This window comes from Micromonospora okii (genome assembly GCF_020884795.1).
GTDB classification, from domain to species: domain Bacteria; phylum Actinomycetota; class Actinomycetes; order Mycobacteriales; family Micromonosporaceae; genus Micromonospora; species Micromonospora okii.
This window is the reverse complement of record NZ_BBZF01000021.1, coordinates 168,778-226,448: the sequence shown is the minus strand read 5'-3', so window position 1 is coordinate 226,448 and position 57,671 is coordinate 168,778. Positions and strand designations below refer to the sequence as shown.

At 73.9% G+C, this 57,671-nt stretch carries 34 protein-coding genes and 2 pseudogenes (2 of these 36 only partly in view); 24 read left to right on the top strand and 12 right to left on the bottom strand.

Features of this window, described 5'->3' with window-relative positions; genetic code table 11:
• The 10 genes from LPU43_RS20860 to LPU43_RS20815 all read left to right on the top strand — a co-directional run.
• Positions 1–3,681, top strand: partial view of a type I polyketide synthase gene (locus tag LPU43_RS20860; protein WP_373321768.1) — the 3' portion only. Its footprint begins 1,845 nt before the window's first position; only the last 3,681 of its 5,526 coding nucleotides appear in the window; its start codon lies off the left edge, out of view; it ends in the stop codon at positions 3,679–3,681.
• Positions 3,682–3,742: 61 nt separating this feature from the next.
• The gene (locus tag LPU43_RS20855; protein ID WP_229402175.1) at positions 3,743–9,100 is read left to right on the top strand and encodes a type I polyketide synthase; all 5,358 of its coding nucleotides are present in this window, start codon (positions 3,743–3,745) and stop codon (positions 9,098–9,100) included.
• Positions 9,101–9,153: 53 nt separating this feature from the next.
• A complete protein-coding gene (locus tag LPU43_RS20850) occupies positions 9,154–19,623 on the top strand; it encodes an SDR family NAD(P)-dependent oxidoreductase (RefSeq protein WP_229402174.1) in 10,470 nt (3,489 codons plus the stop codon).
• A gap of 68 nt (positions 19,624–19,691) precedes the next feature.
• Positions 19,692–20,414 (top strand): arylamine N-acetyltransferase, encoded by a 723-nt coding sequence (locus LPU43_RS20845; RefSeq protein WP_255686419.1) that lies wholly within the window; start codon positions 19,692–19,694, stop codon positions 20,412–20,414.
• 33 nt (positions 20,415–20,447) lie between these two features.
• Positions 20,448–20,615: a hypothetical protein gene (locus LPU43_RS20840; protein WP_229402172.1), complete on the top strand. Its 168-nt coding sequence runs from the start codon at positions 20,448–20,450 to the stop codon at positions 20,613–20,615.
• Positions 20,612–21,673, top strand: coding sequence for a 3-dehydroquinate synthase family protein (locus LPU43_RS20835; RefSeq protein WP_229402171.1), 1,062 nt, complete (start codon positions 20,612–20,614; stop codon positions 21,671–21,673). Before LPU43_RS20840 ends, LPU43_RS20835 begins: the two co-directional genes overlap by 4 nt.
• Positions 21,670–22,977 carry a 3-deoxy-7-phosphoheptulonate synthase gene (locus LPU43_RS20830; protein WP_229402170.1) on the top strand — a complete coding sequence of 436 codons (1,308 nt, stop codon included), beginning with the start codon at positions 21,670–21,672 and terminating at the stop codon, positions 22,975–22,977. The genes LPU43_RS20835 and LPU43_RS20830 overlap by 4 nt, the downstream gene beginning before the upstream one ends.
• A gap of 196 nt (positions 22,978–23,173) precedes the next feature.
• A complete protein-coding gene (gene rifK, locus LPU43_RS20825; protein ID WP_229402169.1) occupies positions 23,174–24,340 on the top strand; it encodes a 3-amino-5-hydroxybenzoate synthase in 1,167 nt (388 codons plus the stop codon).
• The gene (locus tag LPU43_RS20820; protein WP_229402168.1) at positions 24,337–25,410 is read left to right on the top strand and encodes a Gfo/Idh/MocA family protein; all 1,074 of its coding nucleotides are present in this window, start codon (positions 24,337–24,339) and stop codon (positions 25,408–25,410) included. The genes rifK and LPU43_RS20820 overlap by 4 nt, the downstream gene beginning before the upstream one ends.
• A gap of 11 nt (positions 25,411–25,421) precedes the next feature.
• Positions 25,422–26,120 (top strand): HAD-IA family hydrolase, encoded by a 699-nt coding sequence (locus tag LPU43_RS20815; RefSeq protein ID WP_229402167.1) that lies wholly within the window; start codon positions 25,422–25,424, stop codon positions 26,118–26,120.
• Between the two features lie 183 nt (positions 26,121–26,303).
• Here the strand turns inward: LPU43_RS20815 and rfbH are convergent, their stop codons facing one another.
• Complete coding sequence (rfbH, locus tag LPU43_RS20810; protein ID WP_229402166.1) at positions 26,304–27,611, bottom strand: lipopolysaccharide biosynthesis protein RfbH; 1,308 nt, start codon at positions 27,609–27,611, stop codon at positions 26,304–26,306.
• Positions 27,612–27,903: 292 nt separating this feature from the next.
• Between rfbH and LPU43_RS20805 the strand changes: the two genes are divergently transcribed.
• Together LPU43_RS20805 and LPU43_RS20800 are read left to right on the top strand one after the other, a co-directional pair.
• Entirely contained in the window at positions 27,904–29,067 is a 1,164-nt protein-coding gene (locus LPU43_RS20805) for a glycosyltransferase (RefSeq protein WP_229402165.1), read from the top strand.
• A 46-nt stretch (positions 29,068–29,113) separates the two neighbouring features.
• Positions 29,114–29,632: pseudogene (locus LPU43_RS20800) on the top strand (dTDP-4-dehydrorhamnose 3,5-epimerase family protein); the annotation flags it as partial.
• A 38-nt stretch (positions 29,633–29,670) separates the two neighbouring features.
• Here LPU43_RS20800 and LPU43_RS28980 read toward each other — a convergent pair.
• From LPU43_RS28980 to LPU43_RS20790, 3 genes and pseudogenes are all read right to left on the bottom strand, one after another.
• Positions 29,671–29,865: pseudogene (locus LPU43_RS28980) on the bottom strand (hypothetical protein); the annotation flags it as partial.
• Between the two features lie 117 nt (positions 29,866–29,982).
• Positions 29,983–31,305: an aminotransferase family protein gene (locus LPU43_RS20795; protein WP_229402164.1), complete on the bottom strand. Its 1,323-nt coding sequence runs from the start codon at positions 31,303–31,305 to the stop codon at positions 29,983–29,985.
• 33 nt (positions 31,306–31,338) lie between these two features.
• On the bottom strand, positions 31,339–32,556 hold the full coding sequence (locus tag LPU43_RS20790; RefSeq protein WP_229402163.1) for a phthiocerol/phthiodiolone dimycocerosyl transferase family protein: 1,218 nt from the start codon (positions 32,554–32,556) through the stop codon (positions 31,339–31,341).
• Between the two features lie 574 nt (positions 32,557–33,130).
• Between LPU43_RS20790 and LPU43_RS20785 the strand changes: the two genes are divergently transcribed.
• The 7 genes from LPU43_RS20785 to LPU43_RS20755 all read left to right on the top strand — a co-directional run bounded on the left by LPU43_RS20785 (position 33,131) and on the right by LPU43_RS20755 (position 39,868).
• Positions 33,131–34,357 carry a helix-turn-helix transcriptional regulator gene (locus LPU43_RS20785; RefSeq protein WP_229402162.1) on the top strand — a complete coding sequence of 409 codons (1,227 nt, stop codon included), beginning with the start codon at positions 33,131–33,133 and terminating at the stop codon, positions 34,355–34,357.
• Between the two features lie 64 nt (positions 34,358–34,421).
• Complete coding sequence (locus LPU43_RS20780; RefSeq protein WP_229402161.1) at positions 34,422–35,246, top strand: methyltransferase domain-containing protein; 825 nt, start codon at positions 34,422–34,424, stop codon at positions 35,244–35,246.
• Between the two features lie 104 nt (positions 35,247–35,350).
• Positions 35,351–36,001 carry a thiamine pyrophosphate-binding protein gene (locus LPU43_RS20775; RefSeq protein ID WP_229402160.1) on the top strand — a complete coding sequence of 217 codons (651 nt, stop codon included), beginning with the start codon at positions 35,351–35,353 and terminating at the stop codon, positions 35,999–36,001.
• Positions 35,998–36,909 (top strand): transketolase family protein, encoded by a 912-nt coding sequence (locus LPU43_RS20770; RefSeq protein ID WP_229402159.1) that lies wholly within the window; start codon positions 35,998–36,000, stop codon positions 36,907–36,909. The genes LPU43_RS20775 and LPU43_RS20770 overlap by 4 nt, the downstream gene beginning before the upstream one ends.
• Before the next feature lie 131 nt (positions 36,910–37,040).
• On the top strand, positions 37,041–38,237 hold the full coding sequence (locus LPU43_RS20765) for a cytochrome P450 (protein WP_373321771.1): 1,197 nt from the start codon (positions 37,041–37,043) through the stop codon (positions 38,235–38,237).
• Positions 38,234–38,437, top strand: a complete 204-nt coding sequence (locus LPU43_RS20760; protein ID WP_229402157.1) for a ferredoxin — start codon at positions 38,234–38,236, stop codon at positions 38,435–38,437. The genes LPU43_RS20765 and LPU43_RS20760 overlap by 4 nt, the downstream gene beginning before the upstream one ends.
• A gap of 15 nt (positions 38,438–38,452) precedes the next feature.
• Positions 38,453–39,868 carry an NDP-hexose 2,3-dehydratase family protein gene (locus tag LPU43_RS20755; RefSeq protein ID WP_229402156.1) on the top strand — a complete coding sequence of 472 codons (1,416 nt, stop codon included), beginning with the start codon at positions 38,453–38,455 and terminating at the stop codon, positions 39,866–39,868.
• Positions 39,869–39,878: 10 nt separating this feature from the next.
• On the opposite strand, the gene mhpA is transcribed toward LPU43_RS20755, so the two are convergent.
• From mhpA to LPU43_RS20740, 3 genes are all read right to left on the bottom strand, one after another.
• Positions 39,879–41,474 carry a bifunctional 3-(3-hydroxy-phenyl)propionate/3-hydroxycinnamic acid hydroxylase MhpA gene (gene mhpA / locus LPU43_RS20750; protein ID WP_229402196.1) on the bottom strand — a complete coding sequence of 532 codons (1,596 nt, stop codon included), beginning with the start codon at positions 41,472–41,474 and terminating at the stop codon, positions 39,879–39,881.
• Between the two features lie 7 nt (positions 41,475–41,481).
• Positions 41,482–42,255 (bottom strand): thioesterase II family protein, encoded by a 774-nt coding sequence (locus LPU43_RS20745; protein ID WP_229402155.1) that lies wholly within the window; start codon positions 42,253–42,255, stop codon positions 41,482–41,484.
• Between the two features lie 61 nt (positions 42,256–42,316).
• Positions 42,317–43,573, bottom strand: coding sequence for a cytochrome P450 family protein (locus LPU43_RS20740; RefSeq protein ID WP_229402154.1), 1,257 nt, complete (start codon positions 43,571–43,573; stop codon positions 42,317–42,319).
• A gap of 704 nt (positions 43,574–44,277) precedes the next feature.
• On the opposite strand from LPU43_RS20740, the gene LPU43_RS20735 reads away from it, so the two are divergent.
• Entirely contained in the window at positions 44,278–45,444 is a 1,167-nt protein-coding gene (locus tag LPU43_RS20735; RefSeq protein WP_306416158.1) for a helix-turn-helix transcriptional regulator, read from the top strand.
• Positions 45,445–45,538: 94 nt separating this feature from the next.
• Here the strand turns inward: LPU43_RS20735 and LPU43_RS20730 are convergent, their stop codons facing one another.
• The 5 genes from LPU43_RS20730 to LPU43_RS20710 form a co-directional block, all read right to left on the bottom strand.
• A complete protein-coding gene (locus LPU43_RS20730) occupies positions 45,539–47,476 on the bottom strand; it encodes a multicopper oxidase domain-containing protein (RefSeq protein WP_306416156.1) in 1,938 nt (645 codons plus the stop codon).
• Between the two features lie 428 nt (positions 47,477–47,904).
• Complete coding sequence (locus LPU43_RS20725) at positions 47,905–48,369, bottom strand: hypothetical protein (protein WP_229402151.1); 465 nt, start codon at positions 48,367–48,369, stop codon at positions 47,905–47,907.
• A gap of 171 nt (positions 48,370–48,540) precedes the next feature.
• Positions 48,541–50,250 (bottom strand): exo-alpha-sialidase, encoded by a 1,710-nt coding sequence (locus LPU43_RS20720; protein WP_229402150.1) that lies wholly within the window; start codon positions 50,248–50,250, stop codon positions 48,541–48,543.
• Positions 50,251–50,839: 589 nt separating this feature from the next.
• Complete coding sequence (locus LPU43_RS29055; protein WP_229402149.1) at positions 50,840–51,427, bottom strand: hypothetical protein; 588 nt, start codon at positions 51,425–51,427, stop codon at positions 50,840–50,842.
• Between the two features lie 319 nt (positions 51,428–51,746).
• The gene (locus LPU43_RS20710; RefSeq protein ID WP_229402148.1) at positions 51,747–52,478 is read right to left on the bottom strand and encodes a FadR/GntR family transcriptional regulator; all 732 of its coding nucleotides are present in this window, start codon (positions 52,476–52,478) and stop codon (positions 51,747–51,749) included.
• Positions 52,479–52,615: 137 nt separating this feature from the next.
• Here LPU43_RS20710 and LPU43_RS20705 point away from each other — a divergent pair, with 137 nt between their 5' ends.
• From LPU43_RS20705 to LPU43_RS20690, 4 genes are all read left to right on the top strand, one after another.
• The gene (locus tag LPU43_RS20705) at positions 52,616–54,238 is read left to right on the top strand and encodes an ABC transporter substrate-binding protein (protein WP_229402147.1); all 1,623 of its coding nucleotides are present in this window, start codon (positions 52,616–52,618) and stop codon (positions 54,236–54,238) included.
• Positions 54,239–54,343: 105 nt separating this feature from the next.
• The gene (locus tag LPU43_RS20700) at positions 54,344–55,300 is read left to right on the top strand and encodes an ABC transporter permease (RefSeq protein ID WP_229402146.1); all 957 of its coding nucleotides are present in this window, start codon (positions 54,344–54,346) and stop codon (positions 55,298–55,300) included.
• A complete protein-coding gene (locus LPU43_RS20695) occupies positions 55,300–57,258 on the top strand; it encodes a dipeptide/oligopeptide/nickel ABC transporter permease/ATP-binding protein (protein ID WP_229402145.1) in 1,959 nt (652 codons plus the stop codon). The genes LPU43_RS20700 and LPU43_RS20695 overlap by 1 nt, the downstream gene beginning before the upstream one ends.
• On the top strand, positions 57,255–57,671 hold the 5' portion of the coding sequence (locus LPU43_RS20690) for an oligopeptide/dipeptide ABC transporter ATP-binding protein (protein ID WP_229402144.1). The gene runs 654 nt beyond the window's last position; 417 of the gene's 1,071 nt are visible here — the first part of the coding sequence; it begins with the start codon at positions 57,255–57,257; its stop codon lies beyond the right edge, outside the window. Before LPU43_RS20695 ends, LPU43_RS20690 begins: the two co-directional genes overlap by 4 nt.

Below are 57,671 nucleotides of genomic sequence, written 5' to 3'. Positions count from 1 at the left end.
GACCGGGTCGACGTGCTGCAACCGGCCAGCTTCGCCGTGATGGTGGGCCTGGCGGCGGTCTGGTCGTCGGTGGGCGTACGGCCCGACGCGGTGGTGGGTCACTCGCAGGGGGAGATCGCGGCGGCGTGCGTGGCCGGTGCGCTGTCGCTGGAGGACGCGGCGCGGGTGGTGGCGCTGCGCAGCCAGGCCATCGCCGCGAAGCTGTCCGGCCGGGGCGGCATGGCCTCGGTGGCGCTGTCCGAAACCGACGCCCGGGCCCTGCTGGAGCCGTGGGCGGACCGGGTCGAGGTGGCGGCGGTGAACAGCCCGTCGTCGGTGGTGGTGGCCGGTGACGCTGGGGCGTTGGACGAGGCGCTGGAGTCGTTGACCGGCCAGGGCGTGCGGGTGCGGCGGGTGGCGGTGGACTACGCCTCGCACTCGCGGCACGTGGAGGACATCCGCGAGACGCTGGCCGGGGCCCTGGCCGGGATCACCGCGCAGGCGCCGACGGTGCCGTTCCTCTCCACGGTCACCGGCGAGTGGATCACCGATCCCGGGGTCGTGGACGGCGACTACTGGTACCGCAACCTGCGCCACCAGGTCCGCTTCGGCCCGGCGGTGGCCGGCCTGCTCGGCGAGCGGTTCCGGGTCTTCCTGGAGGTCAGCGCCCACCCGGTGCTCGTCCAGCCGATCAACGAGATCGTGGACGACGCCGACGCGGTGGTGAGCGGCACGCTGCGGCGCGACGACGGCGGCCCCCGCCGGCTGCTCACCTCGATGGCCGAGTTGTTCGTCCGCGGCGTCGGCGTGGACTGGGCCGCCGTGCTGCCGGCCGGGGCGGCGTCGGCGCGGGTGGAGCTGCCGACCTACGCCTTCGACCGCCGGCACTACTGGCTCCAGTCGGCCGAGGCGGGCACCGACGCGGCGTCGCTGGGCCAGTCGCCGACGGACCACCCGCTGCTCAGCGCGGTGCTGGGGCTGCCGCAGTCGGACGGGCTGGTCTTCACGTCGCGGCTGTCGCTGCGGACGCACCCCTGGCTGGCCGACCACGCGATCGGCGGCGTGGTGCTCTTTCCCGGCACCGGCCTGGTGGAGCTGGCGCTGCGCGCCGGCGACGAGGCCGGCTGCCCGGTGCTGGACGAACTCGTGACGGAAACGCCGGTGGTGGTGCCCGAGCACGGCGGGGTCCGGATCCAGGTCGCGGTGGGCGGGCCGGACGAGACCGGCGCGCGCACCGTGGAGGTGTACTCGCTGCGCGAGGACGGCGGCGAGGCGTGGACGCGGCACGCCACGGGTGTGCTCTCCGCCGCGCCCGCTCCGGCACCCGGGTTCGACTTCGCGGCCTGGCCGCCCCCCGGCGCGCAGCGGGTCGAGGTCGGGGACTTCTACGCCGACCTCGTCGAGCGCGGCTACGCGTACGGGCCCGCGTTCCAGGGGGTGCGCACGGTGTGGCGGCGGGGCGAGGAGGTCTTCGCCGACGTCGCCCTGCCCGAGGAGCACCGCGCGGACGCCGCCGCGTACGGCATCCACCCCGCCCTGCTGGACGCGGCCCTGCAGACCGGGACCGTCGCCGCCGCCGCGGCGGCCGGCGCGGACGAGCAACCCGGGCGGTCGGTGATGCCGTTCGCGTGGAACGGGCTCGCGCTGCACGCCGTGGGCGCCTCGGCGCTGCGGGTCCGGGTCGCGCCGGGCGGCCCGGACACGATGATCGTCGAGGCCGCCGACCCGACCGGCGGCCCGGTCCTGACGATGGACTCGCTGGTGCTGCGCGAGGTGTCCACCGAACGGCTGGACACCGCCCCCGCCGACGCGCTGTTCCACGTCGACTGGACCGAGCTGCCGCCGGTGCCGACCCAGCCGTCGCCGCGCTGGGCGGCGGTGGCCACCGCCGCCGACGTGGCCGCCCTGCTGGCGAGGATCGCCCGGGGCGACGGCGCCGACAGGGCCGCCCAGGGCGACGGTGCCTTCCGGGGCGACGATGTCGACGCCAACGCGCCGGGCGACGTGCCCGCGGCCGTGGTGCTGGAGGCGGTCGGCGACGGCGACGCGCTGGCCGTGACGTCGCGGGTCCTGGCGGCCGTGCAGGCGTGGCTGACGGCGGCCGACCTGGACGACTCGCGGCTGGTGGTGGCCACCCGGGGCGCGATGCCCGCCGGCGACGGCGTGGTGACCGACCCGGACGCCTCCGCCGTGTGGGGCCTGGTGCGCGCCGCCCAGACCGAGAACCCGGACCGGATCGTCCTGCTGGACCTCGACCCCGCCGCCGACGACGGGCCGGAGGCGGTGCTGGGCGCGGTGCTGGCCAGCGGCGAGCCGCAGGTCGCCGCGCGCGGGACCACCCTCTCCGTGCCGCGCCTCGCCCGCGCCGACCGGGCGGCGGACGCCTCCGCCGGATTCGGCCCCGACGCGACGGTGCTGGTCTCCGGCGCGGGCTCGCTGGGCGCGCTCGCGGCCCGCCGCCTGGTCGACCGGCACGGCGTACGCCGCCTGGTGCTGGCCAGCCGCCGGGGCCGCGACGCGGACGGCGTGGCCGAGCTGGTCGCCGAGCTGACCGGGCAGGGCGCGGACGTGGCGGTGGTCGCCTGCGACGCCTCCGACCGCGAACAGGTGGCGGCCCTGCTGGCGGAGCACCGCCCGACCGCCGTCGTACACACGGCGGGCGTCTTCGACGCCGGGGTGGTCGGCGCGTTGACCCCGGAGAAGCTGGCCCGGGTGTTCGCGCCGAAGGTCGACGCGGCGCGGCACCTGCACGAGCTGACCCGGGACCTCGACCTCGACGCGTTCGTCGTCTACTCGTCCGCCTCGTCGATCTTCATGGGCGCGGGCAGCGGCGGCTACGCGGCGGCGAACGCGTACCTGGACGGCCTGATGGCCCACCGCCGGGCGGCGGGCCTGCCGGGGCTGTCGCTGGCCTGGGGGCCGTGGCAGCAGCTCACCGGCATGGCCGACACCATCGACGACGTCACCCTGGACCGGATGAGCCGGCGCGAGGGGCGCGGGGGAGTCCTGGGGCTCGGCTCCGACGACGGCATGGACCTGTTCGACGCCGCCCTGGCGTCCGGGCAGTCGCTGCTGGTGCCGATCAGGCTGGACCTTCGCGAGGTCCGCGCCGACGCGGCGAGCGGCGGCGGCGTGCCGCACCTGCTGCGCGGCCTGGTCCGGCCGGGCCGGCAGTCGGCGCGGGCGGCGTCCGGCGGGGACGGTGGGCTGGCCCGCCGGCTCGCCGAGCTGGCCCCGGCCGACCGGGAGACGCTGCTGCTGGACCTGGTGCGCGCCCAGGTCGCGGTCGTGCTCGGGCACTCGGGGGCGAGCGCCGTCCGGGCGGACGGGGCGTTCAAGGACGCCGGGTTCGACTCGCTGACCTCGGTGGAGCTGCGCAACCGGCTGCGCGAGGCGACGGGGCTGAAGCTGCCGGCCACGCTGGTCTTCGACCACCCGAACCCGCAGGCCCTCGCCCGCCACCTGCGCGACTGTCTGGTCGTCGACGAGGCGTCCCCGGTCGACTCCGTGCTGGCCGGCCTCGCCGGCCTGGAGTCGGCGATCGGGGTCGCGGCCGCCGACGGCGAGGCCCGCGACCGGATCGCCGCGCGGCTGCGGGAACTGCTGAAGGCGGCCGAGGCGGTCGAGCCCGACCCGTCCGACGACGACCTCGAGACCGCCAGCGACGAGGAGCTGTTCGCCCTCGTCGACCGCTACGCCTGACCACCGCCCGACCCGCGCTACGGCAACCGCACACACGAACATCCCGGGGAGCTGAGTTTCAATGGCTGACGAGGTACAACTCCGCGACTACCTCAAGAGGGCCATCGGCGACGCCCGCGACGCCCGCAAGCGGCTGCGCGAGGTCGAGGAGCAGGCGCGGGAGCCGATCGCCATCGTCGGGATGGCGTGCCGGTACCCGGGCGGCGTCTCCTCGCCCGAGGAGCTGTGGCACGTCGTGGCGAACGGCACCGACACCGTGGCCGGCTTCCCCACCGACCGGGGCTGGGACCTGGAGGGACTGTTCGACCCGGACCCGGACCGCCCGGGCACGTCGTACACGAGCCAGGGTGGCTTCCTCGGCGGCGCGGGGCTCTTCGACGCGGGGTTCTTCGGCATCTCGCCGCGCGAGGCCCTGGCGATGGACCCGCAGCAGCGGTTGCTGCTGGAGACCTCCTGGGAGGCGATGGAGCGGGCCGGCGTCGACCCGTCGTCGTGGCGGGGCGCCGACGTCGGCGTCTTCACCGGGCTCTCCGCCCAGGGCTACGGCGCCGGCTCCGGCCGCCAGGTCGCGCCGGAGCTGGAGGGCTTCGCGGGCACGGGCGCCGCGCCGTGCATCGCGACCGGCCGGGTGTCGTACGTGTTCGGTTTCGAGGGCCCCGCCGTGACCGTGGACACCGGGTGCTCGTCGTCGCTGGTGGCGATGCACCTGGCCGTGCAGGCGCTGCGGCAGGGGGAGTGCTCGGCGGCGCTGGCGGGCGGCGCGATGGTGATGGCCCAGCCGGGCTCCTTCCTGTCGTTCTCCCGGCAGCGGGGGCTGGCGACCGACGGGCGGTGCAAGGCGTACGCGGACGGCGCGGACGGGATGGGCCTGGCCGAGGGCGTCGGCGTGGTGCTGCTGGAACGCCTGTCGGTGGCGCGCGAGCGCGGGCACCGGGTGCTGGCGGTGCTGCGCGGCATCGCGGTGAACCAGGACGGCGCGTCGAACGGGCTGACCGCGCCGAACGGGCCGTCGCAGCAGCGGGTGATCCGCGCCGCGCTGGCCAACGCCGGGCTGTCGGCGGCCGACGTCGACGTCGTCGAGGGCCACGGCACCGGCACGGTGCTGGGCGACCCGATCGAGGCGCAGGCGCTGCTGGCCACCTACGGGCAGGACCGCGACCCGGCGCGCCCGCTGTGGCTGGGCTCGGTGAAGTCGAACATCGGGCACACGCAGGCGGCGGCGGGCGTGGCCGGTGTGATCAAGATGGTGCAGGCGTTGCGGCACGGCGTCCTCCCGGCGACGCTGCACGTCGACGCGCCGACGGCGGAGGTGGACTGGTCGGCCGGCGCGGTGGAGCTGCTGACCGAGGCGCGCCCGTGGCCGCGCGGCGAGCGCCCGCGCCGGGCGGGGGTCTCCTCGTTCGGGATCAGCGGGACGAACGCGCACCTGATCATCGAGGAGGCGCCCGAGGAGCCGACCCCGGCCGCGCCGGCCCAGCCCGACGCGGTGGTGCCGCTGGTGCTGTCGGCGCGCGGCGCCGGGGCGCTGGCCGGGCAGGCCGGCCGGCTGGCGTCGTACCTGGAGACGGGCGCGGCCCCGCTGCCGGCGGTGGCCGGCGCGCTGGTGTCCGGCCGGGCCCTGCTCGACGAGCGCGCCGTGGTGGTGGCCGGCACCGCCGAGCAGGCCCTCGCCGGGCTCGGCGCGCTCGCCCGGGGCGAGGACGCCGCCGGCCTGGTGACCGGCGGGGCCGGGACGCCGGGGAAGGTCGTGTGGGTCTTCCCGGGCCAGGGCTCGCAGTGGGTCGGCATGGGCCGGGAGCTGCTCGACTCCTCGCCGGTCTTCGCCAAGCGGATCGCCGAGTGCGCCGACGCCCTGACGCCGTGGATCGACTGGTCGCTGGGGGACGTGCTGCGCGGCGACGTGGACCTGCTCGACCGGGTCGACGTGGTGCAGCCGGCGAGCTTCGCGGTCATGCTGGGCCTGGCGGCGGTCTGGTCGTCGGTGGGCGTACGGCCCGACGCGGTGGTGGGTCACTCGCAGGGCGAGATCGCGGCGACGTGCGTGGCCGGCGCGCTGTCGCTGGAGGACGCGGCGCGGGTGGTGGCGCTGCGCAGCCAGGCCATCGCCGCGAAGCTCTCCGGCCGGGGCGGCATGGCCTCGGTGGCGCTGTCCGAACCCGACGCCCGGGCCCTGCTGGAGCCGTGGGCGGACCGGGTCGAGGTGGCGGCGGTGAACGGCCCGTCGTCGGTGGTGGTGGCCGGTGACGCCGGGGCGTTGGACGAGGCGCTGGAGTCGCTGACCGGCCAGGGCGTGCGGGTGCGGCGGGTGGCGGTGGACTACGCCTCGCACTCGCGGCACGTGGAGGACATCCGCGAGACGCTGGCCGGGGCCCTGGCCGGGATCACCGCGCAGGCGCCGACGGTGCCGTTCCTCTCCACGGTCACCGGCGAGTGGATCACCGATCCCGGGGTCGTGGACGGCGACTACTGGTACCGCAACCTGCGCCACCAGGTCCGCTTCGGCCCGGCGGTGGCCGGCCTGCTCGCGGCGGGACACCGGGTGTTCGTGGAGGTCAGCGCCCACCCGGTGCTCGTCCAGCCGATCAGCGAGACCGCCGACGACGCGGTGGTGACCGGCACGCTGCGCCGCGACGACGGGGGCCCGCGCCGGTTCCTGACCTCCGTGGCCGAGCTCTTCGTCCGGGGCGTCGCGGTCGACTGGGCCGGCGTCCTGCCGCCCGTGGCCGGGCACCCGGACCTGCCGACCTACGCGTTCGACCACCAGCACTTCTGGCTCCAGACCGAGGAGTCCGCGACCGACGCGGCGTCGCTGGGCCAGTCCGCGGCGGATCACCCGCTGCTGGGCGCGACGGTCGCGCTGCCCCGCTCGCAGGAACTGGTCTGCACCGCCCGCCTGTCGCTGCGGTCCCACCCGTGGCTGGCCGACCACGCGGTCGGCGGCGCGCTGCTCCTGCCCGCCGGCGTCCTGGTCGAGCTGGCGGTGCGCGCCGGCGACGAGGTGGGCTGCCCGACGCTGGACGAACTCGTCACGGAGGCCCCGCTGGTCGTGCCCGAGCACGGCGGCGTGCGCGTCCAGGTCGCGGTGGGCGCACCCGACGACGGCGGGGTCCGCGCCGTGGAGGTGTACTCCCAGCCCGACGACGGCGGGGACGCCTGGACGCGGCACGCCACCGGCACGCTCTCCGCCGCGCCCGCGCCGACGCCGGAGTTCGACTTCACGGCCTGGCCGCCGCCGGGCGCCCAGCCGGTCGAGGCCGACGACCTCTACCCGGAGCTGGCCGAGCGCGGCCACGCGTACGGGCCCGCGTTCCGGGGGGTGCGGGCGGTGTGGCGGCGGGGCGAGGAGGTCTTCGCCGAGGTCGCCCTGCCCGAGGAGCACCGTGCGGACGCCGCCGCGTACGGCATCCACCCCGCCCTGCTGGACGCGGCCGTGCAGCCGGTCCTGCCCGACGCCGGGGACGACGCGGACGGGCCCCGGCTGCCGCTGGACTGGGCCGGGCTGGCGCTGCACGCCGGGGGCGCCCCGGCGCTGCGCGTGCGGCTGACGCCCCGCGCGGCCGGCACCGTGGCGCTGGAGGCGGCGGACGCGGCCGGCGGCCCGGTGCTGACCGTCGACTCCGTCGCGTCCCGGCCGGTGGCCGTGGCGAAGCTCGCCGCGACGACGCGGCCCCGTGACTCGCTGTTCCGCGTGGAGTGGACCGAACTGCCCGCCCCGGCGGTGGCCCCCGCCCCGGTCGACGCCGAGATCCTGGAGGTGGCCGGCGGCGACGACGCGCTGGCCGCGACCTCGCGGGTGCTGGCCGACGTGCAGACCTGGCTGGACGGGCCGCAGGAGTCGCGGCTGGTGGTCGTGACCCGGGGGGCGGTGCCCGCCGGTGACGGCGCGGTGGTCGACCCGGGCGCGGCGGCGGTGTGGGGTCTGGTGCGTTCCGCGCAGGCCGAGAACCCGGACCGGATCGTCCTGCTGGACCTGGACCCCGCCGCCGTCGACGGGCCGGAGGCGGTGCTGGGCGCGGTGCTGGCCAGCGGGGAACCGCAGGTCGCCGCGCGTGGCGCGGCCCTGCTCGTCCCGCGCCTCGCCCGCGCCGACGACCGGGCGCCGGACGTGCCCGTTGTCTTCCGCCCCGACTCCACGGTCCTGGTCTCCGGCGCGGGCGTGCTCGGGGCGGTGGTGGCCCGGCACCTGGTCGCCCGCCACGGCGTGCGGCGTCTCGTGCTGGCCAGCCGGCGCGGCCCGGCCGCCGAGGGCATCGCGGACCTGGTCGGCGAGCTGACCGACCGGGGCGCGGCGGTCTCCGTCGTCGCCTGCGACGCCACCGACCGCGACCAGGTGGCGGCCCTGCTGGCCGCGCACCCCCCGACCGCCGTCGTGCACACGGCGGGCGTGCTGGACGACGGCGTGATCGGGGCGCTGACCCCCGGGCGGCTGGCCACCGTGTTCGCCCCCAAGGTCGACGCGGTGCCGCTGCTGGACGAGCTGACCCGCGACCGCGACCTCGACGCGTTCGTGGTGTTCTCCTCCGGCTCGGGCGTGTTCGGCTCCCCCGGCCAGGGCAACTACGCGGCGGCGAACGCCTTCCTCGACGCGGCGATGGCGAACCGCCGGGCGGCCGGCCTGCCCGGGCTGTCGCTCGCGTGGGGCCTGTGGGAGCAGGCCACGGGCATGACCGCCCACCTCGGCGGGGCGGACCAGGCGCGGATGAGCCGGGGCGGCGTGCGGCCCATGACGGCCACGGAGGGCATGGAGCTGTTCGACGCCGCCCTCGCCGCCGACCAGGCCCTGCTGGTGCCGGTCAAGCTCGACCTGCGGGAGGTGCGGGCCGGCGGCGCGGTGCCGCACCTGCTGCGCGGCCTGGTCCGGGCCGGGCGGCAGCAGGCGCGGGCGGCGTCCGGCGACGACGGCGGCCTGGCCCGCCGGCTCGCCGGGCTCGGCCCCGAGGAGCAGGAGACGCTGCTGCTGGACCTGGTGCGCGGCCAGGTCGCGGTCGTGCTCGGCCACTCCGACCCGGCGGCCGTACGGCCCGACGGGGCGTTCAAGGAGGCCGGGTTCGACTCGCTGACCTCGGTGGAGCTGCGCAACCGGCTGCGCGAGGCGACCGGGCTGAAGCTGCCCGCCACGCTCGTCTTCGACCACCCCACCCCGCTGGTCCTCGCCCGGCACCTGCGCGACGAGCTCGGGGCCGGCGGCGATCCGCTGTCCCGGGTGAACGCCCGGATCGCCGACGTCGAGTCGCTGATCGGCAGCCTGGCCCTCGACGAGTCCGCGCGATCCGCCATCACGCTGCGCCTACAGGGCCTGGTGGCCAAGTGCAACGGAGTCCGCGAGCAGGCGGACGGCACCACGGTCGCGGAGCAGCTCGACTCCGCGTCCGCCGACGAGGTCCTCGACTTCATCGACGCGGAGCTCGGGCTCGGCTGACCCCGACCCGAGGCGTCCCGCCCCCATCAAGACCTTCGTGAGGACTGACGAGAATGACCACGGACGATAGACTCCTCAAGTACCTCAAGCGCGTCACGGCCGAGCTGCACACCCTCAAGCAGCAGGGCTCGCGGCACGCGGACGAGCCGCTCGCCGTCGTGGGCATGGCGTGCCGGTTCCCGGGGGGCGTCTCCTCCCCGGAGGAGCTGTGGCGTCTCGTGGCCGGCGGGGTCGACGCCCTCTCCGACTTCCCCGACGACCGGGGCTGGGACCTCGACGGCCTCTTCGACCCCGACCCGGACAGCCCCGGCACGTCCTACACGAGCCAGGGCGGCTTCCTCCAGGGCGCGGGGCAGTTCGACGCCGGGTTCTTCGGCATCTCGCCGCGCGAGGCCCTCGTCATGGACCCGCAGCACCGGCTGCTGCTGGAGACGTCGTGGGAGGCGCTGGAGGACGCCGGGGTCGACCCGCTGTCGCTCAAGGGCACCGACGTCGGGGTCTTCTCCGGCGTGTTCACCCAGGGCTACGGGGCGGGCTCGATCACCCCGGAGCTGGAGGGCTTCGCGGGCACGGGTTCGGCGTCGAGCGTGGCGTCGGGCCGGGTGTCGTACACCCTCGGGTTGGAGGGCCCGGCCATCACGATCGACACGGCCTGCTCGTCGTCGCTGGTCGCCATCCACCTGGCGGCGCAGGCGCTGCGGCTGGGGGAGTGCTCGATGGCCCTGGCCGGCGGCGCGACCGTGATGCCGACGCCGGGCACCTTCGTGGCGTTCTCCCGGCAGCGGGTGCTGGCCGCCGACGGGCGGAGCAAGGCGTTCGCCGCCGCCGCCGACGGCACCGGCTGGTCCGAGGGCGTCGGCGTGGTCGTCCTCGAACGACTCTCGGTGGCGCGGGAGCGCGGCCACCGCATCCTGGCCGTGTTGCGCGGCAGCGCGGTGAACCAGGACGGCGCGTCCAACGGCCTGACCGCGCCGAACGGCCCGGCGCAGCAGCGGGTGATCCGCAAGGCCCTGGCCGGCGCGGGCCTGGTGCCGTCCGACGTGGACGCCGTGGAGGCCCACGGCACGGGCACCGCCCTGGGCGACCCGATCGAGGCGCAGGCCCTCCTGGCGACCTACGGGCAGGGGCGGGAGCCGGGGCGTCCGCTCTGGCTGGGCTCGATCAAGTCGAACATCGGGCACACCCAGGCCGCCGCCGGCGTGGCCGGCGTGATCAAGATGGTGCAGGCCCTGCGGCACGGGGTCCTGCCGCCCACCCTGCACGTGGACGAGCCGACACCGCAGGTCGACTGGTCCGCCGGCGCGGTCGAACTGCTGACCGAGGCGCGGGACTGGCCGCGCGACGGCCGCCCGCGCCGGGCCGGGGTGTCCGGATTCGGCATCAGCGGTACCAACGCCCACCTGATCATCGAGGAGGCCCCCGCCGACGAGGACGCGCCGACCCCGACGCCGACGCCCACCGGCGTGCTGCCGCTGGTCGTGTCGGCCGGCAGCCCGGCCTCCCTGGCCGCGCAGGCGGGCCGGCTCGCGTCGTTCCTGGCGGCCGACGGCGCGCCGCTGGCGCGCGTGGCCGGGGCGCTGCTGACCGAACGGGCGCTGCTCGGCGAGCGCGCCGTGGTGCTCGTGGACTCGGCCGGGGAGGCCCTGGCCGGGCTGGAGGCGCTGGCGACCGGCGCGACCGCGCCCAACCTGGTCACCGGTACGGCCGGGGCGGGCAGGGTCGTGTGGGTGTTTCCGGGGCAGGGTTCGCAGCGGGTGGGGATGGGTCGTGGGTTGTACGACCGGTATCCGGTGTTCGCGGCGGCGTTCGACGAGGCGTGTGGGCTGCTGGATGAGTGTCTTGCGGGGTGGGTGGATCACCCGGTGGCGGATGTGGTGTTGGGGCGGGCGCCGCGCAGCGGTGACCTCGTGAATCTGACGGTGTTCACGCAGGCGGGGTTGTTCGCGGTGGAGTCTGCTCTGTTCCGGTTGGTGTCGTCGTGGGGTGTGCGGCCGGATGTGGTGGTGGGGCACTCGATCGGTGAGATTTCGGCGGCGTATGCGGCCGGGGTGTTGTCGTTGGGGGATGCGGCGCGGGTGGTGGCGGCGCGGGGTCGGTTGATGCAGGCGTTGCCGCCGGGTGGGGCGATGGTGGCGGTGGCCGTGACGGAGGCGGAGGTCGCGGGGCTGCTGGGCGGGGGTGTGGAGGTCGCGGCGGTCAACGGTCCGGCGTCGGTGGTGCTCTCGGGTGACGAGGAGGCGGTGCTGGCGGCGGCGGAGGAGCTGCGGGGGCGGGGGCACAAGGCGAAGCGGTTGGTGGTGTCGCACGCGTTCCACTCGGCGCGGATGGAGCCGATGCTGGCCGAGTTCGCGGCGGAGCTGGCGGACGTGGCCTGGGGGGAGCCGTCGATTGCGGTGGTCTCCACCGTGACCGGGCGGTTGGCCGGGCCGGGTGAGCTGGCCGATCCACGCTACTGGGTGGAGAACGCGCGGCGGCCGGTGCGGTTCGCCGACGGGGTCGCGGCGGCGGTGGCGCACGGCGGGTCGCTCTTCGTGGAGCTGGGCCCCGGCGCGGCGCTGACCGCGATGGTGGCGGAGTCGGCGGCGGCGGCCGGCACCGAGGTGACGTGCGTGCCAGCGCTGCGCGACGGTCGCCCGGAGGAGCGGTCGGTGCTGGCGTCGGTGGCCGAGCTGTTCGTGCGCGGCGTCGCCGTCGACTGGGCCGCCCTGCTGCCGCCCGTGACCGGGCACGTGGACCTGCCCACGTACGCCTTCGACCGCCGGAACTACTGGCTGCCGCCCGGCGACTCGGCGGCGGACGCGGCGTCGCTGGGGCAGTCGGCCGCCGACCACCCGCTGCTCGGCGCGGTCGTGCGGCTGCCGCACTCCGACGGGCTGGTGTTCACCTCGCTGCTGTCGCTGCGCACCCACCCCTGGCTCGCCGACCACGAGATCGGCGGCGCGGTGCTCGTCGCGGGCACCGGGCTGGTGGAGCTGGCGGTCCGCGCGGGCGACGAGGTCGGCTGCCCGGTCCTGGACGAGCTGGTGATCGAGGCCCCGCTGGCCGTCCCGGAGCGCGGCGGGGTGCGGGTGCTGGTGGCGGTGGGCGGCCCGGGGGAGACCGGGGCGCGCACGGTCGACGTCTACTCCCAGCGCGACGGCGACGGCGACGACTGGACCCGGCACGCCACGGGCCTGCTGTCGGACGCGCCGGCCGCGCCCGGCTCCGGGTTCGACTTCGCCGCCTGGCCGCCGCCGGGCGCCCAGCCGGTCGAGATCGACAGCTTCTACGCCGACCTGGTGGAGCGCGGCTACGCGTACGGGCCGTCGTTCCAGGGGCTGCGGGCGGTGTGGCGGCGCGGCGAGGAGGTCTTCGCCGAGGTCGCGCTGCCCGAGGAGCACCGCGCGGAGGCCGGCCGGTTCGGCATCCACCCCGCGCTGCTCGACGCCGCCCTGCACGCGGGCATGCTCGGCACCGCCACGGCGGAGGAGGCCGGGCCGCCGGTGCTGCCGTTCGCGTGGAACGGGACGGCGCTGCACGCGGCGGGCGCGTCCGCGCTGCGCGTGCGGCTGGTGGCCGACGGGCCCAGCGCCATCTCGGTGGAGGCGGCGGACGAGACCGGCGGCCCCGTGGTGTCGGTCGGCTCGCTGGTGTCCCGGCCGGTCTCCACCGAGCGGCTGGACACCTCGGCGGCGGGCATCCGGGACGCGCTGTTCCGCGTGGACTGGAGCGCCCTGCCCACGACCGCCGGCGGGGCCGCGCCCTCGTGGGTGCCGGTGGCCACCGTCGACGACGTCGCGGCGCTGGCCGGCGACGCGCCCACGGCGGCGGTGCTGGAGGCGGCCGGCGGAGACGACGCGCTGGCCGTCACCGCGCGGGTGCTGGGCGTCGTGCAGGCGTGGCTGGCCGCCGGGCCGGAGGAGTCGCGGCTGGTGGTGGTGACCCGGGGCGCGGTGCCCGCCGGTGACGGCGCGGTGGTCGATCCGGGTGCGGCGGCGGTGTGGGGCCTGGTGCGTTCCGCGCAGGCCGAGAACCCGGACCGGATCGTCCTGCTGGACCTGGACCCCGCCGCTGTCGACGGGCCGGAGGCGGTGCTGGGCGCGGTGCTGGCCAGCGGCGAACCCCAGGTCGCGGTGCGGGGCACCACGCTGTCGGCTCCCCGGCTGGCGCGTACCACCGAGCCGGCCGGCGACACCCCGGCCGCGTTCGGCCCCGAGGACACCGTCCTGGTCACCGGCGGCACCGGATCGCTGGGCGCCCTGGTCGCGCGGCACCTCGTCTCCCGGCACGGCGTGCGGCGGCTGGTCCTCGCCAGCCGGCGCGGCCCGGCCGCCGACGGCGCGCCGGAGCTGGTCGCCGAGCTGACCGGGCAGGGCGCGGCGGTGTCGGTCGTCGCGTGCGACGTGTCGGACCGCGACCAGACGGCGGCCCTGCTGGCCGAGCACCGCCCGACGGGCGTGGTGCACACGGCGGGCGTGCTGGACGACGGCGTGATCGGGGCGCTGACCCCCGAGCGGCTGGCCACCGTGTTCGCGCCGAAGGTCGACGCGGTCCGCCACCTGGACGAGCTGACCCGGGGCCTGGACCTGCGCGCGTTCGTCATCTTCTCCTCCGCGTCCGGCGTGTTCGGCTCCGCCGGCCAGGGCAACTACGCGGCGGCCAACGCCTTCCTCGACGCGGCGGTCGCCCGGCGTCGGGCCGCCGGACTGCCGGGCGTGTCGCTGGCCTGGGGCCTGTGGGACCAGACCGACGGCATGACCGCGCACCTGGGCGGCGCCGACCAGGCGCGGATGAGCCGGGGCGGCGTCCTGGCGATGACCCCCGCCGAGGGCATGGAGCTCTTCGACGCCGCCGTGGCGTCCGGGCCGGCGCTGCTGGTCCCGGTCAAGCTGGACCTGCGGGCGAGCCGCGCGAACGTCCCGTACCTGCTGCGCGACCTGGTCCGGCCGCGTCGGCAGCAGGCGCGGTCGGCGGCGGCGGGCGACGGCGGGCTGGCCCGGCGGCTGGCCGGTCTCGGGGCCGCCGAGCGGGAGGCGCTGCTGCTGGACCTGGTGCGCGGCCAGGTCGCGGTCGTGCTCGGGCACTCCGGCGCGGACGCCGTACGGCCGGACGCGGCGTTCAAGGACGCCGGCTTCGACTCGCTGACCTCGGTGGAGCTGCGCAACCGGCTGCGCGAGGCGACGGGGATGAAGCTGCCCGCGACGCTGGTCTTCGACTACCCCACGCCGGTGGCGCTCGCCCGCTACCTGCGCGACGAGCTGGGCGAGCCGGCGGCCGGCGCTCCGGCGGCGGTCGTCGCCGTCGCCGCCCCCGACGAGCCCATCGCGATCGTGGGCATGGCGTGCCGCCTGCCGGGCGGCGTGGAGAACCCGGACGACCTGTGGCGGATGGTCTTCGAGGGGCGCGAGGGCGTGTCGCCCTTCCCCGAGGACCGGGGCTGGGACCTCGACGGCCTCTTCGACCCGGACCCCGACCGCAGGGGCACCTCCTACACCAGCCAGGGCGGCTTCCTCCAGGGCGCGGGGCTGTTCGACGCCGGGTTCTTCGGGATCTCGCCCCGGGAGGCCCTCGCGATGGACCCGCAGCAGCGGCTGCTGCTGGAGACGTCGTGGGAGGCCCTGGAGGGGGTGGGCATCGACCCGGCCTCGCTGAAGGGTACCGACGTCGGCGTCTTCACCGGGGTCTCCGCCCAGGGGTACGGCATCGGCGTCCCCGCGCCCGAGCTGGAGGGCTTCGCGAGCACGGCCGGGGCGTCGAGCGTGGCCTCCGGCCGGGTGTCGTACGTGTTCGGCTTCGAGGGCCCGGCGGTCACGATCGACACGGCCTGCTCGTCGTCGCTGGTGGCGATGCACCTGGCCGCGCAGGCGCTGCGGTCCGGCGAGTGCTCGATGGCGCTGGCCGGCGGCGTGACCGTCATGGCCACGCCGGGCACCTTCGTGGCGTTCTCCCGCCAGCGCGGCCTGGCCGGCGACGGGCGGTGCAAGGCGTACGCGGACGGCGCGGACGGCACCGGCTGGGCCGAGGGCGTCGGCGTGGTCGTCCTCGAACGACTCTCAGTGGCGCGGGAGCGTGGCCACCGGGTCTTGGCCGTGCTGCGCGGCAGCGCGGTGAACCAGGACGGCGCGTCCAACGGCCTCACCGCCCCCAACGGCCCGGCGCAGCAGCGGGTGATCCGCCGGGCCCTCGCGGGCGCGGGCCTGACCCCGTCCGACGTGGACGTGGTGGAGGGGCACGGCACGGGCACCGCCCTGGGCGACCCGATCGAGGTGCAGGCCCTGCTGGCGACCTACGGGCAGGGCCGCGACCCCGGCAGCCCGCTCTGGCTGGGCTCGATCAAGTCGAACATCGGCCACGCCCAGTCGGCGGCCGGCGTCGCCGGCGTGATCAAGATGGTGCAGGCGCTGCGCCACGACGTCCTGCCCCCGACGCTGCACGTCAGCAGGCCCACGAGCCAGGTCGACTGGTCCGTCGGCGAGGTGGAACTGCTGACCGAGGCGCGGAAGTGGTCGCGCAACGGCCGCCCGCGCCGGGCGGGCGTCTCCTCCTTCGGCATCAGCGGCACGAACGCGCACCTCATCATCGAGGAGGCGCCCCCCGAGGAGGCGCGGCCCGTCCCCGCCGAGGCCCCCGACGCGGTGGTGCCGCTGGTCGTCTCGGCGCGCAGCGCCGGTGCCCTCGCGGGCCAGGCCGGGCGGCTCGCGGCGTTCGTCGAGGACTCCGGCGAGGTGCCGCCGGCCGGGGTGGCCCGCGCGCTGGCCTCCGGCCGCTCCGTGTTCGGCGAGCGCGCCGTCCTGGTGGCCGGGTCCCGCGAGGAGACGCTGACCGGGCTGCGGGCGCTGGCCGACCGCGGGACCGCGCCCGGCCTGGTGGTCGGCAGGGTGGCCGCCTCGGGCCTGCCGGGCAGGGTCGTGTGGGTGTTTCCGGGGCAGGGTTCGCAGCGGGTGGGGATGGGTCGTGGGTTGTACGACCGGTATCCGGTGTTCGCGGCGGCGTTCGACGAGGCGTGTGGGCTGCTGGATGAGTGTCTTGCGGGGTGGGTGGATCACCCGGTGGCGGATGTGGTGTTGGGGCGGGCGCCGCGCAGCGGTGACCTCGTGAATCTGACGGTGTTCACGCAGGCGGGGTTGTTCGCGGTGGAGTCTGCTCTGTTCCGGTTGGTGTCGTCGTGGGGTGTGCGGCCGGATGTGGTGGTGGGGCACTCGATCGGTGAGATTTCGGCGGCGTATGCGGCCGGGGTGTTGTCGTTGGGGGATGCGGCGCGGGTGGTGGCGGCGCGGGGTCGGTTGATGCAGGCGTTGCCGCCGGGTGGGGCGATGGTGGCGGTGGCCGTGACTGAGGCGGAGGTCGCGGGGCTGCTGGGCGGGGGTGTGGAGGTCGCGGCGGTCAACGGTCCGGCGTCGGTGGTGCTCTCGGGTGACGAGGAGGCGGTGCTGGCGGCGGCGGAGGAGCTGCGGGGGCGGGGGCACAAGACGAAGCGGCTGGTGGTGTCGCACGCGTTCCACTCGGCGCGGATGGAGCCGATGCTGGAGGCGTTCGCCGCCGAGCTGGCGGGAGTGGTGTGGCAGCCGCCGGTGGTCCCGGTGGTGTCGAACCTGACCGGGCGACTCGCCGGGCCGGGTGAGCTCGAAGACCCGCGCTACTGGGTGGAGCACGTGCGGCGGCCGGTGCGGTTCGCCGACGGGGTCGCGGCGGCGGTGGCGCACGGCGGGTCGCACTTCGTCGAGCTGGGTCCCGGCGCGGCGTTGACCCCGATGGTGGCGGAGACGGCCACGGAGGCGGTGTGCGTTCCGGCGCTGCGCGACGGTCGCCCGGAGGAGCGGTCGGTGCTGGCGTCGGTGGCCGAGCTGTTCGTGCGCGGCGTCGCCGTCGACTGGGCCGCGACGCTGCCCGCCGGGCCGGCGTCCACGCGGGTCGACCTGCCGACGTACGCCTTCGACCACGAGCACTACTGGCTCCACGCGACCGAACCCGCCACCGACGCGGCGTCGCTGGGGCAGTCGGCCGCCGACCACCCGCTGCTCGGCGCGGTCGTGGAGCTGCCGCACTCCGACGGGCTGGTGTTCACCTCGCTGCTATCGCTGCGCACCCACCCCTGGCTCGCCGACCACGAGATCGGCGGGGTGGTGATCGTCCCCGGCAGCGGGCTGGTGGAGTTGGCGGTGCGGGCCGGCGACGAGGCGGGGTGCTCGGTGCTGGACGAGCTGGTGATCGAGGCCCCGCTGGTGGTGCCGGAGTCCGGCGGCGTGCGGGTGCAGGTCGCCCTGGGCGGGCCGAACGGGCGCGGGGCGCGCACGGTCGACGTCTACTCCCGACCCGACGACGCCGACCCGGGCGCGTGGACGCGGCACGCCACGGGGATGCTGACCGGCGCGCCCGCCGCCCGCGAGCGCTTCGACTTCACCGCCTGGCCGCCGGCCGGCGCGGAGCCGGTGGACATCGGCGGCGGCTACGGGCGGCTCGCCCGGGTGGGGTACGGATACGGGGCGACGTTCCGGGCCGTACGGGCGGTGTGGCGGCGCGGCGAGGAACTCTTCGCCGAGGTCGCGCTCCCCGAGGAGCACCGCGCGGAGGCCGGCCGGTTCGGCATCCACCCCGCGCTGCTCGACGCCGCCCTGCACTCGACCATGCTCGCCGCCCCGGCGGGCGGCGGCGACGCCGAGGGCGAGCCGGACGGGCGGGAACTGTCGCTGCCGTTCGCGTGGAACGGGCTGCGGCTGCACGCGGCCGGCGCGGCCGTGCTGCGCGTACGGGTCACGAGCCCCGAGCCCGACGCGATGTCGCTCCAGGCCGGGGACGAGGCCGGCGGCCCGGTCGTGACGCTGGACTCGCTGGTGGGCCGGCGCATCTCCGCCGAGCAGTTGGACGCGGCGGCGGCGGGCGGCGCGCGCGCCGACTCGCTGTTCCGGGTGGACTGGACGCCCCTGCCCCCGCCCGACGGGGTGCCCGCGCCGTCCTGGCTGCCGGTGGCCGACGCGGAACAGGTGGCGAACCTGGCCGACGACGTGCTGTCCGGGGCGGCGGACGCCCCGGCGGTGGCGGTCCTGGAGGCGGTCGGCGACGGCACCGACGTGCTGGGGCTGACCAGCCGGGTGCTGGACGCGGTCCAGTGCTGGTTGGACGGGGGTGGGCTCGAGGCGTGCCGGCTGGTGGTCGCGACGCGCGGCGCGGTGCCCGCCGGGGACGGCGCGGTGGGCGATCCGGCGGGCGCGGCGGTCTGGGGGCTGGTGCGGGCAGCCCAGGCCGAGAACCCCGACCGGATCGTCCTGGTCGACCTCGACCCGGCCGCCGGCGACGCGGCGGAGTCCGTGCTGGGGCCGCTGCTGGCCAGCGGGGAGCCGCAGGTCGCCGTCCGGGGCGGTGCCCTGTCGGTGCCCCGGCTCGCCCGTGCCACGGCTGCCGTGCCGGCCGACCCGGCGGCGTTCGACCCGGACTCCACGGTCCTGGTCACCGGCGGCACCGGGTCGCTGGGCGGCCTCGTGGCCCGGCACCTGACCAGCCGGTACGGCGTACGGCGGCTCGTGCTGGCCAGCCGGCGCGGTCCCGACGCCGAGGGCGCGGCGGCCCTCGTCGCCGACCTCGCCGCGCGGGGCGCGGAGGTGTCGGTCGTGGCCTGCGACATGTCCGACCGGGACCGGGTCGCGGCCCTGCTCGCGGAGCACCGCCCGACGGCCGTCGTACACACGGCCGGCGTCTCGGACGCCGGGGTGATCGGCACGGTCACGCCGGAGCGGCTGGCGGAGGTGTTCGCGCCGAAGGTCGACGCGGTGCGGCACCTCGACGAGCTGACCCGCGGAATGGATCTCACGGCCTTCGTCGTCTACTCGTCGGTGTCGGCGGTGTTCATGGGCGCGGGCAGCGGCAGCTACGCGGCGGCGAACGCGTTCCTGGACGGGTTGATGGCCCACCGCCGGTCCCTGGGCCTGCCGGGCCTCTCGCTGGCCTGGGGCCTGTGGGACCAGAGCACCGGCATGGCGGCCAACACCGACGAGCTGACCCGGGCCCGGATGAGCCGGCGGGGCGGGCTCCTGGCCCTGACGCCCACGGAGGGCATGGAGCTCTTCGACGCCGCCCTCGGCGCGGAGCAGGCGCTGCTGGTGCCCGCCAAGCTGGACCTGCGCGGCGTGCGCGCCGACGCCTCGGCGGGCGGGGTCGTGCCGCATATGCTGCGCGACCTGGTCCGGGCGGGCCGGCAACTGGCGCACACCGCGGCGGCCGGTGACGAGCGCGGGCGGCTCACCGAGCGGCTGGCCGGGCTGCCCGCCGCCGACCAGGAGAAGATCCTGCTCGACCTGGTACGGGCCGAGGTGGCCGCCGTCCTGGGCCACGGCCCGACCCACCACGTCGACGCGGACCAGGGGCTGTTCGAGATCGGCTTCGACTCGCTGACCGCCATCGAGCTGCGCAACCGGCTGCGCGACCTCACCGATACGAAGATCGCCGCCAATCTCGTCTTCGCCTATCCGACACCAGAAATGATCGCCGCGCACCTGCGCGAACTGCTCGGCGGTGACCAGGCCACGAACCCGGTGGCGATCTCCGTCTGAAAGAGGGTGACGACGTGTTCGACGTGGACGACTATCTGCGGCGGATAGGCTGCGCCGGCGAAACCGGCGTGAATTTCGAGACGTTGCGGAAACTGCAACGGAGACACCTGATGGCGATTCCGTACAGCAGCCTCGCCTATCCCCTCGCGGAGGGGGTGGACGTCGTCGACCTCGACGACGACGCGGTCTTCGCCCGCAGCGTCGTCGACGGGCGGGGCGGGGCCTGCTACCACCTGAACCGCCTGTTCCACCGGCTGCTGCGCGAGCTGGGCTACGACGTCACCCTGCTGGCGGGCAGCACCGGGGAGGGGCGGCAGAACTTCGGGACCGACGTCGAGCACATGCTCAACCGGGTCGCCCTGGACGGCGACGAGTGGCTCGTGGACGTCGGCTACCCGGGCCCGACCTACGTCGAGCCGCTGCGGGTGTGCGACGCGGTGCAGACCCAGTACGGCAGCCAGTTCCGGCTGGTCGACCAGGGCTCCGGGACCGCGCTGCAACGGCGGGGGAGGGCCACCCGCTGGGGCGTCGTCTACACGTTCACGACGAAGCCCCGGCAGTGGAGCGACTGGAAGGAGATGGAGGAGAACCTCCGGACGATCCTGGCGGACCCGGGGCGGGAGGACACCCAGGAGGTCCTGTGCGGCCGGACCGTCGCCGACGGTCAGGTCTTCATGAGACAGCGCCGGTACCTGACCGTCCGCGACGGCCGCGAGCAGGTACGCACGATCACCGACGACAACGAGCACCGGATGCTGCTGTCCCGCATCCTCTCCGGCGACCTCGACTGAGCTCGCGTCCGGTCGCAACCAGAAAGGGACACCATGAACAACGAGGATCGACCGTTCGCCCGGCTCGTCGACTTCTGCTGGGCCGCCTGCCAGGAGTACGGCCGGTTCGTGTGGGTCTTCTACGGCGGCGAGGCCGCGGCGAAGGCTGCGGCGGACCCGGCGTACCGGGCCACCCGGGGCGCCCCGGAGAAGGTCCGGTGAGGACAACCGTTCCCGTACGGCTCGGGGACCGCTCGTACGAGGTGCTCGTCGGCCCCGGGGTGCGCGCGTCGCTCGCCGGGGTGATCCGACGGCTGGGCGCCCACCGGGCCGTCGTCGTCTCGGCCCGTCCCCGGGAATGGGTGCCCGACACGGGCGTGCCCACCCTGCTGCTGCCCGCCCGGGACGGCGAACGCGCCAAGACCCTCGCCACGGTGGAGGCGCTCTGCGGCGAGTTCGCGCGGTTCGGGCTCACCCGGTCCGACGTCGTCGTCTCCTGCGGCGGCGGGACGACCACCGACGTGGTCGGGCTCGCGGCGGCGCTGTACCACCGGGGCGTGGCCGTGGTGCACCTGCCGACGTCGCTGCTCGCCCAGGTCGACGCCAGCGTGGGCGGCAAGACGGCGGTGAACCTGCCGGAGGGCAAGAACCTGGTCGGCGCGTTCTGGCAGCCCAGCGCGGTGCTGTGCGACACCGACCACCTGTCGACCCTGCCGCCCCGGGAGCTGCGCAACGGGCTCGGCGAGATCGCCCGCTGCCACTTCATCGGCGCGGGCGACCTGCGCGGGCTGCCGCTCGCGGAGCAGATCGCCGCCAGCGTGCGGCTCAAGGCGGCGATCGTGGAGGTCGACGAGCGCGACGCCGGGCGGCGACACCTGCTCAACTACGGCCACACGCTGGGCCACGCGCTGGAGCTGGCGACCGGGTTCGCGCTGCGCCACGGCGAGGCGGTCGCCATCGGCACGGTCTTCGCGGGCCGGTTGGCGGGCGCCCTCGGCCGGATCGGTCCCGCGCGGGTGGCCGAGCACCTGGCGGTCGTCGGCCACTACGACCTGCCCACCGCCCTGCCCGCCGACGTCGATCCCGTGGGCCTGGTCCGCCAGATGCGCCGGGACAAGAAGGCAGTCGACGGGCTGGGCTTCGTCCTCGACGGGCCCGGGGGCGCGGAGCTGGTGACCGGCGTGCCGGAGGACGCCGTCCTGCGTACCCTGGGCGAGATGCCGCGTGCGCCCCTGGCCGCGCTCGTCGGGGCCGCCGCGACCGATGCGGCGTCGACATGAAGAGGTTTCCGCACCGCCCGGCGGACGCCGAGGGCCCGGCCGACGGCCACCACCCCGCCGACGCCGGGGGCCCGGCTCCCGACCCCTGCCCGGCGGAGAGGCTCCTGCGCCGCCGGCTGGACGAGGCGCTCACCCGCGCCGCCGCGCAGCAGCCGTGCTGGCCGCACCCGGAGCGGGCGCACGCCGTCGTCGAGCAGCTCCACCGGGCCGACCCGATCGTGGCCCCGGAGGAGACGGCGCGGCTGTCCGACCGGCTCGCGTCGGTCGCCCGTGGCGAGGCGTTCGTGCTCCAGGGCGGCGACTGCGCCGAGACCTTCGTCGACAACACCGAGTCGCACCTGCGCGCCAACCTGCGGCTCCTGCTGCGGATGGCCGCCGTGCTCACCCGCGTCGGCGGCCTGCCGGTGGTCACGATCGCCCGGATGGCCGGGCAGTACGCCAAGCCGCGCTCCAACGCCGTGGACGAGCTGGGGCTGCCCGTCTACCGGGGCGACATCGTCAACTCCGCGGAACCCACCCTCGCCGCGAGGACGCCCGACCCGCAGCGGATGCTGCGCGCCCACGCCCACGCGAGCGGCGCGATGGACGTGGTCCGCGGGTTCGGCGCGGGCGGGGTCTACGTCAGCCACGAGCTGCTCCTGCTCGACTACGAGCGCACCGGGCTCTGGGCGGACGCGAGCGGCCCCGAGCCCCGGCTGGCCAGCGGCCTCGCCCACTTCCTGTGGGTCGGCGAGCGCACCCGTCAGCTCGACGGGGCGCATGTCGCGTTCGCGGAGCTGCTCTCCAATCCCATCGGTCTCAAGATCGGCCCGAGTGTGACCCCGGAGCTGGCCGTCGAGTACGTGGAGCGCCTCGACCCGCACCGCACGCCGGGGCGGCTGACGCTGGTGAGCCGGATGGGGCACCGCCTCGTCCGCGACGTCCTGCCGCCGATCGTGGAGAAGGTCAAGGCCTCCGGGCACCAGGTGATCTGGCAGTGCGACCCGATGCACGGCAACACCCGCCAGTCGGCCAACGGGTACAAGACCCGGCACTTCGACCACGTGCTCGACGAGATCGCCGGCTTCTTCGAGGTGCACCGGGGTCTCGGCACCCACCCCGGCGGCATCCACGTCGAGGTGACCGGCGAGGACGTGACGGAATGCCTCGGCGGCGCCTCGGCGATCGCCGAGACCGACCTGCCCGCCCGCTACCGGACCGCCTGCGACCCGCGCCTCAACGCCGAGCAGTCGGGCGAACTCGCCGCCCGCGTCGCCGAACTGCTGGGCGGCCGGCCCACGGGCGCCCCGGACCTACTGGGATGACCGGGAATTCGGCGGGCGGCCGGCCGGTGCCGCCCATTTCCGGGGCGCGCGGGGCCGCCGGCGACTACCAGACCAAGGGATGTGGCCGGGCGCGCGTGATCATAAAATGGCCTGCCGGGGCTGAATTCACAATTCTCTCGCCGCACGGCCGATCACGCATTTCCTAATCGGACCCACTACGGAGAATCGGAGAGACATGAACGCGCGACAGGCACCTGAATTCCCCGCGTGGCCCCAGTACGACGACGCCGAGCGGGACGGCCTGATCCGTGCGCTCGAACAGGGCCAGTGGTGGCGGATGGGCGGGAACGAGGTGGACTCGTTCGAGCGGGAGTTCGCCGACCACCACGGCGCCGAGCACGCGCTGGCGATCACCAACGGGACGCACGCGCTGGAGCTGGCCCTCCAGGTCATGGGCGTCGGGCCGGGCACCGAGGTCATCGTGCCGGGCTTCACCTTCATCTCCTCCTCCCAGGCGGCCCAGCGGCTCGGCGCGGTCGCGGTCCCGGTCGACGTCCACCCGGACACCTACAACATCGACGCGGCGGCGGTCGCCGCCGCGATCACGCCGCGCACCAAGGTGATCATGCCGGTGCACATGGCCGGCCTCATGGCGGACATGGACGCGCTGGCGAAGCTCTCCGCCGAGACCGGCGTGGCGCTGTTGCAGGACGCCGCGCACGCGCACGGCGCGCGCTGGCAGGGCAAGCGCGTCGGGCAACTGGGCAGCATCGCCGCGTTCAGCTTCCAGAACGGCAAGCTGATGACGGCGGGCGAGGGCGGGGCCGTGGTCTTCCCCGAGGGCGAGAGCGAGCGGTACGAGACGGCGTTCCTGCGGCACAGCTGCGGCCGGCCCCGGGAGGACCGCCGGTACCTGCACCGCATCGCCGGGTCCAACATGCGCCTCAACGAGTTCTCCGCCTCCGTGCTGCGGGCGCAACTGCGCCGCCTCGACGCGCAGATCGCGCTGCGCGACGAGCGCTGGGCGCTGCTGTCCCGGCTGCTCGGCGCGATCGACGGCGTCGTGCCGCAGGCCGACGACGTGCGCGCCGACCGCAAGTCGCACTACATGGCGATGTTCCGCGTCCCCGGGATCAGCGAGGAGGGCCGCAACGCCCTGGTCGACCGGCTCGTCGCGGCGGGCCTGCCCGCGTTCGCGGCGTTCCGAGCGATCTACCGCACCGAAGCCTTCTGGGAGATCGGCGCGCCGGACGAGCCCCTGGAGGCGGTCGCCGAGCGCTGCCCGAACACCGACGCGATCAGCCGGGACTGCGTCTGGCTGCACCACCGGGTCCTGCTGGCCGGGGAGCCGGAGATCCACGCGGCGGCCGAGATCATCGCCGACGCCGTGGCCACGGCATGAGCGTCCGGGTGGCGGTGGTCGGGCTCGGCTGGGCGGGGCGTGAGCTGTGGCTGCCGCTGCTGCGCGAGCACGCCGACTTCGAGGTGGTCGCCGCCGTCGACGCCGACCGGGCCTCGCGGGAGGCGTTCACGAAGGCGACGGGCATCGCCGCGTACCCGGCGGTGGACGCGCTCACCGCGCGCGCGGTCGACCTGGCCGTGGTCGCGGTCCCCAACCACCTGCACACGGAGGTCGGGGGCGCCCTGCTCGCCATGGGGATCTCCGTCTTCCTGGAGAAGCCGGTGTGCCTGAGCTCGACCGAGGTCGACCTCCTCGCGGCGGCCGAGCGCCACGGCGGGATGCTGCTGGCCGGCAGCGCCATCCGGTACCGCGCCGACGTCGAGGCGTTGCGGCAGGTGCTGCCCGACCTCGGCGACGTCCGGCACGTCGACCTGGGCTGGGTCCGGGCGCGCGGCGTGCCGAAGGCGGGCGGCTGGTTCATCCAGCGGGACAAGGCCGGCGGGGGAGCGCTGTTCGACCTCGGCTGGCACCTGCTCGACACGCTCGCGTTCCTGCTCGGCCCGGCCGGCTGCGCCGAGGTGACCGGCGTGACGTCGGACGACTTCGTCAACGCCGGCGCCTGGCGCGCGGCGTGGCGGCGGGACCAGCCCGGCGCGGACGCCGCCGACGTGGAGGACACCGCCCGTGGGTTCATGGTCCGCGACGACGGCGTCTCGGTCGCCCTGCGGGCGAGCTGGGCGTCGCACGAGGCCCGCGACGTCTGCCGGGTCCGGGTCGAGGGCACCGCGGGCACCGCGGAGCTGCGGTGCACCTTCGGCTTCAGCCCCAACCGGATGCCCGAGCCCGTGCTGACGGTGACCAGCGAGGGCACCACGACGCGCATCGCGGTGCCGGCCGAGCGGATCGGCGCGGAGTACGCCCGGCAGGTGGACCGCCTCGCCGGGATGCTGGCCGACCCCGGCAACCGTGGTCGGGCCGTGGCCGAGGCCCGCCCGATCGTCGGCCTGATCGAGAGCTTCTACGCGTCGGCCGGCTCGCGCGCGCGGCGCGCGGTCCCCGCGTACCAGTAGAGAGGTGCTCCATGGCGTTTCCGATCGTCGAACGACCAGACGCCGAGGTGGAGACCCCGGCGACGGTCCGGCACGCGGTCGTCTTCGATCTCGACGGGGTCATCGTCGACAGCTTCGCGGTGATGAGCGAGGCGTTCGCCATCGCGTACGCCGAGGTGGTCGGCGACGGCCCCGCGCCGTTCGAGGAGTACCGGCGTCACCTGGGCCGCTACTTCCCGGACATCATGCGGATCATGAACCTGCCGCTGGCGATGCAGGAGCCGTTCGTCCGCGAGAGCTACCGCCTCGCCGACCAGGTGCACGTCTTCGACGGGATCGTCGAGCTGCTGCTGACCCTGCGGGTGCGCAACGTGCGGCTGGCCGTCGCCACCGGCAAGAGCGGGCCCCGGGCGCGGTCCCTGCTCGACCGGCTGGGCCTGCTCCCGTTCTTCGCGCACGTCATCGGCTCCGACGAGGTCGCCCAGCCCAAGCCGGCCCCCGACATCGTGCGGCACGCGCTGGACCTGCTGGACGTGCCGCCGGAGGCGGCCATCATGGTGGGTGACGCGCCGACCGACGTCGCCAGCGCCCGGGGGGCCGGCGTCGCCTCGGCCGCCGCGCTGTGGGCCCCGCCGTACGACGTGGGCGAGCTGCTCGCCGCCGGCCCCGACGTGGTGCTGCGACGCCCGGTCGACCTCCTCGCCCTCTGCCCGGCCGTACCCGCCCGCTGACGCGGCCGGCCCGCCGTCGGGTCGACCACGGCGTCGGGTCGGCAACGGCGGCCGGTCGACCACGGTCTCCGGTCGGCCACGGTCTCCGGTCGGCCACGGCCTTCCGGGCGCTGGACGGCCTTCGGGCCGCTCGACGAAAAGCCGGCGCGCCGCCCGCGACAGCGGACGGCGCGCCGGATTCGTTCAGTGCGTGGCGACGAACTCCTTGAGCGAGCCGATGACGTACTCGATCATCTCGGAGGTGATGCCCGGGTAGACGCCGATCCAGAACGTCCGGTCGGTCACCGTGTCGCTGTTGGCCAGGGAGCCGACGACGCGCTGCGGCTGGCCGATGTAGGCGGGGTGCCGGGTGAGGTTGCCGGCGAACAGCCGCCGGGTGCGGATGTTGCGGGCCTCCAGCCAGCCGACGACGTCGGGGAGGTCGAAGCCCGCGTCCGGCAGCACGGTGATGACGAAGCCGAACCAGCTCGGGTCGCTGCCCGGCGTCGGCTCCGGCAGCAGCAGGCCGGGCAGGCCGTCCAGGCCCTCGCGGAGCTGACGCCAGTTGCGCCGACGCGCCTCGCTGAAGGCGGGCAGCTTGGCCAACTGGCTCAGCCCGAGGGCGGCCTGGATGTCGGTGCTCTTGAGGTTGTACCCGACGTGCGAGAAGACGTACTTGTGGTCGTAGCCCTCGGGCAGCGTGCCGAGCGTGAAGTCGAACCGCCGCAGGCAGCGGTCGTCCTCGCCGGGCTCGCACCAGCAGTCGCGGCCCCAGTCGCGGAACGACTTCGCCAGCTTGGCCAGCTTGAGGCTCGACGTCAGCAGCGCGCCGCCCTCGCCCATCGTCAGGTGGTGCGCCGGGTAGAACGACACGGTGGAGAGCTGGCCGAACGTGCCGGTGAGCCGGCCGTTGTAGGTCGAGCCCACGGCGTCGCAGTTGTCCTCGATCAGGTAGCAGTGGTGCCGCGCGGCCAGCTCGGCGATCTCCGCGACCGGGAAGGGGTTGCCGAGCGTGTGCGCGATCATGATCGCGCGGGTGCGTGGGGAGATCGCCTCCTCGACCCGCTCGGCCGTGGTGTTGTACGTGCCGAGGTCGATGTCGACGAAGACCGGCACGAGGCCGTTCTGCAGGATCGGGTTGACCGTGGTCGGGAAGCCGGCGGCGACGGTGACGACCTCGTCGCCCGGCTTGAGCCGCTTGTCGCCCAGCTCCGGCGACGTCAGCGTGCTCAGCGCCAGCAGGTTCGCCGACGACCCGGAGTTCGTCAGCAGGGCCTTGCGTCGCTTCTGCACCCTGGCGAAGGACGACTCGAACTTCGCCGCGATCCCGCCGGCGGCGATGCGCATGTCGAGCGCGGCGGCCACCAGCGCCTCCCGGTCGTCGGCGTCCAGCACCGCCCCGGAGGAGAGGATCGGAGTCTGCCCCGGGATGAACGGCGCCGACGCGGGGGTCTTGGCGTCGTGGTAGCCACGGACCTGCTCCAGCAGGCGCGATCGGGCTGGGTCGACCATGTCGTGTCCCCTACGGTCGAAGGCGGGCTGTCGCTGAAACCTGGTGCTGGAGTCTCCTGACGGCGGCCACGGGGCGGACGGTGGCAGAAGGGTCCACCCGGTTCCGGCTCACCGGAAGCGCCGCGCGGCGCTTCGAATCTCTTGCCCGACATGCTAGAGGCGTCGGGCCGACACGAGATCCCCCAACCTGGTAGGGAACGGGCCGTCCGGGGCGAAACTACCCGCGTTGGTGATGACCCCGGGATGCCGCGTCGGCAGACTTTGATCCATCTTGAGAGCAGGGGAGGACTCCTTGAAGGTCATCGTTTGCGCCGGTCCCAGCCCGTCCACGGTATTCAGCCACGTTCCGCTCGGGGCGGCCCTGCGTGACGCGGGGCATCAGGTGATGATGACCTCCTGCCTGGAGGAGATGGTCCCGACCATCGTGGGCGTCGGCTTCCCCGCCGTGCCGATCACCGACCCGGACCTGCCCGCGGAGAAGATCATCTCGCCCGACGGCAAGATGCCGCAGATCCCCGACGTGCCGATCGAGCGGGAGCGCCTGACGGGCCGGTGGTACGCCCGACTGGAGGCCGTGACCCTCGACGCCCTGCTGGCGTTCGCCGAGGACTGGCGGCCGGACGTCGTCGTCGGCGGCGTGAACGCCTACGCCGCCCCGCTGCTGGCGACCCGCCTCGGTGTCCCCTACGTGCGCCACGCGTGGGACATCAACGACGCGTCGGAGATGGACCGCGGGGCGACCGAGGAGCTGGGCGAGCGGCTGGCGGAGCTGGGCCTGGACGGGCTCCCCGAGCCGGACATGATGATCGAGATCACGCCGCCGAGCCTGCTCCTGCCGGACGCCGCCCCCGCGCAGATGATGCGCTGGATCCCGGGCAACTCCCAGTGCCGCCTGGAGCCGTGGATGTACACCCGGGGCGCGGACGCCCGGGTCGGCGTGACCATCGGCACCGGCGTCATGCGCCACAACGAGCTGGACTTCCTCCAGCAAATCGTGGAGAACGTCACCGCCGTCGACGCGGAGGTGGTGGTGCCGGTGCAGAACGAGGCCGCGACCCTACTGAGCGAGCGGGTGAGCGGCATCCGGACGGGCTGGATCCCCCTGGACATCCTCGCCCCCACCTGTGACGTCCTCGTGCACCAGACCGGCGGCAGCACGATGATGACGGCGCTGAGCTTCGGGGTGCCCCAGATCCTGATCCCCGACCCCGGCATGTGGCGGCAGACCGAGATGGCCAACCGCCTCGCCGCGACCGGCGCCGCGATCGTGCTCACCCCGGAGGAGGCCACGAGCGACGCCATCGCCAAGAGCTGCCAGGAGATGATCTCCAACCCGTCGTACGCCGCGGCCGCCGCCGAGCTGGCGCGGGAGATCGCCGCCCTGCCGCTGCCGTCCGAGGTGGCCCGCCACATCGAGCGGCTCGTCCGCGACGCGCCCCGGGGACGCCGTGCCTGAGCCGCCCGTCCGCCGGGACCGGCCCGCCGGCCTCAGCACCCGGAGCATGACCGTACGCCCGCTCACCATCAGCGGCGCCTACCTCGTCTCGTCCCGGTCGTTCCCCGACGAGCGGGGCGACTTCTTCGAGGTCTACCGCGAGGACGTGCTGACCGAGGTGCTCGGGTACCGGCCGAGGATGGCCCAGACCAACTACTCGACCTCCCGGCGCAACGTCCTGCGCGGCGTGCACGGCGCGGCCGTCCCGCCGGGCCTGGCCAAGCTCGTCATGTGCCTGCGCGGGTCGATGCTCGACTTCGTCGTCGACGTGCGGACGGGCTCGCCGACCTTCGGGCAGTGGGACATGATCGTCCTCGACGGACGGGACGCCTCCTCGGTCTACGTCGAGGAGGGGCTCGGGCACGCCTTCCTGGCGCTGGACGACGACACCTGCGTCCAGTACCAGCTCTCCGGGCTCTACGAGCCGCGCGACGTCGTCACCGTGCACCCGCTGGACCCGGAGATCGGCCTGCCCCTCGCGTTCGCCGGCACCCCCATCCTGTCCGACCGCGACGCCGCCGCGCCGACGCTGCGCGAGGCGGCCGAGCGGGGCCTGCTGCCGAGCTACGACGCGTGCAGGGCGCTCCTCGACGCCCGCCGGCAGCCGGTCGACGTGGTGGACGCCCACGCCCGGTCGCAGCCGCGGAGCATGGCCTGGCGGACGTCGCGGCGACGGGCGAGGCAGACGAGGGCGGCGCTGTGGCGCTCACCCTCGGCCCGGCTGCCGTCGTAGTGGGCCCGCCCGCGGTCGTGGCGGGCGCGGCCGACCCGCTCCGGGACGGCGGGACGGCGCGGCCGGCATTCGCGGCAGGGCCCCTATGACAGCGAAGGCCCGGGAGAACGCTCCCGGGCCTTCGCTGTCTGTCGTGCGACGGGTCAGTTCGCGCGCTCGCCCAGCTCGTCCAGCGACGCGCGCAGCGCGCCGCCGAGGAAGTCCAGTTCGGCGTCCGTGGCGTTCAGCGGGGGCGCGACCAGCAGCCCCTCGCCGCTGCCGTCGGGGTGCCAGCCGACGAAGGGGTACAGCAGCAGGCCGTTGCTCCTGGTGATCCGCAGCGCGTCGCTGAGGGTGCCCCGGGCGAGCTCGATGCCGTGGAAGTAGCCGAGGCCGCGCACGTCGGAGACCATCGGAGCGCCCCGCGTCGCCTCGGCCACGAGCTTGCCCACGGCCGCGCCGCGCACCTGGTCGCGGTCGAGGGCGCCGATCTCGTCCAGCACCGACAGCACCGCGAGCCCGACCCGTCCCTGGAGCGGGGTCGCCGACATCGTGCCCATCAGCGGCAGCCACCTGCCGCTCGACGCGATCTCCTCGACCAGCTCCGGCGCGATCGTCGTGGCGGCCAGGGGGATGAACCCGGCGCCGAGCCCCTTCGCCAGGGTGACGATGTCCGCGTCCGCGCCCGGCGTGTGGTGCGAGCCCAGCGGCAGCCCGGTGCGGCCGAGCCCGGTGAGCACCTCGTCGTGGATGACGAGGACGCCGTACTCGTCGCAGATCTCGCGCACCGCCCGCAGGTATCCGGCCGGCGGCACGTATCCGCCCCCGGTCGTGCCGTTGACGGTCTCCACCAGCACCGCGGCGACGCTCTCCGGCCCGGCGGCCACGATGGCCTCGCGCACGACCCGCGCGCACTCGTCCCGGCAGGTGGGGAACGGGCAGCCGACGTGCTGGCCGGGGTAGGGCGGGTCGAAGGCGGGCCCGATGCCGAAGCTGTCGTCCGGGTGCGGCCGCCGGGAGCGGTGACCGGACAGGGCGAGCACGAACGCGCTGTTGCCGTGGTAGCCCAGCGAGGCGGTCAGCACCTTGTGGCGGCCCGCCTCCCCGCGCGCCCGTTGCGTCAGCCGCGCCAGGGCGATGGCGGCCTCCGTGGCCGAGGTGCCGGTGGGGGTGAACATGACCCGGTCGTCCGGCCGGTGCACGGCCCGCGCCGTGGCGGCGGCCAACTGCTCCATCTCGGTCGGCGCGAACGTGCCGGGGCTGGCGTACGTGCAGATGCCCACCTGGTCCCGCAGCGCCTCGACCACCGTGGGGTGGGCGTGGCCGATGTTCACGTTGACGATCCCGCTGCACGCGTCGAGGTAGCGCCGCCCGTCGGAGGCGAAGATCCACGAGCCGTAGGCGTGGCTGTAGGGGATGGGCGCGATCTGCAACCGCGCCGCCAGTAGCTGCGACGTGCCCGCGGTCTTGTTCACGGTCGTGGTCACGATGGGAGTCCTCCTGGCCCTCGATTTCTGACGTCACCGGTCACGGGTCACCCGACCGAGCTGTTCGCGCAGGAGGTCGATGCGCCTCGGCAGCTCCGGGTCGCCGTCGGGCCACGCCAGGTCGATGCCGACCCGTCCGTCGAACGTGCTCACCACGTAGCCGCCGAGGGCCACGGCCTCCCGGATTCGGGAGGCGGAGTGGAAGTTCGTCAGCCGCAGGCCGGCGGGCGTCCGCATCGGCGGCAGGACGCCCCAGTTCATCATGCTGACCACGGCGGGGGCGGGGCCCTGCTCCCAGGGGCGCGCCGCGGGCCCCGGCCCGCTGAGCATGTCGAGGAGGCTGCGCTGGATGGAACCGTCGGCGAGCCCGGCGCGCAGTTGCTCCCCGATGGCCCGACCGATGGCGACGGCGTCGGGCGCGACCGCGTCGGTGGCCCGGAAACCCACGCCGCCGAGCACGACCGTGCCCTCGGTCGCGCCGACCGGCGGAGTGAGGCGGCTGCGCAGGTTCACCGTGTACCGGTACAGCAGGTCCGTCAGCGGCAGGCCGCGGATCTCGGCCTCGGCGAGCAGGATGGCGCCCGACAGCAGGCCGTTGACCGTCACGTGCTCGCGGTGGGCGCGTTCGACCAGCGCCGCCGTCTGCGCCGTGCTCAGGCGGTGCTGCACGACGTGCCGGACGACCGGCTCCGGCGGGGGCGCCGGCTGGCGCGGCGACGGAGCCGGGGCCGCCGCCGGGGCGGGCGCGGCCGGGTGGATGCCGCGTTCGGCCAGCAGGTCCTCCAGCGACCGGGGGTACGGGTGGCGGGGCAGGTCGACGGGGACGCCGTCGACCAGGTCGGTGTAGCCGGACCAGAGCGCCGTCAGCACCTCGATGGCGTGGTGGGCGTCGGCGATGCTGTGCTGGACGGCCAGGCACACGCTCGCCTCGTCGCCGTCGCGCACGACGTGCAGCGCGCTCAGCGACCGGCGCTGGTCCAACTCCAGGCCGGTCAGCGGCCGGTCGAGGTCGCCGTCGCGGAAGCCGACCTGCGGCCGGGCGTCGGACCCGGCCAGGACGGGCCCGTCGTCGTCGGTGTCGATCCGGGCCGTGAGCTGGGGATATGAGCGGCACACGGCCTCGTAGGCGGCGGCCAGGGCAGCCTCGTCCAGCCGGCCGACGGCGCGCACCGTGTATCCGATGTACGCCTCCCTGCCGGCGTGGATCTTCTCGCTGGGTGCCAGCGGACGCCGGATTCCGGCCCTTGTCACAGATCGCCTCCAGTCAGCATGCGTTCCGAGCATGATCAGGCTTGCCCACGGGGTTCGCCGGGGCCATCACCAACGTGGATAGTCTCGGCCGGCTGCCGGGGCGGGCCCTGTCAGGTTGGGGGATGCCCGGCGGGCGGGCCCGTCCTAGCCTGAGGAAGAGCCGACGGCCGCCTCGTCGTCAATCTTTGTCAGATGTCGTTACGGGTGCTGTGCAGTGTTACGGAGGTCAATGTTTGCCCGAGGTTGAAAGGCGTTGGGCAATGTGTTCCTTTTTGAGTCGTGGCTTCCCGAGGGTGACCCTTTGGTCAGCGGAAACGCGGTCGCCGGTGACGTGGTGACACGCCTCTGGACGGGACGCCTCGCCACGGGTAGTGTCCGTAATCGCTTGGCTGCCTTCGGTAATCGGCCGCCAGTTGAATTGGCGTCCGGGTAAATCGCGTCGAGGGGCCGGGGCCCGAGGGAGAGATCGTTGTCTTCTTTGCTGAGACCGGCGTCTGTCGGCGCGCAGGTTCCCTGCGCCCGAAGCCGAAACTCACCGCAGATACGCTTTCCTCAGCACCCCTTTGCCGGTCGGTTGGATGATTTTCTCCCGGGCTCGTGCGAGGCAGCCGGGCTCTTTCGGCAATCCGCCCTGGCGTGGTGCGACGGCCGGCTCGACGTGGGGCTGCGGTGCGCCGAGGCGGCCGTCGACGCCCAGTGCGAGGAGGTCCACGAGCACTGCGAGCTGGCCCCCTTCTGGCGCGTCGCCCTGCTGATCAAGGCCAGGGAGATCGACGCCGGCTGGCGGGCGTTGGAATCCATCGAGGCGCGCCGGGGCACGTCGGGCTCGGAGCGCATCACGGCGACGTCGCACATCATCCGCGGCGAGCTGCTGTTCACCACGGGCCGCGTCGACGAGGGCCTCGCCGAGGTCGAGGCCGGGCTGCTGGTCGCGGAGAGCAGCGGCTGCGCCCGCTCGCTGCTGCCCACCGGGTACGTGGTGATGGCGCTCGGCGCGCTGCGCCGGGCGGACATGCGCTCCTGCCTGCACTACGTGGACAAGCTGACCGACGAGGCCCTGCTGGGCTACTTCGGGCGGGCCGCGGGAGCCTGGGTGACCGCACAGGCCCTGGCGGCACGCAGCGGGGTGGAGAGCGTGGCCGATCTCGTCGCCGGGATCGTCACCAACCCCGTCGTCCTCGGCCAGCTCCTGGTGTCGGAGCCGGCGGCGGCCTCCTGGCTGGTCCGCGCCTGCGGCACGCTGGGCGCCCGCGACCTCGCGGAGGCGACGGTGGCGGCGGCGCGCGCCGCGTCCGCCACACAGCCGGGATTCGCCGTCGTGCGGGCCTCGGCGCTGCACGCCGCCGGGCTGCTGGAGGGCGATTCCGACGACCTGCTGGAGGCGGCGGAGCGGTATCCGGATCTGTGGTGCGGGGCGTCCGCGCGCGAGGATCTGGCGGGCCTGTTGTCGGCGCGGCGATCCGAGCGGAACAACGCGATCCGCGTCTTCGAGTCTGCCCTGGAGGGCTACACCGCCGTCGGCGCCACGCGCGACGCGTCGCGCGTGGTGAACAAGCTCCGGGAATTGGGCGTGCGGCGCGGCGCCATTCGCGCGGTGGAGCGTGACGGTCAATTGCCGCACGGCCTGACCGAGGCCGAGTTCGCGGTCGCGGAACTCGTCAGTCAGGGGCACACCAACAACGAGGTCGGCAGGCAGTTGTTCATCTCCCGGCACACCGTGGCATTCCACCTCAGGAAGGTGTACCAGAAGATGAGCGTCGCGTCGCGGGTCGAGTTGGCGGCCAAGTGGAAATCGGTGTGACGGTGCCGCCTTCCCGACGGGAACGGCGCGTGAACAATTCAGAAACGATGGTTGAGGGGGACGTGTGACAAAGCCGACGCCGACCGAGATCGGTCACGGTTACGACGCCTTCGCGGATCTGCTCGATCAGATCTGGGGCGAGAACCTGCACCACGGTTACTGGAAGGACGCGTCCGACGACGCGTCGCTCGAGGAGGCCACCGAGCGGCTGACCGCCAGGCTGAGCGCGATGCTGACCGTCAAGCCGGGCAGCCGGGTGCTCGACATCGGCTGCGGCATCGGTGAGCCGGCCATCAGGCTGGCCACCGCGCACGACATCGAGGTCGTCGGGGTGTCGATCAGCGAGCGGCAGGTGCAGCGGGCGAACGACCGCGCGGCCTCCGCCGGGCTGGCCGACCGGCTGTCCTTCCAGCTCGCCGACGCGATGGACCTGCCGTTCCCCGACGAGTCGTTCGACATCGTCTGGGCGATGGAGTCCATGCACCACATGCCGGACCGCTGGCACGTGCTCCGGCAGGCGGCCCGGGTGCTGCGGCCCGGCGGCCAGGTGGCGATCGCCGACTTCCTGCTGGTCCCGGGCGCGGACGGGGAGAAGCCCGACGGAGCCCGCGTGCGCGAGGCCAGCAAGGGCGTGCTGTCGGTCGTCGACCTCGACGAGTACCTGTCCCACATCCGCGAGGCCGGGCTCGTGCCCCAGAGCACGGAGGACGTCAGCGCCCACACCCGGCCGTCGTGGGGCAAGGCGGCGGTACGGTTCGCCGCGCTGCGCGAGCAGGCCGAGCCGCACATCGGGGCGGAGCAGTTCGACCTCACGCTGTCGAGGTTCCACAGCTTCAGCCAGGAGACGACCCTGGGGTACGTCCTCCTGACCGCCCGCAAGCCCGACTGAACACCGCAACTCCGTTGGCCGTGGTGCCTTCTCCCGCATCGAACACGTTCCGGGGTGGAAACATGCAGATGACCGAAGAGACGATACGAAGCCTGTTCAGCAGGATGACCGGGGATGAGAAGCACGGCTGGGCGGCGGCGTCCACCCTGCACGCGCTCTGGGTGCTCTACGAACGCGTGCTCAACGTCTCGCCGGAGAACATCGACGACCCCGACCGGGACCGGTTCTACCTCTCCAAGGGCCACGGCCCGATGGCCTACTACGCGATGCTGGCCGCGAAGGGCTTCCTGGAGCCGGAGACCCTGGACAGTTGGCGGACGTTCGGCTCGCCGCTGGGCATGCACCCGGACCGGGTGCTCGCGCCCGGCGTGGAGATCAGCGCCGGCTCCCTCGGCCACGGGCTCCCGCTCGGCGTGGGCACCGCGCTCGGGCTGCGCGCCCAGGGCCGGCGGGCCCGCGTCGTGGTGCTCCTCGGCGACGGCGAGTTCGACGAGGGCAGCAACCACGAGGCCATCGCGATCGCCGGCCGCCTCGGCCTCGACCGGGTCACCGCGATCGTGATCGACAACGGCTCGGCGAGCCTCGGCTGGCCGGGCGGCATCGCCCGGCGCTTCGAGGGGGAGGGCTGGCACGCGGCCACGGTGAACGGCCGCGACCACGACGAGCTGTACCGGGCGCTGACCCGGGAACCCGACGGGCGACCGCAGGCCGTGGTGGCGGAGGTTCGCGAGATTACGGAAGGAAGCGCGGCATGAGCACCCAGGTCACCCGGAAGCCGATGCGGAGCGTCTTCGTCGACACCACGATCGACTCACTGGCCACCGATCCCCGGCTGGTGCTGCTGACCGCCGACATCTCGGCGTGGTTCTTCACCGCGGCCCGGGCCGAGTTCCCGGACCGGGTGATCAACGTCGGGATCCGCGAGCAGGCGATGATCGGGATCGCCGGTGGCCTGGCGTTGACCGGCCACCGGCCGGTGGTGCACACCTACGCGCCGTTCCTGGTGGAGCGGCCGTTCGAGCAGCTCAAGATCTGCCTCGGGCACCAGGACGTCGGCGCGGTGCTGGTCAGCGTCGGCGCCTCCTACGACGACCCGTCGTGGGGCCGGACCCACCAGTCGCCCGAGGACGTCGCGCTGCTCGACACGCTGCCCGGCTGGACGGTGCACGTGCCCGGCCACGAGGACGAGGTCGAGCCGCTGCTGCGCAGCGCGATGGCCGGCGACGGGCGGGTCTACCTGCGGCTCTCCGAGCGGGTCAACAGCGAGGCGGTGCCGGTCTCGGAGGGGTTCACCGTGCTGCGCCGGGGTGGCGCCGGCGTGGTGATCGCGGTCGGCCCGGTGCTGGACCAGGTGCTCGCCGGGACGGCGTCGATCGACGCGACGGTGCTCTACGCGTCCACGATCCGGCCGTTCGACCACGTCGGCCTGCGCGCCGCCGTGGCCGGCGCGCGACCCAACGTGGCGGTGGTCGAGCCGTACCTGCGGGGAACCTCGGCGCACGAGGTCGCCGAGGCGCTCGGCGACGTGCCGCACCGCCTGCGCTCCTACGGCGTGTGGCGCGACCGGGAGGCGCGGGTCTACGGCACCGCCGAGGACCACGACCGGCTGTACGGGGTGGACGCCGCCGGCCTGGCCGAGTCGATCGGCAGCTTCTTCCAGTAGCCCGTCGCGGCGCCGATCGATCTGCCGTTGAGCTGTTTCCCGCGCCCCGAGGAGTGCCCGAAGTGACGACGCAAACAAAAGAGACTCCGCCCTCCGGCGAATCGCTACGCGCACCGCTGCCCACCGAGCTGCTGCACCGCGACGACGCGTTCACGCCGCCGCCCGCCCTGACGGCGACGGCCGAGCGCTCCCCGATCACCAGGTCGACCCTGCCGGGCGGCGACCCGTTCTGGCTGGTGACCGGGTACGAGGAGGGCCGCGCGCTGCTGGCGGACCTGCGGTTCTCCGCCGACCGGTTCCAGTACCACCCGCGCTTCAAGGAGCTGCCCGAGGAGTTGCGCGAGCAGCTCCGCAACGACAAGGCGCGGGCCGGGTCGTTCATCAACATGGACCCGCCGGACCACACCCGCTACCGCAAGCTGCTCACCGGGCAGTTCACCCTCCGGCGGATGCGCCAGCTCACCGCGCGGATCGAGGAGATCGTCACCGAGCGGATCGACGCCATGCTGGCCGGGGGGAACACCGCCGACCTGGTGTCCGAGTTCGCGATCCCGGTGCCCACGCTGGTGATGTGCGAACTGCTCGGGGTCCGCTACTCCGACCGGGAGGAGTTCCAGCGCAGCACGGCGTCGCTGCTGCGGATGGACCTGCCGGTCAAGGAGGCGCTGGCCAACGTCGAGGCCCAGCGGGAGTTCATGCAGCGGCTCGTCGCGGACAAGCGGGACAACCCGAGCGACGACATGATCTCCGGCCTGATCCACCACGCCGGCGCCGATCCCGCGCTGACCGAGGACGAGCTGATCAACATCGCCAACCTGCTGCTCATCGCCGGCCACGAGACCACGGCGAACATGCTGGGGCTGGGCACCTTCGCGCTGCTGCGGCACCCCGAGCAGTTGGCCGCGCTGCGCGCGGACCCGTCCCGCATGGGCGACGCGGTCGAGGAGCTGCTGCGCTACCTGTCGATCGTCCACACCGGGATCTTCCGGTTCGCCAGGGAGGACGTGGAGCTCGGCGGCGAGCGGCTGCCGGCCGGCTCGACCGTGGTGGTCTCCCTGGTGGCCGCCAACCGGGACGGGCAGCACTGGCCGACCCCGGAGCTGCTCGACGTGGGCCGGCCACGGGCGCCGCACCTGGCGTTCGGCCACGGCGTGCACCAGTGCCTCGGCCAGCAGTTGGCCCGGGTGGAGATGACGGTCGCGTACGGCGAACTGCTGCGCCGCCTGCCCAACCTCCGCCTCGCCGTGCCGCCCGAGGAGATCCCCCTGCGCAACGACATGCTCACCTACGGCGTCTACTCGTTGCCGGTCACCTGGGACGCCCCGTGAGGGTGCACGCCGACCCGGACGCCTGCATCGGCTCGGGCCTGTGCGCGCTGCGCCTGCCCGAGGTGTTCGACCAGAGCGAGGAGGACGGCACCGTGGTGCTGCTCCGCGCCGAGCCCGGCCCCGACCAGCAGGCCGGCGTGGTCCAGGCGGTCGACACCTGCCCGGCCCGGGCCCTGTGGGTCGAGACCACCGGCGCCTGACGGAGGAGCAACGCCATGCGCACCCCCACGCTCTCCGGGCCGCCCCGGCTGCCCGTGCCGCGCCCCCGCGAGTCGCCCTCCATCCGGGACCGCATCGCCGCGTCCGCGCGGGCCGAGGGGCTGCACACCACGACCGAGGACGTCGTGCGGTGGCTCGACGAACGCCGCCGCTCCCCGGAGTTCGACGTGCGGCGCATCCCGTTCGACGCCCTCGACGCGTGGTCCTTCGCGCCCGGCACCGGCGACCTGGTCCACCGCAGCGGTCGCTTCTTCGCCGTGACCGGCCTGCACGTCACGGAGCTCGGCGAGCCCCACGGCGACGGGCCGGCCCGCGACTGGCACCAGCCGATCATCGAACAGCCGGAGGTCGGCATCCTCGGCATCCTCGCCAAGGAGTTCGGCGGCGTCCTGCACTTCCTCATGCAGGCCAAGATGGAGCCGGGCAACCCGAACGTCGTCCAGCTCTCCCCGACCGTGCAGGCGACCCGCAGCAACTACACCCGCGCCCACCGGGGCGCGGCGGTGCGCTACGTCGAGCACTTCGTCGCGCCGGCCCCCGGGCGGGTGATCGCGGACGTGCTCCAGTCCGAGCACGGCTCCTGGTTCCTGCGCAAGTCGAACCGGAACATGGTCGTGGAGACGACCGGGGAGGTCGACCTCCTGCCCGACTACCGCTGGCTCACGCTGCGGCAGATCCACGACCTGCTGCGCCTGGACAACACGGTGAACATGGACGCCCGTACCGTGCTGTCGTGCCTGCCCGACGCGGAGCCGGACGGGACGGCGCTGATGCCGGACGTCGAGCTGCTGTCGTGGTTCACCGGGCAGCGCACCCGGCACCACGTGCGGGCCCGGCGGACGGGGCTCGGTGACGTCCCGGGCTGGCAGCGGGACCGGCACGCGATCCGGCACGAGCACGGGCGGTACTTCTCGGTGGTGGCCGTCGCCGTGGCGGCGGCCAACCGCGAGGTCGCGGGCTGGACGCAGCCGCTGATCGAGCCGACGGCTCCCGGCGTCGTCGCCTTCTACACCAGGACCTTCGGCGGCGTCCGCCACGTGCTGGTCCACGCGCTGGCGGAGGGGGGCTTCCTCGACACCGTCGAGCTGGCGCCGACGGTGCAGGGCGTCCCGCTCAACTACGCCCACCTCGACCCCGCCGACCGTCCGCCGTTGCTCGACCACGCCGCCACCGTGGCCGACGCCGCCCTCCGCTACCGGGTGACGCACTCCGAGGAGGGCGGCCGGTTCCTCAACGCGGAGAGCCGGTACCTGATCGTCGACGCCGACGGCCTCCCGGAGGTCCCGGTGGAGCCGCCCGACGGCTACGCCTGGGTCACCCCGGGCCAGTTGGCCGCGCTGTCCCGGCACGGCCACTACCTCAACGTGCAGGCCCGCACGCTGCTGGCCTGCCTGCGCTGCCTGCCGGCGTGAGGCCGGGCCGTCAGCCGGCCCGGTGCGGCGCGCCGGCCGGCACCGCGGCCCGCAACTGGTCGCGGAGGTCGTCGACCAGGGCGGCGACGCCGCCCCGGTCGCCCGCCGCGCCGAAGACGTGGTAGTCCGGACGGACGAGCAGGGACGTCGCCGCGAACCCCGCCAGGTACGGCCGGTAGACGTCGTCCACGTCCACCACCCCGTCCTCCTCCGGCGCGCTGCCGGGCGGCAGCAGCCGCACGACGTGGGCGTCCAGGTCGGCGAGGAAGGACAGCCGCTCCTCGCCGAGCGCGGCGCGCGGGTCGTCGGTGGTCAGCAGCACGAAGCCACGCCCGACGACGTCGTCGAAGAGCCCGGTGCGCCCCCGCAGGCCCACCCGCCCCTGCGGCACGACGGCACCCGCCGGCGGCTCGGCGGCGTCGGCTCCCGGCCGCCGGTGCAGCAGGCCGACCGGCAGCGGCTTCGCCGGCTCCGGCCGCGCCGGCGGCCGGCCGCGCCGGTTGGCCAGCACGGTGGCGTCCCGTTCGGCGGCGGCTGCCGGGTCGGTCACGCAGATCACCCGGCCCAACTGGACCGACGCCAGGATCGCCTCCCGGGCCTGGGCGCGGCGCTCCTCCGTGTAGGTGTCGAGGATCGACTCGGCCGCCAGGCCGCGCAGCGTCAGGTCGAGTTTCCACGCCAGGTTGACGACGTCCCGGATGCCGGAGCACATGCCCTGGCCGGCGAAGGGCGGCATGAGGTGGGCCGCGTCGCCGGCCAGCAGGACGTGACCGACCCGCCACTGCTCGGCCCACCTGGCCTGGAAGATGTACGTGGTGCTGCGCAGCAGGGTGGCGGTGTCGGGGGTGACGCCGAACGGCGCCAGCAGCCGCCACGCCGTCTCGTCCCGGTTCAGCTCGGCCGTGCTCTCGCCCGGCAGGCGCATGAACTCCCAGCGCCGCCGCCCGGGCCCGCTGCCCACCAGGGTCGTGGGGCGGGCGGGATCGCAGATCTGCACGTTCGTGGGGACGAACTCGCGGGGCTCGCGGAGTTCGACGTCGCAGAGCAGCCACTCGTAGGAGAAGCCGAGGTCGGTCACCGGCACGTCGAGGTGGTGGCGCACGAAGCTGTTCGCGCCGTCGCACCCCACGACCCACCGCGCGGAGAGGGTCCGGGTCGCGTCGTCGTCGGTGACGACGGTCACCTCCACCCGACCGTCGCCGTCGTCGATGCCGACGACCTCGTGGCCCCGCAGCACCGTGACGCCGGGCAGGGCGGACGCCCGGGCCGCGACGAGTTCCTCGAGCGCAGGCTGGTGCATCGTGTTCGCGTCGGGCCAGCCGTACGGGCCGGCCGTGGTGAACGCGATGTCGAGCAGCGTCTCACCCGCGGCGGTGCGCCACTGGTACCCGTTGGCCGGCGCCGTGATCCGGTCGAGGTCCGGGCCGATCCCGGTGCCGGCCAGGAGCCGGGCGGTCTCCCCGTCGAAGCTGGTCGCCCGGGGGAGCTTGTACGGCCGGGGGCGGCGTTCGAGCACGGTCACCCGCCAGCCGCGTCGGGCGAGCAGCACCGACAGCGTGGCGCCGATCGGACCGTTGCCGACGACGACGACGTCCGCGTCCATCAAGGGAACCTCACAGGTCGGCGGGGTGGTGGTCACCCGTCAGGCTCCGCCGCACGGTCGCGATCACGCGGTCGCCGCGGTCGACGAGGAAGAAGTGGCCCCCGGGCAGGACGTGCAGGTCCGTCGGCCCGGTGGTGTGCTCGCCCCAGGCCCGGGCCTCGTCGACCGACACCCGTGGGTCGCTGTCGCCGGTGAACACGGTGACGGGGCAGTCGAGCCTCCGGGCGGGGTCGTGACGGTAGGTCTCGACGGCCCGGTAGTCGGCGCGGATGGCCGGCAGGATCATGTCCAGCACCTCCGGGTCGGCGAGCATGACCGCGTCGGTGCCGTTGAGGGCCCGCAGCTCGGACACGATCTGGGCGTCCGACACCTCGTGCACCCGCTCGTCACGGTAGCGGGACGGGGCCCGCCGGCCGGAGACGAACAGGTGCGCCGGCGGCGGCAGCCCGGCGTCGCGCATCCGCAGCGCCAGCTCGTAGCCGAGCACCGCGCCCATGCTGTGCCCGAACAGCGCGAGGGGACGGTCGTCCAGGTGCCGCAGCGCGCCGAGGACCTGCTCCGCCAGGTCGGGGATGTTGTCGACCGGGGGCTCGCGGCGGCGGTCCTGGCGGCCCGGGTACTGGACCGCCAGGACCTCCACCGTGGGGGCGAGTGCCCGGGACACCGGGTGGAAGAAGCTTGCCGACCCGCCGGCGTGCGGCAGGCACACGAGGCGGGCCGCGCAGTCCGGCGTCGCGTGGAACCGGCGCAGCCACTTCTCGACGTGCTCCGCAGGGTGAGACAAGGCCAACATGCCTTTCCGGAGTCATCCGCGCCCGGCGTGGAGCCACGCCGGGCGCGGGCGCTCAGACGAGCTTCAGCGGGAGGTCCCTGGTCCGGGTGAAGCCGGGCCGCAGGATCCACGGGATCTCCTCGCGCGGCACCGCGAGGGAGAGGTTCGGGAAGCGGGTGAACAACCCCTGAAGCGCCACCTCCCCCTCCTGGTAGGCGAGGTGCTGCCCGAGGCAGCGGTGGATGCCCTTGCCGAACCCGAGGTGGCTCTCGCTGCCGACGGCCAGCCGGTCGACGATCAGCTTCTCGGGCTCGGGGAACTTGCGGGGGTCGGTGTTCGCGGCCGAGATCACGGGCACGATCGGCGCGCCGGCCGGGACGATCGTGCCGCCGACCTCGATGTCCTCCGTGGGGAACCGGGGCTGCCCGAACTGGATCGGCCCGAGGCGCTGGAGCTCGCGCACCGCCTGCGCCCACATCGACGGGTTTTCCTTCAGCCGCGCGAGCTGGTCCGGGTTCTCGAGGAGGAAGATGACCGAGTTGCCGATCAGGTACGTCGTCGTCTGGTGCCCGGCCGTCACCAGGCTGAACAGGATGCCGATCAGCTCGGTGTCGGTGGCGACGCCGGGGTCGGCCGCCTGGGCCTGCACGAGCGCGGTGACCAGGTCGTCCTTCGGCTCGCGACGCCGGCGGTCGAGCACCTCGTGCCCGAGGTCGATGCAGCGGCGCAGGGTGGGCGGGATGTTCGGACCGTCCATGGTGGCCATGGCGTCGCCCCAGGCCCGCCAGTCGTCGCGGTGTTCCTCGTCGATGCCGACCAGCTCGCAGATCACGGTGACCGGCAGCGGGTAGCAGAACTCCTGGACGAGGTCGACCGTCGTGCCGTCGCCGGCGATTTCCTCGAGGTGGTCGAGCAGGTCCGCGGTGACCTTCTCGACCCGGGGGCGCAGCTTGTTGATCCGGTGCGCGGTGAGCGCGTACGAGACCAGCTTGCGCAGCCGGGTGTGGTCCTCCCCGTCGGCGGCGTTGATGATGTTCGCCATCCAGGGGAGCAGGTCCTCCGGCATCTCCAGGTGCTCGAACACCCCGTTGCGGATGTCCGCCATCGGGGAGTCCGGCGGCGGGTTGACCAGGAACCGCGGGTCGGTGAGGACCTGGCGGACCTCCTCGTAGCTGGTGGCCAGGTACATGGGCGGCCCGCCCATGAAGGTGCCCATCATCTTCCGGGGCGCCTCGCGCAACCGCGCGTGCTGACCGAACGGGTCGGCGACCACTTCTGGTGAGAACAGGTCGACCGGCGTGTCGACCAGGTTCTCGGAGGTGGCGGTCATAGGCCTCTTCCTTCCGTGTCGGATAAGCGTGCGATCCGCTGGGCGGGACGGGCGTGCTGCGGCCCCGTGTCGGAACGATAGGGAAGCGGCGGCCGGCTGAGCATCCCTCAACCTGATAGGGCCGGTCGTCGCCCCGGGAGCCGGGCGGCCTGCCCGGGGTACGGCCGGGGCGCGGTGGTGGCCCCCCGAATGTCGCGCTTGCCTGAACGCTCCCCACCTGAGCGCACTGGTCCACCGGGAACCGAAATGCGCTGCCCGGTTTGGGACCTCGCCCTACCCCCTGGTAATGTCAACCGAACGTGCGGTTTTGATCTACGGACAGTGACCACCCCTCCTGTCGTACGAGGGAATCGAACATCGTGCGACCGCGACCAGCGTAAATGTCTACATTGACCGCCTTCAAAATGTCCTCTGGACGCAGAGGCTTGTCGGTAGTACCGTTGGTGACGGGTTACCTACTACGCGTAATCGGCAACGGGGCAACCACGCGAGAATTACTGGGGGCACTTTTGTCTTCTCTGTTGAGGCCGTCGCCTTCCGGCGTTTCCATCCTCTCCGGCCGCAACCGCTACACGCCGAAGGTGCAATTTCCTCAGCAACCTTTCGTCGGGTGTGCGGATGATATTTCATCGGGCTCGTGCGAGACGGCCGCTCTTTTTCGCTCCTCCGCCCTGTCCTGGTACGACGGGCGGCTCGACGCGGGATTGCAGTATGCCGCGTCGGCCGTCGGCGTCCGGTGCGAAGACGGCCACGAGTTCTGTGAGCTGGCCCCCCTGTGGCACGTCGCGCTGCTGACCAAGGCCCGCGAGGTCGAGGCCGGCTGGCGGATGATCAACTCGTTGGAGACGCGCGGGGGCGAGCCGGAGTCGCAGGTCATGACCGCGACGTCGCACGTGATCCGGGGCGAGCTGCTGTTCGCGATGGGCTGCGTCGACGAGGGCCTCGCCGAGGTCGAGGCCGGGCTGCGCGTCGCGGAGCGGTGCGGCGCCCGCTCGCTGCTGCCGACCGGGTACGTGGTGATGGCGCTCGGCGCGCTGCGCCGGGCCGACATGCGGTCCTGCCTGCACTACGTGGACAAGCTGACCGGCGAGGCCCTGCTGGGCTACTTCGGGCAGGCCGCGGGAGCCTGGGTGACCGCTCAGGCGGCCGAGGCCCGGGGCGGGGTGGACAGGGCGGCCGGCCTCATCGCCGGGATCGTCGCCAACCCCGCCGTCCTTCGCCAGCTCCTGGTGTCGGAGCCGGCGGCGGCCTCCTGGCTGGTCCGCTCCTGCGGCAAGCTGGGCGCCCACGACCTCGCGAAGACCGCGGCGGCGGCGGCCTCCGCCGCGTCCGCCGCCCAGCCGCGCTTCGCCGTCGTCCGGGCGTCGGCCCTGCACGCCGCCGGGCTGCTGGAGGACGATTCCGGCAAACTGCTGGAGGCGGCGAATCTGTATCCGGATCTGTGGTGCGGGGCGTCCGCGCGCGAGGATCTGGCGGGCCTGTTGTCGGCGCGGCGATCCGAGCGGAACAATGCGATCCGCATTCTCGAGTCCGCTCTGGGTGGCTACACCGCGGTCGGCGCCACGCGCGACGCGTCCCGGGTGGTGAACAAACTCCGGGAATTCGGCGTGCGGCGCGGCGCCATTCGCGCGGTCGAACGCGACGGCCAATTGCCGCACGGCCTGACCAATACGGAATTCGCAGTCGCGGAACTCGTCAGCCAGGGGCACACCAACAACGAGGTCGGCAGACAGTTGTTCATCTCCCGGCACACCGTCGCATTCCACCTCAAGAAGGTGTATCAGAAGATGAGCGTCGCATCGCGGGTCGAATTGGCGGCCACGTGGAAGGCGATGCAGTGGAGCGTGGGCAGAAAGACCGTCGAGGGATGACGGCGAACGGGCCCGGCCGCGACAGCCGAATCGCCGCGGTGGCCGGCCCCGTGAGGAACGGGGCCGGCCACCGGGGGAGCCGTTGAGAGGCGACCTACGAGTGCCCGCCGTGCTTCGCGGGGGTGCCGTGGCCGGAGCCGCCCGGGTGCATGTGGAAGCGGGCGATCTGTGGCGGGTGCACGACGAACGGCCGCATCATGCCCTCGTCCTCGTGGTCGAGGATGTGGCAGTGGTACATGAACTCACCGCTCGCGCCCTCGAACCGACCGGCGACCTTGATCCACTCGCCCAGCCGTAGCTGGAACGTGTCCTTCCAGCCCTCCTCGTACTTGTGGATCTGCGGGCCCTCGGCGGGCACGGGCAGCGGCGCGCTGGTGCCGCCGGTGGCGAGGTCGAAGGCCCGCAGGTCGCTGTAGGTCCGCCGGCTCGTCATCTGGAACCGCGCCATGTGGATGTGCGTCGGGTGCGGTGCCCCGCCGAGCTGGATCAGGTTCCACACCACCCACCGGCCCTGGTTGATGAAGATCGTCCTCGTCTCGTCGAACAGGCTCGCGGCCCGCCGGAACGTCCGCACCCTCCCGTCGGCCGGATCGGTGAGCTGGATGATCCCCTCCGCCGGGAACTGCGTGGGCAGCTCGGCCGGATCGGTGATCTCCTGCAACTCCCACATCTGCGGGTGCGCCTGACCGGCCGTGTTGGGCGGGATCGTCGCCACGAACACCTCGTCGTGGTCCACCGGCACCGTGGTGCCGTGCGCCAACCGCAGGTACGACGCCGACACCTGCTCCGGCAGCCGGAACGAGTCGTTGCGGCTGCGGCTGTCGACCCGGAACTCCATGATGTCCGGCTCGACCGAGGCGCCGGTGTTGCGCAGGCGCAGGCGCTGCCCCGTGAACCGGCTGAAGTCGATCAGCAGGTCGACCCGTTCCCCCGGCGTGAGGGTCAGCCCCCCCGGGGGCATCGCCGTCGGGGCGGGCAGCAGGCCGCTGTCGGTGCCGATGAGCCGCACCGCGTCGTTGACCAGGGTGCCCGCCTCGTCGACCAGGTCGAGGCGGAAGAACCGGCCGTTCGCCCCGTTGAGCACGCGGAAGCGGTACCAGCGCGCGTCGACGTCGAGGTGCGGCCAGATGACGCCGTTGACGACGGTGAACGGACCGCTGACGGGGGCCGTCGTGCCGGTCGCGGGCAGGTACTGGAACTTGAACAGCAGTTGGCCGGTGAGCGCGCCGGTGGCCGGGTCGGTGTCGAGGTTGCGGTCGGCGATGACCAGCGGGATCTCGTAGTCGCCCCGCGGCAGCCGCAGCGCGTCCTCCTCGTCGTCGCGCACCAGGTACATGCCGGCCAGCCCGGCGAACACGTTGAAGCGCGTCACGGCCATCGCGTGGTCGTGGTACCAGAGGGTCGTCGCCGCCTGCTCGTTCGGGTACTCGGTGAGCTGCGCGTGCCCCGGCTGGATGCCGTTGTGCGCCCAGCCGTCGTTGCCCGCGTTCGTCAGCGCCCCGTGCAGGTGCACCACGGTCCACGGCGGTAGGTCGGCGACGCCCTCGATGAACTGCACCCCCGCGGCCATGGTGCCGTCCGGGTTCAGGTAGCCGGGCTGGTTCGCCGGCGTCGGCACCGCGTACGGGGCCCGCACGGCCACGAGCGGGATCGTGTCCTGGAGTTCGTTCTGCCACGCGACCCGCAGCCGCCTGCCCCTGCGCACCTCGATGGTCGGGCCGGGGAAGTGCCCCTCGTAGGTCCAGAGCGCGGTCGTGGGCAGTTCCGAGTGCAGCCGCGCCCGCGCGTTCGTCATGTTTATCGTAAGCATGTCCCGACGCCGCGACGAGTGCGGCCGGATCGACGGCGGAATTCGTAACGGGTCACGGAATTTGGTGAGACCGAAGTTCGGCGCGAGCGGCGCGGCGGACCGCGCCGCTCGCGCCGACGCCTGCTGGGTCCTCGAACTGATCAGGCTCGCGCCCGCCGCGACGCCCGCGGAGCCGAGTACGGCGGAGGCGAGGAACTTGCGGCGGTCGAGGGAGTTGTTCATCGGTGTTTCCTCGGGGTTTGCGTGTTCAGTTGGCGGTGCGACTGCGGATTTCCCGCACGCGACGGGCACCAAGGCGTGTTCGACCCGAGCGCCGACGGTGCGGACGGCGGCGTGGAGTTTCGTCTTTCCGCGTAGTGGCACCATGCCTTCGGCCGGTGTGCGGTTGAGCCTGGTTTAGCGCAGAGCCGTCCGCTATCCGCCACACGTCCATTAGTGATCTACGACCCGCCATGATGGACAGTCGAAGAGTCAACGCGCGAACCCGCCCGACACCGGCCTGCGGCCCGAACAATTCCCCCTCGCAGACCAGCGCCCGGCGACCGTGCCGGCGGCCTGCCGCATTGCCTCGCTGAGGCGGCTACCGCGCGTTGGCGGCGGCGGCATGACCGGCCGACGGGCGCCGGGCGCGGGGCCGGGCGGGATCGGTCTCAGTACTGGTAGCTCACCGTGACGGTGTCCTGGGCGGTGCCGCCGGTCGCGGGGTACGTACCGCCGTAGAGCGTGTGCCGGACGGTCACGCTGCCGCGCGCGCTCTGGCCGTTGAACTGCGACAGCGTGATGGTGGTGGCCCCGGTGATCTCCTGCGGCTCGGTGCAGAGGATCTCGGTGGTGGAGTACTGCTGCCGGTAGCAGACCCGGACGGTCTCGCTGGTCCGGCCGTTGGGGTACGGCGTGACCAGGACCGACGTGCCCGTGATCAACGCGTTGGAGGGAACCGCCGACTGCGGCGACTTGGAGAAGTACATCGTGGCGTAGCCGCCGTCGAGGTAGATGTTGTACTTCGACTGGCTCACCGTCCACGAACCCGTCGCCGCCGACGCGGGGGACGGCGCGACGGCCGCCGAGGCCACCGCGCCGACCAGCACCGCTGTGACACGGATGTTCCTGTTCATGTGCGCTCCCTTCGCCGTGAGGCGGGCGGACGCGGCCGGCCGGGTCTCCCGCCTGCGACGGTCACCGGCTGCCATGTTCCCCCACCCTCCGTACGGCGATGATCCCGCCGGGTGACATGTGCGCCATCCAGCGATAGTGAACAATCACCCGGCGGGACGCGAGGTCGGGCGTCAGGCCCCCTTGACCCAGTCCAGGCCGAGGCGGGCGAAGTGGATGCCCCCGGTGTTGCCGACCTCGTAGAGGTTGCCGACGGTCCCGTCGGCCAGCACGGCCATCGTCGAGTAGCCCGCGCCGCCCGGCCTGACCAGCGCCCGGCCCGGCCAGCTCGCGCCGTCGTCGGTGGAGAGCCGTACGGTGAGGTCGTTGCGGGCGGTCGGGTGCGCGTTGTTGCTGAACAGCGCGGTACGGGTGCGCAGCGGCGCGCCGTTCGCGCCCACCTCCGCCGGGCGCAGGTAGGACAGCTCGTCGGCGTTGCAGAGCGGATCGGTCAGCGCGGCGCTGGCCGTGGCCGGGCCGAACGTCGCGCTCCCGTCGGTGGAGGTCGCGTAGTAGCGGCTGCGCACGCCGTTGTGCCGCATGTTCTGCACGACCGCCCCGGTGCCGCGCTCGACGGCCTTGCTCTCGTTGATGTTCCCGCCGGCGGAGCCGCCGCGCCGCCACGTCACGCCGTGGTCGTCGCTGTAGATGTTGCCGGCGTGGCTGGTGCCCGCCGCGTCGCGGTAGGCGATCGGCTGGACCAGCCGCCCGGTGCTGGTCTGGATGCCGTGGCCGGAGGAGAAGAAGACCTGCTGCCACGCCGGGTCCTTGACCGCCGGGTTCAGCTCCACCGGCGCGCTCCAGGTGACGCCGTCGTCCCGGCTCGTGACGTATCGCAGGTGCATGCTGTTCGGGTCGTCCGCCGTGTTGACGCCGGACGAACCCGACCAGAAGCTGATGCCGGGCCTGGGGGAGTAGGTGAAGAAGCAGTAGACGACGCCGGTGGCGCGGTCCACGAGCAGGCTGGGGTCGCCCGCCCCCTCCCGGGTGGTGGCGGGGGCGTGGATGACGCGCGGCTGTTCGAAGGTACGCCCGCCGTCGGTGCTGCGGACCATGGCGATCTGGATGTTGTTGGTGCCGCCGCCCAGGTCGTACGAGCCGTCGATCCGCGCGTCGGCCACGGCGATGACGGTGTCGTTGTTGGTGACGGCCAGGCCCGGGATGCGGACGGAGGCGGCGGTGCCGTCGTAGCGGCCGTTCGGGCCGTTGAGGTTGCGGATGACGGTCTGCGTGGTCAGCAGCGTCGTCACGTTCATCTGCGGGGTGCCGGCGGCCATGCCGCAGCCGGCGGTGCCCCGGTGCGTGCTGTCGAAGCCCGGGGCGGTGACCCGCAGGGTGTACGGGGTGCCGGCGTCGACCGTCCAGTAGTGCAGGTGGTTGCCGCCGGCGGCGACCGTGCGGGTCCACGGGGAGCCGGTGCGCCCGGGCCACGTGACGGTGAAGTCCCGGGCGGTGGCGGTGCGGTTCTCCAGCACGAGCTGGAGCCGACTGTTAGTGCAGTCGAAGCTGGTCAGCGACGACATGCCGGTGCCGCAGTGGAAGATGCCGGCGGTCGTCTCGTCCAGCCCGGTCGGGGTGGTGGTGCGCAGCGAGTACGCCGTGCCGGCCGCCAGCGTCCAGTACAACTGCGCGCTGCCGCCGGCGGGGACGGTGCGGGCCCAGGGCGAGCCGGTGCGCCCCGCCCAGGTGACGGTGAAGGACTGCGCCGTGCCGCTGCGGTTGTCGAGCAGCAGGTTGAGTTGGCCGGTCGTGCAGTCGGCGCTGGCCGTCGCGCCCACTCCGGCGGGGGCGGCGCTGGCCTGCGTGCCGGGCAGGAGCGCGGCCAGGCCGACGGTGGCGGCCACGACGGCTGTGATGCGGCGCGATGTCGCTGGGACAGAAGACACGGCGTTCCCTCCGGGGGCGGGGCGTGGGGGTGGGAACGGAGTCGGCAATGGGTGTGACGTCCGACATCCGATGTCCTGACGCTAGGGCGCGCCGCCCGGGTCGTCAAGAGATCAATCGATGGGCATTCGTGGTCGCCAGCGCGGGGCTCGCTGTGGCGCGCTGTGGCCACCCCGGACCTGACCACCGGTTCCGCGGAGGCCGGCCGCGGTGACCGCCCTGCTCGCTGCTGGTCCCGCCCCAGGCGCTCGCCGAGGCGTCGCCTCGTGGGCGGGAAGCAGGCAGGGGGCGGCGGCACAGGTGTTCGGTCGCCTGATGGAGCTGCTCCGTCTGCGCTACCGACGGTGCCCTGCTCCTGCCGCGTGGGCGGTCGTCAGTGGCAACGCGCGGCGGGCGTGGGTGATGACGCGCCCTGGGGTCGGCGGCACGCCCACGGCGTCCCGTTCGCGCGGGCAGCTCCATCAGGGACCGAAAAGACTTGCCTTCTCTACGGGTCTGCCTTCAGGGCGTTGCGGCTGACCGGCGATCTCCGCAGCCTTTCGGGGGCGCTCACCGACGGGGTCGACGCGGCGGCTGTGCGGCTGTGGACCCGGTGAGCGACTCCAGCAGGTTGCGGGTGCTGCGGTGGACGTCGGCGGCGAGCGGCGGCAGGCCCAACAGGGCGGCGAGCCACCAGCCCTCGACGGCTAGGCGCACCGTGGTGGCCGCCGCGGTGTCGATGCCGTCGTGTTCCAGTCGGTCCTGCCAGCGGGCGTAGGCATCGCGTAACGGGGCCAGCAGGCGGGGGTCCAGCGCGACCGCTGCGGCCAGGGCCGCGACGGGGGCGTCGTGGTCGACGGCGTCCGGGGCGGGCGGGGCGGCGGGGATGGTGACGTCGAGGTAGGCGCGGGTGAAGGCCCCGGGGTTGTGCTGGCGGCGGCGTCGGCCAGGGCGTCGTCGACTGCCGTGACCGCGCGCGCGACGAGCGCGGTCAGCAGCGCCTCCTTGGACGGGAAGTGATACATCAACCCGCCTTTGCTCACCTGCGCCCGCGTCGCTGACCGGGCTCGCCGCCGTACGCGCGATGCGCCGGAGGCTGCCGTCGGCACCAGCGCTGCTGTCCATCTCGCTCGCGTTGACCGCTACCGCTGGCGGCATGGCCGTGGCCTACTTCGCGCAACGCGCCCAGTTCGACCGTTCTGGATGCTGTCGAACCTGGCTCTGCTGCTGTTCCCCCTGCCGCTGCTCACCCGGCTGGGTCGCACCGGCCGGTGCACCCACGGCCCGGTGACCCCGCAGGCCCGCGAGACCGTCCACATGTGACCCGACTTGCGGTGCCCGCCGGAACCTCGGGTGGACGACGCGCGCCCCGGCCCGGTCACCCACCGCCGTGGTGGCTCGCCGGCGAGCCGGCCGCGGGCCGCCGGATCGTCGACGTCAGTGGCACCCACCGGCACCAGAACGGTGCGCCGTCGGCTCAGGACCGCACGGCGCGGGCGATGCTCGCCCGGATGGGCGCGTAGTGCTCGGCGATGGCCGTGCGCAGGCGCGCCGGGTCGCCGGCGGCCACGGCGTCCACGATGGCCCGGTGCCGCTGGGCGGTGATCACCCGGTCCTCCGGCTCGGTGCGCAGCGTGGGGGCCACAATGGCCTGGACCTGCCAGAACGCCTCGGTCAACTGGAGGATCAGGTCGTTGCCCAGCGGCTCCATCAGCTTCAGGTGGAACGCCCGGTCAACCTCCAGGAAGTCCCTCCCCTGGGCGGCCAGGCGCTCCATCTCGTCGACCAGCGCGGAGAGGTCCGCGCGGTGCGCGTCGTCCAGGAGGCCGATGGCCTCGGCTGCCAGGCCCTGCTCGAGGGTCTGTCGGACGTCCACGACCTGCCCCAGCACGTGGTGGTCCTCCTCGCCGCTGAGCAGGCCGCGGAACGTGAGGCTCTCCACGAGGGCGTTGAGGGACATGCGGCCGACGAAGGTGCCGTGGCCGTGCCGCACCTCCACGATGTCGAGGGCGGAGAGGATCTTGACCGCCTCGCGGACGCTGGAGCGGCTGGCCCCGACCGCCTCGCAGAGCTCCACCTCGGTGGGGAGGGGATTGCCCGGCTTGAGGCGATTGCGCAGGATGTACTCCTTGATCCTGGTCGCGACCTCCTGCCGGCGGGGGCCCGGGCGCTCCGTGCCGCGTAGCGGCGTCGCGTCAATGGTCGTCATCTGCCCCTTGCCCTTCGTTCACGAATCTGCAACGCTCAGGCTATCGGCATCAGACATCAGACGTCATACCCATACCCTGAAAATCCCCCGGCGCGAGCGGTGACGCGAGCGCATGAAGAGCCTATGGAGGCAGCTCCGTGAGCACCACTGGTAAGCCACCGAGGAGCCGGAGCGCATCCCCGCGCCGGGCCCGCTCCCTGGCCGTCGCGTCCCTTGCCGCAGCCCTGGCGATCGGGCTGGCGGCGTGCGGTGGCGGCCCCGCCTCGACCAACGCCGTCGGAGGCGGTGGCAAGGCGTCGATCGAGACCACGTTGGCGTTCACCCTCTCCAGCGGGTTCGACCCCGGCAACGCCTCCTCGGCGGTGGCGACGGCGGTCAACCAGCACATCTTCGAGGGTCTGATCGATCTCGACCCGGTGACCCGCGAACCGTACCGTGCCCTGGCCAAGGCCGACCCGGTGGCCGGCCCCGACGGGCTCACGTACACGGTGTCGGTGCGCGACGGCGCGAAGTTCTCCGACGGCACCCCCGTCACCGCCGAGGACGTCGCCTGGTCCTTCAACCGCGTGCTCAAGCCGGCGGACGCGGCCACCCCGCCGCTGATGCAGGGGTTCGTCTCGTTCATCGACTCGGTCACCGCCAAGGACGCCACGACCGCCGAGTTCAAGCTGAAGTACCCGTTCGCCCTGTTCGCCGAGCGGATCGCGGTGATCAAGATCGTCCCGAAGGCGAAGACCGGCGACGCCGCCGCCGCGAAGGCCTTCGACACCGCGCCCATCGGCTCCGGCCCGTTCAAGATGGACAGCGCGTCGAAGGAGTCGGGCGTCAAGCTGAGCAAGAACCCGAACTACGGCGGCCCCCGGCCCGCCAAGGTCGACACGATGACGTGGAACACCACCACGGAGGCCTCGGCGCGGGTGTCGGACCTGCAGGGCGGTCGCGTCCAGGCCATCGAGGCGGTGCCGTACCTGAACGTCGACTCGCTCAAGGGCAAGTACACCGTCGACGTGAAGCAGGCCTTCAACCAGGTCTTCCTCATGTTCAACTCGTCGGCCGCGCCGTTCAGCGACAACCGGGTGCGCCAGGCCCTGCACTACGCGATCGACAAGGACGCGGTCATCAAGACGGCGCTCAACGGCTACGGCAGCCCGGCGACGAGCTACCTGGACGAGGGCAACAAGGACTACCAGAAGGCCGCCACGGTCTACGGCTACGACCCGGAGAAGGCCAAGGCCCTGCTCGCCGAGGCCGGGGTGACGAACCTGTCGTTCCGGCTCGACACCACGGACAACTCGGTGGTGAAGGACGTCGCCCCGCTGGTCATCGAGCAGTGGAAGAAGATCGGCGTCGACGCCAGCCTGAACACGGTGCCCTCCGCGGCCATCTACGGCGACGTCGTGCCGAAGGACACCTTCCGGGTGCTGATGGCCACCGGTGACCCCAGCGTCTTCGGCGTCGACACCGACCTGCTCATGCGGTGGTTCTACTACGGCGAGACCTGGCCGGGGCAGCGCTACCGCTGGCCCGCCGCCGACCGGAAGGCGATGGCCGACCTGCTCGACAAGGCCGCCCAGACGCCCGACGAGGCGGCCCGCAAGGCCGTGTGGAAGCAGGCCCTCGACATGGCGGCCGAGGAGGCCGCGCTCTACCCGATCCTGCACACCAAGGTCGTCACCGCCTACGACCCCGCCAAGCTCGCCGGCTTCTCGGGCGCGGCGACCACGGGCCTGTACTTCCTGGGCACCGGCCGCAGCGGCTGAGCCCGCCCGGGGGCACGGAACCCGCCCCCTCCGCGTCCCGCCCCGCCCGTCCCCCTCCGGGCCGGGGCGGGACGTCCCGGCGGCTCTCGACGAGAGAAAGACACCATGCTGAGCGTTCTGAGCCTGGTCGCGCGACGACTGCTGACCCTGATCCCCCTGGTTCTGGGCATCACGCTGTTCGTCTTCGTGATCATGCAGTTCTCCCCGATCGACCCCGCGCTGTCCGTCCTCGGCGACCAGGCGACGCCCGCGCAGGTCGCGGCGTTCAAGGCCGCCAACGGCCTCGACGACCCGCTGCCCCTGCGCTACCTGCACTTCCTCGGCGACCTGGCCCGGGGCGACCTGGGCATGACCTTCCCGCCGTCGGTGCCGGTCGCCGACAAGATCGCCACGGCCCTGCCGCTCACGATCCAGCTCACGGCCCTGGGCGCCCTCGGCGCGCTGGTCATCGCGCTGGCCCTCGGTCTCCCGGCGGCGCTGTACCGGGACCGCTGGCCCGACCAGGTCATCCGCTTCGTCTCCATGGCCGGCATCGCCACGCCGTCCTTCTGGCTGGCCCTCCTGCTCATCCAGGAGCTCTCGGTGCGCCGCCCGGTCTTCCCGACCGGCGGCTACGTCAACCCCGGCGACTCGGTCGGCCTCTGGTTGCAGTCCCTCGCCCTGCCCGCCCTCGCCCTGGCCGTGCCGGTCGGCTGCGCGCTCGCCAGGATCGTGCGCACGTCGATGGTCGAGGAACTCGACAAGGACTACGTCCGCACCGCGATCGGCGCCGGGCTGCCGCCCCGGGTGGTCATCGGGCGCAACGTGCTGCGCAACGCCCTGGTCAACCCGCTCACCGTGCTGGGCCTGCGGATCGGCTACCTCATCGGCGGCACGGTCGTCATCGAGGCGATCTTCTCGCTGCCCGGCATGGGCACCCAGATCATGAGCGCGGTGCAGCAGAACGACACCGCCCTCGCGCAGGGGACCGTCCTGACGATCGCCGTCGGCTTCGTCGTCGTGAACCTGGTCGTCGACATCCTCTACCTCTTCGCCAACCCCCGACTGCGCGGAGCCCACTGATGCGTCGCACCCTCACCGCCCGGCTGTCACGCCCCGGCGTCGCCTTCAGACGGCTCGGCGTCCCCGCCCGGATCGCCCTCGGCTTCGTCCTGCTCGTCGTCGCGGTGGGGCTCCTCGCGCCGCTGCTGATCCGGCACGACCCCGCCCAGGCCGGGCTCGCCCCGGCGCTGACCGGCCCGAGCGGCGAGCACTGGTTCGGCCTGGACAAGCTCGGGCGCGACGTGTACTCGCGGCTGGTCGCCGGCACCCGGCGCTCGCTGATCGTCGGCTTCGGCGGCGCGGGCATCGCCCTGCTGCTCGGCGCGGTCCTCGGCGCGCTCGCGGGCACCAGCCGGGCGGCCGTCGACGAGGTGCTGATGCGCTGCCTCGACGTGGTCATGGCCTTCCCCGCCATCGTGCTCTCCGCCCTGCTGATCATCTCCTTCGGGAAGAACAGCCTCCTGGTGCTCGTGGTCGCGATCGGCTTCGTCTTCACCCCGTCGGTCGCGCGCATCGTGCGCGCCAACGTGCTCTCCCAGTACCGGGAGGACTACGTGGCGGCCGAGCGGATCATCGGCGCCCGGCGGCCACACATCCTCTGGCGGCACGTCCTGCGCAACTGCGCCGCCCCCATCCTCGTCTTCGCCACCGTCATGGTCGCCGACGCCATCGTCTTCGAGGCGTCCCTCTCCTTCATCGGCGGCGGGCTGGCCCCGCAGGAGGCCGAGTCCTCGTGGGGCTCGGTGATCGCCTTCGGCAAGGAGATGGTGCAGATCGGCGGCTGGTGGGCCACCTTCTTCCCCGGCCTGCTGATCCTGCTCACCGTGCTCGCCCTCAACGTGCTCTCCGAGGGGATGTCCGACGCGTGGGCCGCCCCGGCGGCCCGCCGCGCCGCCACGACACCGACCGCCGCACCGGCGGCGGAGGCGACGCCGGGCTCCGGCGAGGTCGTACGCCTGCCCGGCCTGCCCGAGGCGGCGCGGCGGCTGCGCGAGCGCGCCCGGCCCCTGCCGCAGGGCGAGCCCGTCCTCCAGGTCAGGAACCTGTCGATCGGCTTCGAGGGACGCCACCGGGGCGTCGACATCGTCGACGACCTGACCTTCGATGTCCGTCCCGGCGAGGTCCTCGGCCTCGTCGGGGAGTCCGGCTCGGGCAAGTCGCTGACCTCGCTGGCCGTCATGGGGCTGCTGCCCCAGGGGGCCCGGGTGCGGGGGGAGATCCGCTTCCAGGGCGCCGACCTGCTGCCGATGAGCCCGAAGCGGCGGCGCGCCCTGATGGGGCGCGAGATCGCGATGGTCTACCAGGACGCCCTCTCGGCGTTGAACCCCTCGCTGCGCGTCGGGGCCCAGTTGGCGCAGATGATCCGCCGTGGCGGCACCCGCTCGGCGGAGGAGCTGATGGGGCTGGTGGGCCTGGACCCGGGGCGCACCCTGGCCGCGTACCCGCACGAGCTCTCCGGCGGGCAGCGGCAGCGGGTGGTGATCGCCATGGCCCTGTCCCGCGACCCGCGCCTGATCATCGCCGACGAGCCGACCACCGCGCTCGACGTCACCGTGCAGGCGCAGGTGATGGAGCTGCTGCTGCGGCTGCGCGAGCAGCTCGGCTTCGCCCTGATCCTGGTCAGCCACGACCTCGCCCTGGTCAGCGCCGTCGCGGACCGCGTCGTCGTCATGTACGGCGGGCAAATCGTCGAGGCCGGCGTCACCGCCGACGTGATCGGGGCCCCGGCCCACCACTACGCCCGTGGGCTGCTCGGCTCCGTGCTCTCCCTGGAGACCGGCGCCGAGCGGCTCACCCAGATCCGTGGCGTGGTGCCGTCCCCGGCGGACTTCCCGGCGGGCTGCCGGTTCGCCGACCGCTGCCCGGCGGCGACCCGGGTCTGCCACGACACCGCCCCCCGCCTGGAGGGCACCGACACCCACGGGTACGCCTGCCACCACCCGGCCGCCGCCGACAGGGAAGAGGAACTGGCCCGATGAGCGCCACCGACGAGCGCCCGCCGATCGCGGAGCTGCGCGACGTGCACGTGGTGCACCGCGCCCGCGCCGGCGGCCTGTTCAGCCGCGAGCGGGTGTACGCCCTCACCGGCGCGGACCTGACCGTGCGCGCCGGCGAGACCATCGGCGTCGTCGGCGAGTCCGGCTGCGGCAAGTCCACCCTGGCCAAGGTGCTGGTGGGGCTCCAGCGGCCGACGAGCGGCTCGGTCACCGTCGGCGGCGAGGACGTGTGGACGATGCCGATGGCGCAGCGCCGCCGGCGGATCGGCGCGGGCATCGGCATGATCTTCCAGGACCCGGCCACCTCGCTGAACCGCCGGATGCCGGTCCGCGACATCCTGCGCGACCCGCTCGACGTGCACCGCCGGGGCACGCGGGAGCAGCGGGAGGAGCGG

What these genes read in the sequence shown, in the direction of transcription:
- LPU43_RS20725 (WP_229402151.1), bottom strand. Translation starts at nt 48,369, where the DNA reads ATGAACAGGAACATCCGTGTCACAGCGGTGCTGGTCGGCGCGGTGGCC.
- LPU43_RS20775 (WP_229402160.1), top strand. Translation starts at nt 35,351, where the DNA reads ATGACCGGGGATGAGAAGCACGGCTGGGCGGCGGCGTCCACCCTGCAC.
- LPU43_RS20850 (WP_229402174.1), top strand. Translation starts at nt 9,154, where the DNA reads ATGACCACGGACGATAGACTCCTCAAGTACCTCAAGCGCGTCACGGCC.
- LPU43_RS20695 (WP_229402145.1), top strand. Translation starts at nt 55,300, where the DNA reads ATGCGTCGCACCCTCACCGCCCGGCTGTCACGCCCCGGCGTCGCCTTC.
- LPU43_RS20755 (WP_229402156.1), top strand. Translation starts at nt 38,453, where the DNA reads ATGCGCACCCCCACGCTCTCCGGGCCGCCCCGGCTGCCCGTGCCGCGC.
- LPU43_RS20700 (WP_229402146.1), top strand. Translation starts at nt 54,344, where the DNA reads ATGCTGAGCGTTCTGAGCCTGGTCGCGCGACGACTGCTGACCCTGATC.
- LPU43_RS20830 (WP_229402170.1), top strand. Translation starts at nt 21,670, where the DNA reads ATGAAGAGGTTTCCGCACCGCCCGGCGGACGCCGAGGGCCCGGCCGAC.
- LPU43_RS20740 (WP_229402154.1), bottom strand. Translation starts at nt 43,573, where the DNA reads ATGACCGCCACCTCCGAGAACCTGGTCGACACGCCGGTCGACCTGTTC.
- rfbH (WP_229402166.1), bottom strand. Translation starts at nt 27,611, where the DNA reads ATGGTCGACCCAGCCCGATCGCGCCTGCTGGAGCAGGTCCGTGGCTAC.
- LPU43_RS20820 (WP_229402168.1), top strand. Translation starts at nt 24,337, where the DNA reads ATGAGCGTCCGGGTGGCGGTGGTCGGGCTCGGCTGGGCGGGGCGTGAG.
- LPU43_RS20730 (WP_306416156.1), bottom strand. Translation starts at nt 47,476, where the DNA reads ATGAACAACTCCCTCGACCGCCGCAAGTTCCTCGCCTCCGCCGTACTC.
- rifK (WP_229402169.1), top strand. Translation starts at nt 23,174, where the DNA reads ATGAACGCGCGACAGGCACCTGAATTCCCCGCGTGGCCCCAGTACGAC.
- LPU43_RS20855 (WP_229402175.1), top strand. Translation starts at nt 3,743, where the DNA reads ATGGCTGACGAGGTACAACTCCGCGACTACCTCAAGAGGGCCATCGGC.
- LPU43_RS29055 (WP_229402149.1), bottom strand. Translation starts at nt 51,427, where the DNA reads ATGCCGCCAGCGGTAGCGGTCAACGCGAGCGAGATGGACAGCAGCGCT.
- LPU43_RS20840 (WP_229402172.1), top strand. Translation starts at nt 20,448, where the DNA reads ATGAACAACGAGGATCGACCGTTCGCCCGGCTCGTCGACTTCTGCTGG.
- LPU43_RS20815 (WP_229402167.1), top strand. Translation starts at nt 25,422, where the DNA reads ATGGCGTTTCCGATCGTCGAACGACCAGACGCCGAGGTGGAGACCCCG.
- LPU43_RS20710 (WP_229402148.1), bottom strand. Translation starts at nt 52,478, where the DNA reads ATGACGACCATTGACGCGACGCCGCTACGCGGCACGGAGCGCCCGGGC.
- LPU43_RS20770 (WP_229402159.1), top strand. Translation starts at nt 35,998, where the DNA reads ATGAGCACCCAGGTCACCCGGAAGCCGATGCGGAGCGTCTTCGTCGAC.